Origin of the sequence: Tomitella biformata AHU 1821 (genome assembly GCF_000524475.1) — a bacterium.
GTDB classification, from domain to species: Bacteria; Actinomycetota; Actinomycetes; order Mycobacteriales; family Mycobacteriaceae; genus Tomitella; species Tomitella biformata.
Genome location: NZ_BAVQ01000072.1, coordinates 1 through 55912 on the forward strand (window position 1 = coordinate 1; position 55912 = coordinate 55912).

The 55912-nt window shown below is 68.2% G+C and carries 59 protein-coding genes (1 of these 59 cut by a window edge); 32 read left to right on the forward strand and 27 right to left on the reverse strand.

Going from position 1 to position 55912, the window contains the following annotated elements; translation table 11 throughout:
* Positions 1-744: Ig-like domain-containing protein (locus TBIF_RS17295; protein ID WP_024796010.1), on the forward strand; the 744-nt coding region annotated here is incomplete at its 5' end.
* A gap of 103 nt (positions 745-847) precedes the next feature.
* On the opposite strand, the gene TBIF_RS17300 is transcribed toward TBIF_RS17295, so the two are convergent.
* Together TBIF_RS17300 and TBIF_RS17305 are read right to left on the reverse strand one after the other, a co-directional pair.
* The gene (locus TBIF_RS17300; protein WP_024796011.1) at positions 848-1381 is read right to left on the reverse strand and encodes a VOC family protein; all 534 of its coding nucleotides are present in this window, start codon (positions 1379-1381) and stop codon (positions 848-850) included.
* A 33-nt stretch (positions 1382-1414) separates the two neighbouring features.
* Positions 1415-1987, reverse strand: a complete 573-nt coding sequence (locus TBIF_RS17305) for a LysM peptidoglycan-binding domain-containing protein (RefSeq protein WP_024796012.1) — start codon at positions 1985-1987, stop codon at positions 1415-1417.
* 618 nt (positions 1988-2605) lie between these two features.
* Between TBIF_RS17305 and acs the strand changes: the two genes are divergently transcribed.
* Complete coding sequence (gene acs, locus TBIF_RS17310) at positions 2606-4549, forward strand: acetate--CoA ligase (RefSeq protein WP_439654242.1); 1944 nt, start codon at positions 2606-2608, stop codon at positions 4547-4549.
* Positions 4550-4643: 94 nt separating this feature from the next.
* Here acs and TBIF_RS17315 read toward each other — a convergent pair whose 3' ends face one another.
* On the reverse strand, positions 4644-5492 hold the full coding sequence (locus TBIF_RS17315) for an aldo/keto reductase (protein ID WP_024796014.1): 849 nt from the start codon (positions 5490-5492) through the stop codon (positions 4644-4646).
* Between the two features lie 148 nt (positions 5493-5640).
* Here TBIF_RS17315 and TBIF_RS17320 point away from each other — a divergent pair, with 148 nt between their 5' ends.
* Positions 5641-6504 (forward strand): SDR family NAD(P)-dependent oxidoreductase, encoded by an 864-nt coding sequence (locus TBIF_RS17320; protein ID WP_024796015.1) that lies wholly within the window; start codon positions 5641-5643, stop codon positions 6502-6504.
* Positions 6501-6980, forward strand: a complete 480-nt coding sequence (locus TBIF_RS17325; RefSeq protein WP_024796016.1) for a nitroreductase family deazaflavin-dependent oxidoreductase — start codon at positions 6501-6503, stop codon at positions 6978-6980. The genes TBIF_RS17320 and TBIF_RS17325 overlap by 4 nt, the downstream gene beginning before the upstream one ends.
* Positions 6981-7063: 83 nt before the next feature.
* Here the strand turns inward: TBIF_RS17325 and TBIF_RS17330 are convergent, their stop codons facing one another.
* The gene (locus tag TBIF_RS17330; RefSeq protein WP_024796017.1) at positions 7064-8575 is read right to left on the reverse strand and encodes a class I adenylate-forming enzyme family protein; all 1512 of its coding nucleotides are present in this window, start codon (positions 8573-8575) and stop codon (positions 7064-7066) included.
* An 83-nt stretch (positions 8576-8658) separates the two neighbouring features.
* Between TBIF_RS17330 and TBIF_RS17335 the strand changes: the two genes are divergently transcribed.
* The gene (locus TBIF_RS17335; protein ID WP_024796018.1) at positions 8659-9285 is read left to right on the forward strand and encodes a TetR/AcrR family transcriptional regulator; all 627 of its coding nucleotides are present in this window, start codon (positions 8659-8661) and stop codon (positions 9283-9285) included.
* Positions 9282-10910, forward strand: coding sequence for an acyl-CoA dehydrogenase family protein (locus TBIF_RS17340; RefSeq protein WP_024796019.1), 1629 nt, complete (start codon positions 9282-9284; stop codon positions 10908-10910). Before TBIF_RS17335 ends, TBIF_RS17340 begins: the two co-directional genes overlap by 4 nt.
* Positions 10911-11051: 141 nt before the next feature.
* Here the strand turns inward: TBIF_RS17340 and TBIF_RS17345 are convergent, their stop codons facing one another.
* A complete protein-coding gene (locus TBIF_RS17345; protein WP_024796020.1) occupies positions 11052-12032 on the reverse strand; it encodes an NAD-dependent epimerase/dehydratase family protein in 981 nt (326 codons plus the stop codon).
* A gap of 176 nt (positions 12033-12208) precedes the next feature.
* Between TBIF_RS17345 and TBIF_RS24605 the strand changes: the two genes are divergently transcribed.
* Together TBIF_RS24605 and TBIF_RS17355 are read left to right on the forward strand one after the other, a co-directional pair.
* Positions 12209-12763 carry a hypothetical protein gene (locus TBIF_RS24605; protein ID WP_148302314.1) on the forward strand — a complete coding sequence of 185 codons (555 nt, stop codon included), beginning with the start codon at positions 12209-12211 and terminating at the stop codon, positions 12761-12763.
* Between the two features lie 60 nt (positions 12764-12823).
* Positions 12824-13207: an RNA-binding S4 domain-containing protein gene (locus TBIF_RS17355; protein ID WP_024796022.1), complete on the forward strand. Its 384-nt coding sequence runs from the start codon at positions 12824-12826 to the stop codon at positions 13205-13207.
* Positions 13208-13266: 59 nt separating this feature from the next.
* On the opposite strand, the gene TBIF_RS17360 is transcribed toward TBIF_RS17355, so the two are convergent.
* Together TBIF_RS17360 and TBIF_RS17365 are read right to left on the reverse strand one after the other, a co-directional pair.
* Positions 13267-13470, reverse strand: coding sequence for a hypothetical protein (locus TBIF_RS17360; RefSeq protein WP_024796023.1), 204 nt, complete (start codon positions 13468-13470; stop codon positions 13267-13269).
* Positions 13471-13555: 85 nt separating this feature from the next.
* Entirely contained in the window at positions 13556-14089 is a 534-nt protein-coding gene (locus tag TBIF_RS17365) for a hypothetical protein (RefSeq protein ID WP_024796024.1), read from the reverse strand.
* A 278-nt stretch (positions 14090-14367) separates the two neighbouring features.
* On the opposite strand from TBIF_RS17365, the gene TBIF_RS17370 reads away from it, so the two are divergent.
* From TBIF_RS17370 to TBIF_RS17385, 4 genes are all read left to right on the forward strand, one after another.
* Positions 14368-14853, forward strand: a complete 486-nt coding sequence (locus tag TBIF_RS17370) for a hypothetical protein (RefSeq protein ID WP_024796025.1) — start codon at positions 14368-14370, stop codon at positions 14851-14853.
* A 75-nt stretch (positions 14854-14928) separates the two neighbouring features.
* Positions 14929-16116, forward strand: coding sequence for an ATP-binding protein (locus TBIF_RS17375; protein WP_024796026.1), 1188 nt, complete (start codon positions 14929-14931; stop codon positions 16114-16116).
* A 147-nt stretch (positions 16117-16263) separates the two neighbouring features.
* Complete coding sequence (locus TBIF_RS17380; RefSeq protein ID WP_024796027.1) at positions 16264-17343, forward strand: VIT1/CCC1 transporter family protein; 1080 nt, start codon at positions 16264-16266, stop codon at positions 17341-17343.
* A 66-nt stretch (positions 17344-17409) separates the two neighbouring features.
* Positions 17410-18813, forward strand: coding sequence for a glucose-6-phosphate dehydrogenase (locus TBIF_RS17385; RefSeq protein ID WP_024796028.1), 1404 nt, complete (start codon positions 17410-17412; stop codon positions 18811-18813).
* Here TBIF_RS17385 and TBIF_RS17390 read toward each other — a convergent pair.
* Genes TBIF_RS17390 through TBIF_RS17400 form a run of 3 tightly spaced genes read right to left on the reverse strand, consistent with a single transcriptional unit; the run spans position 18810 to position 20743 of the window.
* Positions 18810-19193, reverse strand: a complete 384-nt coding sequence (locus TBIF_RS17390; protein ID WP_024796029.1) for a RidA family protein — start codon at positions 19191-19193, stop codon at positions 18810-18812. The two genes, TBIF_RS17385 and TBIF_RS17390, sit on opposite strands and share 4 nt — an antisense overlap.
* 14 nt (positions 19194-19207) lie before the next feature.
* Positions 19208-19843: an LON peptidase substrate-binding domain-containing protein gene (locus TBIF_RS17395; protein WP_024796030.1), complete on the reverse strand. Its 636-nt coding sequence runs from the start codon at positions 19841-19843 to the stop codon at positions 19208-19210.
* Between the two features lie 51 nt (positions 19844-19894).
* Entirely contained in the window at positions 19895-20743 is an 849-nt protein-coding gene (locus TBIF_RS17400) for a DUF3159 domain-containing protein (protein WP_051461615.1), read from the reverse strand.
* Between the two features lie 186 nt (positions 20744-20929).
* On the opposite strand from TBIF_RS17400, the gene TBIF_RS17405 reads away from it, so the two are divergent.
* On the forward strand, positions 20930-21955 hold the full coding sequence (locus tag TBIF_RS17405) for an aldo/keto reductase family protein (RefSeq protein WP_024796032.1): 1026 nt from the start codon (positions 20930-20932) through the stop codon (positions 21953-21955).
* Entirely contained in the window at positions 21952-22875 is a 924-nt protein-coding gene (locus tag TBIF_RS17410; protein ID WP_024796033.1) for an aldose 1-epimerase family protein, read from the forward strand. The genes TBIF_RS17405 and TBIF_RS17410 overlap by 4 nt, the downstream gene beginning before the upstream one ends.
* Here TBIF_RS17410 and TBIF_RS23895 read toward each other — a convergent pair.
* On the reverse strand, positions 22868-23599 hold the full coding sequence (locus TBIF_RS23895) for a helix-turn-helix transcriptional regulator (RefSeq protein ID WP_024796034.1): 732 nt from the start codon (positions 23597-23599) through the stop codon (positions 22868-22870). The genes TBIF_RS17410 and TBIF_RS23895 overlap by 8 nt on opposite strands.
* A 433-nt stretch (positions 23600-24032) precedes the next feature.
* On the opposite strand from TBIF_RS23895, the gene TBIF_RS17425 reads away from it, so the two are divergent.
* The 6 genes from TBIF_RS17425 to TBIF_RS17450 all read left to right on the forward strand — a co-directional run bounded on the left by TBIF_RS17425 (position 24033) and on the right by TBIF_RS17450 (position 29787).
* Complete coding sequence (locus TBIF_RS17425) at positions 24033-25271, forward strand: acyl-CoA dehydrogenase family protein (RefSeq protein ID WP_024796035.1); 1239 nt, start codon at positions 24033-24035, stop codon at positions 25269-25271.
* Between the two features lie 117 nt (positions 25272-25388).
* Positions 25389-26027 (forward strand): TetR/AcrR family transcriptional regulator, encoded by a 639-nt coding sequence (locus TBIF_RS17430; protein WP_024796036.1) that lies wholly within the window; start codon positions 25389-25391, stop codon positions 26025-26027.
* 142 nt (positions 26028-26169) lie between these two features.
* Positions 26170-27258 (forward strand): S-(hydroxymethyl)mycothiol dehydrogenase, encoded by a 1089-nt coding sequence (locus TBIF_RS17435; protein WP_024796037.1) that lies wholly within the window; start codon positions 26170-26172, stop codon positions 27256-27258.
* The gene (locus TBIF_RS17440) at positions 27255-27887 is read left to right on the forward strand and encodes an MBL fold metallo-hydrolase (protein ID WP_024796038.1); all 633 of its coding nucleotides are present in this window, start codon (positions 27255-27257) and stop codon (positions 27885-27887) included. Before TBIF_RS17435 ends, TBIF_RS17440 begins: the two co-directional genes overlap by 4 nt.
* Before the next feature lie 50 nt (positions 27888-27937).
* Entirely contained in the window at positions 27938-28618 is a 681-nt protein-coding gene (locus TBIF_RS23900) for an MOSC domain-containing protein (RefSeq protein WP_148302316.1), read from the forward strand.
* A gap of 101 nt (positions 28619-28719) precedes the next feature.
* Positions 28720-29787, forward strand: a complete 1068-nt coding sequence (locus TBIF_RS17450; RefSeq protein ID WP_024796040.1) for an alpha/beta hydrolase — start codon at positions 28720-28722, stop codon at positions 29785-29787.
* Between the two features lie 58 nt (positions 29788-29845).
* On the opposite strand, the gene TBIF_RS17455 is transcribed toward TBIF_RS17450, so the two are convergent.
* The 9 genes from TBIF_RS17455 to TBIF_RS17495 form a co-directional block, all read right to left on the reverse strand.
* Positions 29846-30655, reverse strand: coding sequence for a crotonase/enoyl-CoA hydratase family protein (locus TBIF_RS17455; protein WP_024796041.1), 810 nt, complete (start codon positions 30653-30655; stop codon positions 29846-29848).
* 43 nt (positions 30656-30698) lie between these two features.
* Positions 30699-31136 carry a nuclear transport factor 2 family protein gene (locus TBIF_RS17460; protein ID WP_038171760.1) on the reverse strand — a complete coding sequence of 146 codons (438 nt, stop codon included), beginning with the start codon at positions 31134-31136 and terminating at the stop codon, positions 30699-30701.
* 40 nt (positions 31137-31176) lie between these two features.
* The gene (locus TBIF_RS17465; RefSeq protein WP_024796043.1) at positions 31177-31686 is read right to left on the reverse strand and encodes a hypothetical protein; all 510 of its coding nucleotides are present in this window, start codon (positions 31684-31686) and stop codon (positions 31177-31179) included.
* 22 nt (positions 31687-31708) lie between these two features.
* Positions 31709-32608 carry a pseudouridine synthase gene (locus TBIF_RS17470; RefSeq protein ID WP_024796044.1) on the reverse strand — a complete coding sequence of 300 codons (900 nt, stop codon included), beginning with the start codon at positions 32606-32608 and terminating at the stop codon, positions 31709-31711.
* Between the two features lie 96 nt (positions 32609-32704).
* Positions 32705-33196 (reverse strand): LGFP repeat-containing protein, encoded by a 492-nt coding sequence (locus TBIF_RS17475; RefSeq protein WP_024796045.1) that lies wholly within the window; start codon positions 33194-33196, stop codon positions 32705-32707.
* 132 nt (positions 33197-33328) lie between these two features.
* Positions 33329-34774 (reverse strand): amidase, encoded by a 1446-nt coding sequence (locus tag TBIF_RS17480; RefSeq protein ID WP_024796046.1) that lies wholly within the window; start codon positions 34772-34774, stop codon positions 33329-33331.
* Positions 34775-34785: 11 nt separating this feature from the next.
* Positions 34786-35241, reverse strand: a complete 456-nt coding sequence (locus TBIF_RS17485) for an RDD family protein (protein ID WP_024796047.1) — start codon at positions 35239-35241, stop codon at positions 34786-34788.
* On the reverse strand, positions 35238-35948 hold the full coding sequence (locus tag TBIF_RS17490; protein ID WP_024796048.1) for a hypothetical protein: 711 nt from the start codon (positions 35946-35948) through the stop codon (positions 35238-35240). The genes TBIF_RS17485 and TBIF_RS17490 overlap by 4 nt, the downstream gene beginning before the upstream one ends.
* A gap of 84 nt (positions 35949-36032) precedes the next feature.
* The gene (locus TBIF_RS17495; RefSeq protein WP_024796049.1) at positions 36033-36713 is read right to left on the reverse strand and encodes a 3'-5' exonuclease; all 681 of its coding nucleotides are present in this window, start codon (positions 36711-36713) and stop codon (positions 36033-36035) included.
* A 203-nt stretch (positions 36714-36916) separates the two neighbouring features.
* Here TBIF_RS17495 and TBIF_RS17500 point away from each other — a divergent pair, with 203 nt between their 5' ends.
* Positions 36917-37195, forward strand: a complete 279-nt coding sequence (locus tag TBIF_RS17500; protein WP_051461628.1) for a hypothetical protein — start codon at positions 36917-36919, stop codon at positions 37193-37195.
* A gap of 11 nt (positions 37196-37206) precedes the next feature.
* Here the strand turns inward: TBIF_RS17500 and TBIF_RS17505 are convergent, their stop codons facing one another.
* Positions 37207-38043 (reverse strand): helix-turn-helix domain-containing protein, encoded by an 837-nt coding sequence (locus TBIF_RS17505; RefSeq protein WP_038171766.1) that lies wholly within the window; start codon positions 38041-38043, stop codon positions 37207-37209.
* A 100-nt stretch (positions 38044-38143) separates the two neighbouring features.
* On the opposite strand from TBIF_RS17505, the gene TBIF_RS17510 reads away from it, so the two are divergent.
* From TBIF_RS17510 to TBIF_RS17525, 4 genes are all read left to right on the forward strand, one after another.
* Entirely contained in the window at positions 38144-39175 is a 1032-nt protein-coding gene (locus TBIF_RS17510; protein ID WP_024796052.1) for an ABC transporter substrate-binding protein, read from the forward strand.
* 154 nt (positions 39176-39329) lie between these two features.
* Positions 39330-39995, forward strand: a complete 666-nt coding sequence (locus TBIF_RS17515) for a TetR/AcrR family transcriptional regulator (RefSeq protein WP_051461629.1) — start codon at positions 39330-39332, stop codon at positions 39993-39995.
* Positions 39992-40747: an SDR family oxidoreductase gene (locus TBIF_RS17520; RefSeq protein ID WP_024796054.1), complete on the forward strand. Its 756-nt coding sequence runs from the start codon at positions 39992-39994 to the stop codon at positions 40745-40747. The genes TBIF_RS17515 and TBIF_RS17520 overlap by 4 nt, the downstream gene beginning before the upstream one ends.
* Before the next feature lie 4 nt (positions 40748-40751).
* Positions 40752-42161, forward strand: a complete 1410-nt coding sequence (locus TBIF_RS17525; RefSeq protein ID WP_038171768.1) for an MFS transporter — start codon at positions 40752-40754, stop codon at positions 42159-42161.
* Here the strand turns inward: TBIF_RS17525 and TBIF_RS17530 are convergent.
* Positions 42129-43778 (reverse strand): MFS transporter, encoded by a 1650-nt coding sequence (locus TBIF_RS17530; protein WP_024796056.1) that lies wholly within the window; start codon positions 43776-43778, stop codon positions 42129-42131. The genes TBIF_RS17525 and TBIF_RS17530 overlap by 33 nt on opposite strands.
* Positions 43779-44122: 344 nt before the next feature.
* On the opposite strand from TBIF_RS17530, the gene TBIF_RS17540 reads away from it, so the two are divergent.
* The 3 genes from TBIF_RS17540 (at position 44123) to TBIF_RS17550 (ending at position 46515) form a co-directional block, all read left to right on the forward strand.
* Positions 44123-44950 (forward strand): alpha/beta fold hydrolase, encoded by an 828-nt coding sequence (locus TBIF_RS17540; RefSeq protein ID WP_024796057.1) that lies wholly within the window; start codon positions 44123-44125, stop codon positions 44948-44950.
* Positions 44951-45087: 137 nt separating this feature from the next.
* Positions 45088-45852 carry an RDD family protein gene (locus tag TBIF_RS17545; RefSeq protein ID WP_084611768.1) on the forward strand — a complete coding sequence of 255 codons (765 nt, stop codon included), beginning with the start codon at positions 45088-45090 and terminating at the stop codon, positions 45850-45852.
* A 111-nt stretch (positions 45853-45963) separates the two neighbouring features.
* Positions 45964-46515 (forward strand): ribonuclease H family protein, encoded by a 552-nt coding sequence (locus TBIF_RS17550; RefSeq protein ID WP_024796059.1) that lies wholly within the window; start codon positions 45964-45966, stop codon positions 46513-46515.
* 10 nt (positions 46516-46525) lie between these two features.
* Here the strand turns inward: TBIF_RS17550 and TBIF_RS17555 are convergent, their stop codons facing one another.
* Together TBIF_RS17555 and TBIF_RS17560 are read right to left on the reverse strand one after the other, a co-directional pair.
* Entirely contained in the window at positions 46526-46963 is a 438-nt protein-coding gene (locus tag TBIF_RS17555; protein WP_024796060.1) for a hypothetical protein, read from the reverse strand.
* 21 nt (positions 46964-46984) lie between these two features.
* Positions 46985-48133 (reverse strand): adenylate/guanylate cyclase domain-containing protein, encoded by a 1149-nt coding sequence (locus tag TBIF_RS17560; RefSeq protein ID WP_024796061.1) that lies wholly within the window; start codon positions 48131-48133, stop codon positions 46985-46987.
* Positions 48134-48333: 200 nt separating this feature from the next.
* On the opposite strand from TBIF_RS17560, the gene TBIF_RS17565 reads away from it, so the two are divergent.
* Positions 48334-49089, forward strand: coding sequence for a DUF6319 family protein (locus TBIF_RS17565; RefSeq protein ID WP_024796062.1), 756 nt, complete (start codon positions 48334-48336; stop codon positions 49087-49089).
* 69 nt (positions 49090-49158) lie between these two features.
* Here the strand turns inward: TBIF_RS17565 and ilvD are convergent, their stop codons facing one another.
* The 3 genes from ilvD to TBIF_RS17580 form a co-directional block, all read right to left on the reverse strand.
* The gene (gene ilvD, locus TBIF_RS17570; RefSeq protein ID WP_024796063.1) at positions 49159-50862 is read right to left on the reverse strand and encodes a dihydroxy-acid dehydratase; all 1704 of its coding nucleotides are present in this window, start codon (positions 50860-50862) and stop codon (positions 49159-49161) included.
* 77 nt (positions 50863-50939) lie between these two features.
* Positions 50940-51299 (reverse strand): thioredoxin, encoded by a 360-nt coding sequence (gene trxA, locus TBIF_RS17575; RefSeq protein WP_024796064.1) that lies wholly within the window; start codon positions 51297-51299, stop codon positions 50940-50942.
* Between the two features lie 105 nt (positions 51300-51404).
* Positions 51405-52772: an FAD-binding oxidoreductase gene (locus tag TBIF_RS17580; RefSeq protein ID WP_024796065.1), complete on the reverse strand. Its 1368-nt coding sequence runs from the start codon at positions 52770-52772 to the stop codon at positions 51405-51407.
* Between the two features lie 79 nt (positions 52773-52851).
* On the opposite strand from TBIF_RS17580, the gene TBIF_RS17585 reads away from it, so the two are divergent.
* The 3 genes in view from TBIF_RS17585 to TBIF_RS17595 are tightly spaced (at most 12 nt apart) and all read left to right on the forward strand, a layout consistent with a single transcriptional unit that may run on beyond the window.
* Positions 52852-53907: an ATP-dependent DNA ligase gene (locus TBIF_RS17585; RefSeq protein WP_024796066.1), complete on the forward strand. Its 1056-nt coding sequence runs from the start codon at positions 52852-52854 to the stop codon at positions 53905-53907.
* Complete coding sequence (locus TBIF_RS17590) at positions 53897-54937, forward strand: DNA polymerase domain-containing protein (protein ID WP_024796067.1); 1041 nt, start codon at positions 53897-53899, stop codon at positions 54935-54937. The genes TBIF_RS17585 and TBIF_RS17590 overlap by 11 nt, the downstream gene beginning before the upstream one ends.
* A gap of 12 nt (positions 54938-54949) precedes the next feature.
* Positions 54950-55912, forward strand: partial view of a cytochrome P450 gene (locus tag TBIF_RS17595; RefSeq protein ID WP_024796068.1) — the 5' portion only. 393 nt of this gene lie beyond the right edge of the window; only the first 963 of its 1356 coding nucleotides appear in the window; its start codon is at positions 54950-54952; its stop codon lies off the right edge, out of view.

A 55912-nucleotide genomic window follows, 5' to 3' on the forward strand; every position in this document is an offset into this window, starting at 1 on the left:
GCTGTGTTCACAGCGGACGCGGGCTTCAGCAACTCCACCTCTGCCGGTCATTCGGTGACGGTGACGACGGCGGTGGTGCCGGATGTCGACACCACCACCACGGTGACCGAGCCCGACTCGGCTGAGGTCGGCGTGGGAGTCAACATCTCCGCGCAGATCAGCCCGACCCCGACCGGCGGCACCGTCCAGTTCAAGGACGGCGGCAACAACATCGGCGCAGCGGTCGACGTCGACGCGAACGGCTCGGCGACGTTGTCGCAGCACGTGTTCACCACCGACGGCTCGCACAGCATCACCGCGGTGTACAGCGGGACCACGGGCTTCGAGGGCTCCACCTCGCAGACTCGCACGGTGACGGTGACGGCTCCGGTCGTCGAGGACGTGGCCACCACGACCACGCTGACGGTGCAGGGCGCGGCCGCAGAGGGTGAGACGGTCACTCTCACCGCGACGGTCGACCCGGCGCAGGCTGGCGGCACGGTGCAGTTCAAGGTCGGCGGTGTCGAGGTCGGCACACCGGTCGCGATCGGCACGGATGGTGTCGCGACCATGACGCACGCCTTCACCGCGGCCGGCAGCCACGACGTGACCGCAGAGTTCACGGCTGATGCCGGGTTCAAGGACTCGTCCTCTGCCGTCAGCAAGATCGTCGTGGGCGACGGCGGAAACGGCGGCGGCAACGACGGCGGCTCGCTGGCCAGCCTGGGCACGCTGGGCGGGCTCTTCGGCTCGCTGGGCGGCTGAGCGGCCCTCCCAACAATGGATGGCGCTCCACCAACAATTGAATAGACAGAGGAGGAGGGCGCGGCACCGGTTTGGTGCCGCGCCCTCCTCCTCTACGCGCTGCTTACCGCGGACGACGGGCGAAGATCTGCTCCCACACCGTGTGGTCGGTGCGCGGCCCGCTGGGAGTGTCCGCGCCGTAGCGGGCAATCTCCGCGGGGATGTCGAGCGGGCGGGTCGGGGGCATCCCCGGCACCAGCTCGTCGGCCACCTTGGCGTCCGGCACTAGCCAGCACACCTCGAACTCGATGCCGTCGGGGTCCTGGGCGTAGAGCGCCTTGGTGGACCCGTGGTTGCTGGCACCGGTGAGGGCACCGGCCGCAGTCAGCCGATCCCGCATTGTGGCCAGCTCGCTCAGCGAGCCGACCTCCCACGCCAGGTGGTAGAGCCCGACGCGCGGGCCTGCCGACTGGGTGGTGGGGCCGATCTCGAAGAGTCCGAGATCGTGATCGTTTGCGGACTCCGCGGCCTGCAGAAACGCAGCGCCGGCGAACCCGCCGGGGAGCTTGCGGAAGCCCAGCACATTCTCATAGAACGCGAGACTGCGCGCGAGGTCGGAGACGAATAACACCGCATGGTTGAGCCTGTGGATACCCATGCGCCCAATTATCCCCGCGCGGGCCGGGCCGGATTAGACGTTGAGCGTCTGGCCCACGAAGATCAGGTTGATGTCATGGACCTGGTCGGCCAGGGCGTCGAGCGAGACGCCATGGGCCTGGGCGATCTTGGACAGCGTGTCGCCGGCCTCGACGAGGTAGTTGCCGGCCTCACCCGAGATGGGGGTGCTCTGCACAGCGGAGGTCTCTTGCACGGGGGCAGTCTGAACTGGGGCCTGCTGGGGGGCGGACTCCGAGCCGGGGGTGCTGCCACCGGTCAGTTGCTGCCCGCACACGGGCCACGCGCCGACGCCCTGGCCCTCGAGCACGTTCTCCGCGACGCGGATCTGCTCGGACTGGCTGGCGTCCGCCGCGTTGCCGGTGCCGCCGTAGGCCGCCCACGTGCTCGGCGAGAACTGCAGGCCGCCCTGGTAACCGTTGCCGGTGTTCGCGGCCCAGTTGCCGGAGGACTCGCACTCGGCGACGCCCGACCAGTCGTGGCCGCCGGCGGCGGAGGCGGTGCCCGCGCCCATGGCGAGGGGGATGGCGACGATCGCGGCGGCGGTCGCGGTGGTGCCAAGGATGCGCTTGATGCTGAAGCTGGTCATTCGGGTAAATCCTCTCCGCACCATTACCGGGACGGCCTCGAACACAGCCGCAAAGGCTGGGCAAGGTCCAAGTGATGTCCCGTTCCTGCCCCTCGAAGGTTTTGGGAGTCCGTGCCCGCGGGGCAGGTGGAGATGGTGGCGGGCCGGCGATGCCCGGTCTGTTCGGGCTGCCAATGACGCTAGGGGAAGATCACGGATTGGTCACGGACGAGTTTTTTGGCCGAGAATCCCCAGGTCGTCGGTCCAGAATCGGCTTCATGCTGGTCGCGTCGGCGTTTCACGGCGGCCTCAGTTGGCTGAACGTTCAAGTGTTTGTGGTGAGCGGCACAATGGATTCATGGCGGCCGTCACGGGAGCGGGTGCGTCGTATATGGATCGTGGCGCACGAATCGCTGGCTCTCGGGCGCCGGGTGGGGCGGGGGAGTGGGGTTGGCGCCCCCGTCCGGGGGTGATCCAGCCAAAGGGCTGGTGTGCGCCACGTCACTGCACGTAAATTGGCATCACACCGGAAGACAGCTCGCACCGGGCGCCCTCCACAGCATCGCCCGCCAATGCGGCACCACGCGAATGCAGCAACTCGGAGCACTAGGAGAAGATTCAGTGTCAAAGGACCCGACAATTTCGGCATTGAGCAATGAGGTCAGGACGTTCGCGCCCCCTGCGGATTTCGTGGCGAACGCGAATGTCACCGCCGCGGATTACGAGGAGGCGGATAGGGATCGCGTCGCGTTCTGGGGCAAGCAGGCCGAGCGCATCACCTGGGCAGAGCCCTATGACCAGATCCTGGACTGGGACAACGCGCCGTTCTCCAAGTGGTTCGTCGGCGGCAAGCTCAACGCCGCCTATAACTGCGTGGACCGGCACGTGGAGGCCGGCAACGGCGACCGCGTCGCCTACTACTTCGAGGGCGAGATGGGCGACACCCGCACCATCACCTACGCCGACCTCAAGGACGAGGTCAGCAAGGCCGCGAACGCGCTCATCGAGCTCGGCGTCAAGACCGGCGACCGCGTCGCGATCTACATGCCGATGATCCCGGAGACGGTGTTCGCGATGCTGGCCTGCGCCCGCATCGGCGCCCCGCACACCGTGATCTTCGGCGGCTTCTCGGCCCGCGCGATCGCCGACCGCGTCAAGGACTGCGGCGTAGAGATCGTCATCACCTCGGACGGGGGCTACCGCCGCGGCAAGCCGTCGGGGCTGAAGGCCACCGTCGACGAGGCGATGAAGGAGTGCCCCGAGGTTCGCAACGTGCTGGTGGTCAAGCGCACCGGCCAGGAGGTGGACTGGGCCGAGGGCCGCGATATCTGGTGGGACGACATCGTCGGCAGGCAGTCCGCCGAGCACACCCCGGAGGCGTTCGACTCCGAGCACCCGCTCTACGTCATGTATTCCAGCGGCACGACGGGTAAGCCCAAGGGCATCCTGCACACCACCGGCGGCTACCTCGTCGGCACGTCCTATACCCACTGGGCGGTCTTCGACATCAAGCCCGAGACCGACGTCTACTGGACCGCGGCGGACATCGGCTGGGTCACCGGCCACTCGTACATCGTCTACGGCCCGCTCGCCAACGGCACCACGTCGATCATGTACGAGGGCACACCTGACACCCCGCACCAGGGCCGCTGGTGGGAGATCATCGAGAAGTACAAGGCCACCATCTTGTACTGCGCGCCCACCGCGATCCGCACGTTCATGAAGTGGGGCCGTGACATCCCCGCGAAGTTCGACCTGACCTCCCTGCGCCTGATCGGGTCCGTCGGCGAGCCCATCAACCCCGAGGCGTGGATGTGGTACCGCGAGCACATCGGCGGCGGCAAGTGCCCGGTCGTGGATACCTGGTGGCAGACGGAGAACGGCCAGATACTCATCAGCCCACTGCCCGGCGTCACTGCGACCAAGCCGGGCGCGGCGATGCGCGCGTTGCCCGGCATCGTCGCCGACGTTTACACCGAGGACGGCAAGCCGGTCGGCAACGACGAGGGCGGCTACCTGGTGATCAAGGAGCCGTGGCCCGCGATGCTCCGCACCCTGTGGGGCGACGACGAGCGCTACAAGAGCACCTACTGGTCCCAGTACCCCGGCGTGTACTTCGCTGGCGATGGCGCCAAGCGTGACAAGGACGGCGATATCTGGGTTCTGGGCCGCGTGGACGACGTGATGAACGTGTCCGGGCACCGACTCTCCACCACGGAGATCGAGTCGGCGCTGGTCTCACACGACATGGTGGCCGAGGCTGCGGTGGTCGGCGCGGCCGACGAGACGACGGGCCAGTCCATCGAGGCGTTCGTGATCTTGCGCGAGAGCGCGCACGGCGGCGGCGAGGACGTGGTGAAGGTGCTGCGCCAGCACGTGCGCGACGAGATCGGCGCGATCGCCAGCCCGCGCTCGATCATGATCGTGCACGAGCTGCCGAAGACCCGCTCCGGCAAGATCATGCGCCGGCTGCTCCGCGACATCGCGGAGAACCGCGAGCCCGGCGACTCGACCACCCTCGCGGACTCCTCCGTGATGGACCGCATCAAGGCCGAGCTGCTCAGCGGTAGCGGCGAGGGGTAGCAGCTGAGGACGCGGCCCCGGTTCTCCATTCGGAGGGCCGGGGCCGCGTGAGTGCCGGGCGGAGCCGGTTAGAGCCATTGCCGGGCGGAGCCGGCTAAGCCGGAATCCAGTCGAAGACGTCCGGGTCTGGCCCGATGCGCCCCGCAGCGCCCTCGTCCAGCGCCGCGATCTGGGCCATCGTGTCGCCGTCGAGCTCGAAATCGAACAGCGCCAAGTTCTCCCGGATGCGCTGCGGGGAAACGGATTTCGGGAACACGATGTTGCCGAGCTGGAGGTGCCAGCGCAGCGTGATCTGCGCCGGGGTCCGGCCCAGCCGCTCCGCGATCGCCAGGATCTGCGGGTCGGTGATCACCTTGCCCTGCGCGATCGGCGACCACGCCTCGACGGCGATGCCGTGCGCCCGGCAGAACTCGCGCACCTCGCCATTGCCGAAGTAGGGGTGTGCCTCGATCTGGTTGACGGCTGGCACGGTGCCGGTCTCCTCGAGAAGCCTGTTCAGGTGCGGGACCTGGAAGTTCGAGACGCCGATGCTGCGGGCCCGGCCGTCGGCCGCGAACTCCTCCAGGACCTTCCAGGTGGAGACGAAGTCGCCGTCGTAGCGGGTGGGCAGGGGCCAATGGATGAGGAACAGGTCCACATAGTCGGAGCCGAGCGCGGTGAGGGTCCTCTCGAACTCGCGGCGTGCGTCGTCGGGGCGGTGGAAGCTGTTGTTGAGCTTGCTCGTGAGGTAGACCTCGGACCGGTCCACGCCGGCGTCGCGGAGGCCCTGGCCCACGCCGGCCTCGTTGCCGTACATCTGCGCGGTGTCGATGTGCCGATAGCCGGCCTCTAGCGCGGCGGCCACCGCCGTCGCGGTCTCTTCGGGCTTGATCTGGAAGACCCCGAAGCCGAGCTGGGGGATCGTGTGGCCGTTGTTCAGGGTGATTGCGGGTACCTGTGGCATGCCCTTGATACTGCCGCGGGATGGCCGATTTCGCATGGGGCCGGGCGGCGATGGGAGGGCGGCTTTGCAGTAGACGCCGGTCCAGGATTGAATGTGTCTCAGGGCACATCGGTGTGTGCTCAGGGTTCGGCCGAGAAGAGGACATCACATGGGTTTCGCCAATGACCGGATCGTTGTGGTCACCGGGGCCAGCCGCGGGGCGGGCAAGGGCATCGCGCTGGCGCTCGGCCAGCCGGGGACCACGGTCTACGTGACTGGCCGGACCGAGCTCGAGGGTGACGCGCCGCTGCCCGGGACGGTGGCCGCGACGGCCGCCGAGATCACCGCGCGGGGCGGCGTCGGCGTGCCCGTGATCTGTGACCACGCGGACGATGCGGCGGTGGAGCGTCTGTTCAGCCGGGTCGCCTCCGACCACGGCCGCCTCGACATCCTCGTCAACAACGCGCTGGCCGTCCCAGACGAGCTTGCGTTGCGCGGGCCGTTCTGGGAGAAGCCGCTTTCGATGCAGAAGATCCTCGACGTCGGTATGCGCTCGACGTACGTGGCCAGCTGGTATGCCGCACCCCTGCTGGTGGCTAACGGGGCGGGCCTGATTGTGAACACCTCGTCCTTTGGCGCTCGCTGCTACATGCACGGCCCGGCGTACGGCGCAGGCAAGGCGGCCGTCGACAAGATGGCCCACGACATGGCCTTGGATCTGAAACCATTTGACGTGGCGGCGATCTCGCTGTGGATGGGGATGCTCAAGACGGAGCGGACGGCGGCGGCCATCGGCGGCAATGTCGAGGCCTATAAGCAGTTCGCCGCGCACGCGGAGTCCGCGGAGTTCCCGGGCCTGGTCATCGACGCGCTGGCCCGCGACCCCAAGCTGATGGCGCGCACCGGCCAGGTGCTGATCGGCGCGGAGGTCGCGCTCGAGCTGGGCGTGACCGATATCGACGGCAACCAGCCGCCTTCGCACCGAGGATTCCTCGGGGATCCGACTATCTTCAGCGACGCGGTGGTCCAGTGATGGCGCAAAAGCGGCCCGCCCAGCTCGACTCCGCCCTTGTGGGGCCTTCGATCAAGTACATGGCGAAGGTCAATACCTGGCTGTACAAGCGCACCGGGGGGCGTATCGGCGGCAAGTGGCGTATCGGCGCTGGCCTCCGGAAGCCGGTGCCGACCTTGCTGTTAGAGCACCGAGGGAGAAAGTCCGGCAAGACGTTCACCGCGCCGCTGCTGTATCTGGTGGACGGGCCGGACATCGTGGTGGTCGCCTCGCAGGGTGGGCTGCCGAAGAACCCGCAGTGGTTCCACAACGTGGTGGCTACGCCCGACGTGCTGGTGCAGATCGGCTCCGAACGCCGCCCGGTGCGCGCGGTCGTGGCTGATGAGGCGGAGCGGGCGCGGCTGTGGCCGCTGCTCCTCGAGCTGTACGCGGACTTCGAGAACTATCAGGCGTGGACCGAGCGAGAGATCCCGATCGTGGTGCTCAAGCCGCGCTGACCCCCGCCCGGCCCGCCGCACCCGCCTCCCCTCGCGAATGGGGGCGGCTGGGGGCTGGGGCTGGGCGGCGGGCCAGGGCAGGGTTACAGCACCGTGTCGCGGATCGTGTGCTTGGTGAGCTTGCCCGACGGGTTGCGCGGCAGCGCGTCGACGGTGATGGCCTCGCGCGGGAGCTTGTAGCGGGCGAGCTTGTCGGACAGGTACTCCCGGATCTCCTCGATGCCCAGGTCCGCGCCATCGGCGGTGACGACCACGGCGACGACGACCTCGCCCCACTGCTCGTCCGGCCGGCCGATCACGGCGATGTCCGCGACGCGCGGATGCGCACGCAGCGCCTCCTCGACCTCCTGGGAGTACACGTTCTCGCCGCCGACGATGATGACGTCCTTGAGGCGGTCGACGATGAACAGGTAGCCCTCCGCGTCGATGCGGGCGACGTCGCCGGTGCGGTACCAGTCGCCGGCGAACACCTCGGCCGTCGCGCCCGGGTTGCCCAGGTAGCCGCGCATGCGGGTGTCGGCGCGCATCCAGATCTCGCCCGTCTCACCGGGTTTCGCGTCGGTGATCACGCCTTCGGGCCCCCCGGGGGCGACCACCCGCAGGTCCACGCCCGGCATGCCGCCGCGGCCGATCGAGCCGGCGTGCGCGATCTGCTCCTCCGGGTACAGGGCGGTGCCCACCGGGCCCATCTCGCTCATGCCATACACCTGGTAGAACCGGTCGGTCCGGTAGGCGTCGATGAGCATGCGCGCGGTGTCCTCGCCCAGGGGCGCGCCGCCGTAGATCCACTTGTCCACGCTGGACAGGTCAAAGGACTCGAAGTCCAGGCCCTTGGCCTTGCAGGCCTGCAGCGGCGCGAGGTACGCGATGGGCGCGCCGAAGAACGCGGTGACCTGGTGCTCCTGGACCGTCTCGAGGAACCCGATGGGCTCGTACTCGGTCATCAGCACGACGGTGCCGCCGAGGAACAGGGTCGTGAGCAGCCAGTCGTTGAGCGGCGCCGCGTGCCAGATCGGCATGGCGATGAGCATGCGGTCGTCGCGGGTGAAGGGGATGGTGGAGGCGATGAGCGGAGCCACGGTCGCGATGCTGCGGTGTGTGTGCTCGCAGCCCTTGGGGGCGCTGGTGGTGCCGGAGGTGTACAGGATCTGCGCGAGGTCGTCCTCGGTGATCGCGATGCCCCCGGACTCCTGCGCCGCATCGACGGCCGAGCGGAACGAGTCGGTGGTGTGCCAGGACGTGCCGGGGGCGGCGGCCGTCGCGATCCCGGCGAGGGCCGAGGTGACGACGCCGACGCGGGCCCCGCTGTGCTCGATCGTGTAGCGCACCTCCGGGACCTGCAGCTTGTGATTGACCGGCACCAGCACCCCGCCGGCGCGCCAGATGCCAAACGCGGCGATCACGAACTCGGGGGTGTTGGTGGTCATCACCGCGACCTTGTCGCCCCGGCCCACCCCGGCCTCGGCGAACACCGTGGCCGCGCGGCGGCTCGCGGCGAGCAACTCCGCGTAGGTCAGCCGCCGCTTGCCGTGGATCAGCGCATCCTTGGCAGGGAACTTCCGGGCGGTGGACTCTAGAAGGGTGTTCAGGTTCACGGTGGTGCTCCAGACGATCGACACGGGGCTATTGCTTTGAAGTATTGAATCATGATTCAATCCTTGTGGGAAGAGGAGGCTAGATGGCATATCGACCGACCGACCGCACGCGTGGCGTCGCCGAGCAGCGTCGTCAGCGTTATCTCGACGCCGCGACCGGGATGGTTGCCCAGCACGGCTTCGTCGGGGCCAAGGTCAAGGCCATCGCGGAGGAGTGCGAGACCAGCGTGGGATCGGTCTACTCCTACTTCGACGGCCGGGCGGAACTGCTGGCCGAGGTCTTCCGCGGGGCCGCGAACCACGAGCTGGCCACGGTGGGCCACGCCGTGGAGAACGCCGGCCCGTCCGCGCCGGAGAAGCTGGACGCGCTGGTGGCCACGTTCGCCTCGCGCGCCTTGACCGGCCGCCAGCTCGCCTACTCACTGCTCTTCGAGCCCGTGGACCCGGTGGTCGAGGCGGAGCGCCTGCGATTCCGCGCGGCCTACCACTCGATGGGCGAGCGGGTGCTGCGCGAGGGCATCGCCGCCGGCGAGGTGCCCGCGCAGCACGCGCCCATCACCGCCGCGGCGATCATCGGTGCCATCTCGGAGGCCCTGGTCGGCCGGCTGACCCCCACTCCCGCAGGACTTGACCCTGCCCTCTCGGACGACGCGATCGTCGCCGAGATCCAGAATTTTTGTCGACGAGCGATCGGAGCGCAGCAGCCATGATCAAGACCCATGTCACCCACGAGGTGTTCAACCAGGCGGCGCCCCGCGTCGACATCAACGAGTACACGACCAACGTCGCACTCGTGGAGGGCGTCGGCCGCTACGGCGGGGACTGGGCCAGCAGGGAGCTCGAGGAGGTCGGCGCCCTCGTCGGCAGCGAGTCCTATCAGCGGGACGCGGAGCTGGCGAACACGATCACCCCGGTGCTGCGCACCCACGACCGGTGGGGCAATCGCATCGACGAGATCGACTTCCACCCCGCCTACCACCGGGTGACCGCAGAGTCCGTGAAGTACGGCGCGCACACCCGCGCCTGGGCCGGCCCGCAGCCCGGCGCGAACGTTGTGCGCGCTGGCGTGTTCATGCAGTTCGCGCAGATCGAGCCCGGCCACACCTGCCCCATCTCGATGACTCACGCCGCCGTGCCCTCGCTCAAGCTGACCCCGGAGATCGCCGACATCTGGCTGCCCCGCGCCTACTCCCGCGAGTACGACCCGCGCCACATCGCCGGCAAATCCAGCGCCATCTTCGGTATGGCCATGACGGAGAAGCAGGGCGGCTCCGACGTGCGCGCCAACACGACCCGCGCGGAGGAGCTCTCAGACGGCACGTGGGCGCTGACCGGCCACAAGTGGTTCTGTTCCGCGCCGCAGTCGGATGCCTTCCTGGTGCTGGCACAGGCCAACGCCGGCCTCACCTGCTTTCTGGTGCCCCGCGTGCTGCCCGACGGCGAGCGCAATGTCTTCCGCATCCAACGGCTCAAGGACAAGCTGGGCAACAAGTCCAACGCGTCCTCTGAGATCGAGCTCGACGGCACCATCGGCTGGCTCGTCGGCGAGGTCGGCCGGGGCGTGCCCACCATCATCGAGATGGTCAACCGCACCCGGCTGGACTGCGTTTACGGCTCGGCCGCCGGCATGCGCCAGGCCGTTGCCGAGGCCGCCTGGCATGCCCGGCACCGCGCCGCGTTCGGCAAGACCCTGATCGACCAGCCCGCCATGACCGCCGTCATCGCGGACCTGCAGCTCGAATCGGAGGCCGCGGCCTGGACCGCGATGCGCCTGGCTGCCGCCCACGACGACGAGACCGGCGAGCAGGCGTCATTCCGCCGCCTGGCGACCGCCGTGTCCAAGTACTGGGTGTGCAAGCGCGGGCCGAACCACGCTTACGAGTCCCTCGAGTGCCTCGGCGGCAACGGCTACACCGAGGATTTCCCCCTGGCACGCCGCTATCGCGAGCAGCCGGTGATGGCCGTGTGGGAGGGCTCCGGCAACGTCATCGCCCTCGACGTCCTGCGCGCGATGGCCCGCGAGCCCGAGTCCGTGACCGCGTTCGACAACGAGGTCGCGCTGGCCGCGGGCACGTCCACGACGTTCGACGCTCATCTGGCCAAGATGCGCCGCCAGCTCGCTGAACTAGCCACTGAGCCCGATGCCGCCCAGGGCCGCGTCCGCCGCACCGTCGAGTCCATGGCCCTGGCCCTGCAGGCCTCGGTGCTGTTGCGCGAGGCGCCCACCGCCGTCGCCGAGGGCTTCATCGCGGCGCGCCTGGGCGAGGACCGCGGCTTCGAGTACGGAAACCTGCCCGACGGCGTGGATGTCGCGGTGATCGCCGCCCGCGCCTAATCCTAGCCTCCCTGCCCGCCCCCCGCCCGCGAATTCGCCGCGCTTACGCAGCGCCGCCGCGCTTGCAAGCGCAGTGCGCCGACGCAAGCGCGGCGACCTTGAAAATGCAGCGCGGCGACCTCGAAAATGCAGCGTCGAAGGTCAGCCCGCGAACTGGCGCGAGCTGATCAGGAAGGTGATGAGGTCCTGGATGGTCTCGGCGGCCCGGCGGGGCTGGTAGCCCAGCTCGGAGGAGGCCTTCGAGCCGTCGACCTCGGGCTGGGCGATGAGCGCGCCCATCGCGGCCTTGGAGACGAGGTCAGAGCCGAACTTCGCGGCGATCGGTTCGGCGACGGGCAGGATCGCGACGATCCAGCTTAGGGGGAACGCGACGATGGGCCCGCGACGGCCCGTGATCTTCGCCGCCATGTTGAATACCCATTTCATGTTCAGCATGTGCCCGGTGAGCAGGTAGTTCTCGCCGGTGCGGCCCTTCTCGGCGGCCAGGGTAAGGCCGATGACGACATCGCGCACGTCCACCAGGTCGAAGCCGCCGGTGACCACGGCGGGGATGCGGCCACGCGCGGAGTCGCGGAGCATGCCGTTGATCCTGGAGAGGGCGCCGAAGTCGGTGGGGCCGTACACGCCGGTCGGGTTGCAGATCACCGCGTCGAGGCCCTTGGCGATGACCTTCTGCAACTCCTGCTCGCCCGCCCACTTCGAGCGGTCGTAGACGGGGATCTCCGGGCTCTCGGAGCGTCGGGAGGCCTCGTTGAGGAAGCCGCCGCAGCTGTACTGGTCGAACGAGTGGACCGAGCTGCAGTGGACCAGGCGCCGGACGCCCATCTTGAGGGCGGCCTCGGCGACGATGCGCACACCCTTGGTATTGAGGTTCCAGGCGGTCTCGTCCTGCTGCTTGAGGGTGATCATCGCGACCATGTGGTACGCGATATCGACACCTTCGAGGGCGGCTTCCATGGCGGCCGGGTCCAGGACATTGCCCTCGATGAACGTCACGCCGTGGGTGGGCCAATGCTCCGCGGCAATCCGGTCGATGGCGACAACGTCGTGGCCCTGCTCCACTAGGAGGTCCACAAGATTCGATCCGACGAAGCCCGCGGCCCCTGTCACTGCAACCTTCATGCCTTTAGTCCTCTTCTCATCCACCGGCATAGTGCCATCAATAAGTAGAACACGTTGCAGTTAGTTGTGTCCAGAGTCCTGTTTGGCAATCGTCGGCGTGGGACTGTCGGGGGGAGATGGAAGGCTGGTGGTGCGGCGTCGAAGAAATCGGCGCGCTCATCGAGAGGCTGAGGGTGTTGTCTGAGGAACTGGCGGAGTCCGGGGAACTGGCTGATCCACCGCGTCGAGGCTGGCCCGCCACATGGCCAGCTGCCGCGAAGAATGCCGCGGACTTGCTACTGACGGGCTTGTGGCGCGTGCGGCAAAACGCGGAGGATGATTCCGCCGCGACGGCGGCGGCGCTGGGCGAGGCGATAACGGAGCTGGCGAAGCACGGCGGTCCGGCGCTGCCACTCCAGGCCGCCATGATCCGAGAATTGCTCGAGCGCGCCTATCCGGACGGGTTCACCGGCAAGGTGGTGCAGGAGGTGTTGATGCGGTGCGTCGGCGCCGCGTCGGAGCTGATGGACGACGAGGGGCTGATCGAGGACCTGGCGCTGGTCGTGGGCGGCGCGCTGGGGATGTCCGAGGAGTTCGGGGAGTCCGCGGGGCCCCGAGCGGCAGCCCGTTTCCTGCGGTCCGGGCTGCTGGTGCTGGATGATCTGCTGTCGCGCACAGGGCTCGACGCCGGGGTGGCCGTCGAGACGGCGATCGGCGAGATCTGGCGCTCGGAGACAATGGAGATGCCGTGACGGGCCGGCCATGACGGGCGGACCGTCACAGGAATTCGAGACTCGAGCTAAGGAGCCGCGGTGACGCCGGGGATTGTGCGGGTAGACAGCTGGACGTGGTCGGTGCGGCTATTCAAGACCAGGTCGGCGGCGGCCGCCGCGTGCCGCGCGGGCCAAGTGCGGGTGAACGGCGCGGCGGTCAAACCCGCCCGGCCGCTGGTGGTGGGCGACGAGGTCCGGGTCCGGGTGGATGGGTTCGAGCGGATTGTCGAGGTCGTGCGGTTGATCCACAAGCGCGTCGGCCCGCCGGTGGCGGCGGAGTGCATGATCGATAAGAGTCCGCCGCGGCCGCCCCGTGAGGCGATCCTCGGCATTCCCCTCCGCGACCGTGGCGCGGGGCGGCCCACCAAGCGGGACCGCCGCGAGATTGAGCGGCTGCGCGGGCGGTTTCCGGAAGAGCGCTAGCGGATCCGGACGCACAAGAGCCGGCGACTGCTAGGGGTCGCCGGCTCTTGTGGGAAGGGCTATTTGTCCTGGGTTGCCGTCGGCGCCGCCTGGGCTGCCGACTCATGCACCGAGGGGCCGGTGGAGGCAGGGGACTTCCAGTTGTTCAGGAAGTTCGGCCAGATCGAAACGATGAACAGCAGTAGTGAGACCAAAATGGCCATCACAAGGGATCCCACAAGCACGACGGTGCCGACGCCGGACATAATGCTGGTCCAGTCCATCAGATCAACCTCCAAGGCAGACTGTCACGGAGCTACACAATTGCCGTTGACACTACTCTGACGCGGGTGTGGGATTCAAACTGGTCTAGGTGGCGTTCAAGAGGTTGGCGGCGGAGACGAACGCGTTCACGATCGAGTCGGTGCAGCTGGCACCCATCCCCATCGCCCAGTGCCGGCGGGCACCGTTGGTGCAATAGATGAAGGTCGCGGTCATCTCGCCGGCCTGCTGCTGGTGGAATGACGTGACCTCCATGGGGAAGCCGGCCTCGTGCAGCATCGCGGTCATCGCGGAGATCGGCCCGGCAGCATCCGCGCTTGCGTGACAGATGGTGCGCTCGATACCGAGGGTCGCGGAGTAGGTGGACTTCGCCGAGTTGATGCGCTGTTCGCTCCACGCCGACAGCCGCAGTGGGCCCGAGGATGGTGCATAGGCGGCCTCAAATGTGGGCCAGGACATCTGGGCGGCCTCGAGGCGGAGCTCGCGGGGCAGGGCCTTCCCGAAGCGCTGGGCGAACGGGTCGGCCGGACGTGCGGCGCGGCGGTCCTGGCCGGAGATCCGGGACGGGGCGGGGCACCGTGCGGCGATGGCCAAGGGGCTGGTGATGCTGGGAGAATTCATGAGAAGCGGTCTTCCGTGATGTGAATCAGGGGGGACCGACTGGGTAGCTCAAAGACCCGCAGAGAGGGGTCGGTCCGAATCAGACCCCGCTGCGGCGGTGAACTACGAGAAGGCGCTTCATGGCCGCCAATACTACCGCCGATCCGCACTGTCGGCAACGCCGCGGGTGGGCGCGGGCCCCAGCGCTGGTATCGGAAGTATTCACGACTCTACGATTTTGGGTAGATAGATGTATGCGGCTCTGACATTATTTGAGGCAGTTCCCTACACTTAAAACCGTGATCCTTGAGAGCCACGCGCGGCGCGGCGTGCGAATCCCCCCCGCGAGCCTCCCGATGGCGAGCTTCGGGGCGACGGCCGTGGTGGCCGGCGGGATCGTGGCCGCGGCGACCGCATCTGCGCCGAGCCAGCCCGCGGCGTGGGCATCGGCGTACCTGGTGCTGGTCGTCGGGGTGGTGCAGGTGGCGTTGGCCGTCGGGCTGGGGCTGCTCGCGGTGCGGCCGATCACCGGGTCGATGCAGGCCTGGGCCTTCGGACTGTTCAACCTGGGCAATGCCGCGGTGCTGGTCGGAACGCTGCTCGACGGCACAGGGGGCGGAGTGTGGATCGTCGACCTCGGTGGCGTGCTGCTGCTCGCCGCGATGGGGCTACTCCTCTATTACGTGCGAGGGGCGCGGCGAAGCTGGTTGCTGGCCCTGTACGTCGGCGTGGTGGGCGTGATCGTGGTGAGCATGCCGATCGGCCTGGTGCTGTCCCGGGTGTGAGTGGCTTATATGTATTTCTACGACACTGGCTAGAGTCGTAGATATTCACCTGATCTCGTTGCTACCGTCGGCGGCATGGACCCAGTACGCAATCCCTATGCGCCTGGCGCAGGGCAGCGGCCGCCGGAGCTGGCGGGCCGTGACAAGCAGATCGAGGCCTTCGAGGTAGTGCTTGAGCGCATTGCCCGCGGCCGTCCCGAGCGCTCCGTGCTGCTGACGGGTCTGCGCGGGGTGGGCAAGACGGTGCTGCTGAACAAACTGCGCTCGTCCGCCATTTCCCGCAGTTGGGGGACCGGGAAGATCGAGGCGCGGCCCGGCCAGGGCCTGCGCCGTCCGCTGTCCTCCGCGCTGCACATGGCGGTGCGCGAGATCGCGCCGGCGCACCGCGATCCAGAGCAGGTGGAGAACTTCCTGGGTGTGCTGAAGGCCTTCGCACTGCGCGCCACCGCGGACAAGGGGATGCGGGAGCGCTGGCAGCCGGGCATCGACGCCGTCCTGGTCTCGGGCCGGGCGGACTCCGGCGACATGGAGATCGACCTGGTGGAACTGCTGCTCGACGCGGCCGCACTAGCCCGAGACGTGGGCGTGGGTATTGCGATCTTCATCGACGAGATGCAGGACCTCGCGGCAGAGGACGTGTCCGCGATCTGCGGCGCGTGCCACGAGCTCAGCCAGGACGGCGCCCCGCTGATCGTCGTCGGGGCGGGCCTGCCGCACCTGCCCGCGGTGCTGACTGCCTCCAAGAGCTATTCAGAACGGCTGTTCAGCTATCACCGCATCGGCCGCCTGGACCGCGATGCCGCGGACTTGGCGCTGACGGCGCCGGCTGAGCGGGAGGGCGTCGAGTTCACGCAGTCGGCGCTCGACCAGTTGTACTCGGCGGCGGATGGCTACCCCTACTTCGTGCAGGCCTACGGGAAGGCCGCGTGGGACCAGGCGGCGACGAGCCCCATCACCGATGTCGACGTTCGGGTGGCGGCGCCGCTCGCTGAGGAGGAGTTGGCCGTCGGCTTTTTCGGTTCGCGCTATGAGCGTGCGACGCCGGCTGAGCGGGAGTACATGCGGGCGATGGCCGAGCTCTCGGGGGACGACGGGCCGGTGCCGACCGCGTCGATCGCGGAGCAGCTAGGGCGCAAGCCCGCGTCGCTGTCCCCGGCGCGGGACGGGCTGATCAAGAAGGGCCTGATCTTCTCGGCCGAGCGCGGCTCCATCGGGTTCACCGTCCCGCACTTCGGCCGTTATCTGCGGGCGCAGTCGGAATAGCCGCGTCATCTTTGTATATATCAATCTAGTGTAAAAACTAGATTGGTATATATATCCCTCATGAGGTCATCGTGGGATCGCCTGCTCCGGTAGGGTTGCCGACCATGTGGTCACAGTTTCAGCAGGTAGTCCAGGGTGCGGCCGGGCATGGTTGAGGAGCGGCTCAACGCGACGCCGACACAGGTCAAGCGCTGGCGCGGCCTGCTCGCCGATGAGCGTGCGGAGGCGGGTTTCTACCGCACCCTCGCCGCCCGGCACGAGGGCGAGGACCGCGAGATCCTGTCCGCGATTGCGGACGCCGAGGAGCGCCACATCTCGCACTGGGCGGACCTGCTCGGCGACGAGGCCGGTGAGGTGGGGCGAGGCAGCTATCGCCTGAGACTGCTGGGCTGGCTATCCCGCTGGTTCGGCTCTGTGTTCATCCTCGCGCTCGCGCAGCGGGCGGAGACCCGCTCACCCTATTCGGTGGACCCCGACGCAACCCCCGCGATGGCCGCAGACGAGCGCGTCCACGAGGAGGTGCTGCGCGGCCTCGCCGCGCGGGGTCGAGCCCGGGTCTCGGGCACGTTTCGCGCCGCCGTGTTCGGCGCGAACGACGGCCTGGTCAGCAACCTGGCGTTGATCCTGGGCGTGAGCGCGGGCGGCGTCGCCCCGGAGGTCGTGCTTCTGACCGGCATCGCCGGCCTGCTCGCCGGCGCGCTGTCGATGGCGGCGGGGGAGTACATCTCCATCCGCTCGCAGCGAGAACTCCTGGAAGCCTCTGAGCCCAGCAGCGACGCGGCCCGGGTCCTCCCGGATCTCGATGTCGACGCGAACGAGCTCGCGCTGGTCTACCGGGCGCGGGGGATGCCCGCCGCCGCGGCGCAAGCGCACGCCGACGAGGTGCTCGCCGGCAGCTCCCAGTCCCTGGAGCACCCGGGCGGCGGGGAGGCTAACGGTGAGGACATCGTCGGCTCGGCCCGCGGCGCAGCGATGTGGAGCTTCCTCTCGTTCGGCCTGGGCGCGATGGTGCCGATCCTGCCGTTCCTGTTCGGCCTGACCGGCATCGCGGCGCTGGCCCTGGGGATCGTCCTCGCCGGGGCGGCGCTGCTGACCACCGGCGCGATCTCCGGCATCCTGTCCGGTGGCCCGCCGCTGCTGCGGGGCCTCCGGCAGTTGGGAATCGGCGCCGCGGCCGCCCTCATCACGTATCTGTTGGGCCTGGCCGTTGGCGTCACGCTCGGCTGAGCTCGTGTCTAGGCTGGCCACAATGCAATCTTGGGCGTGGGGCGACCCGCGGAATTGGAGCTAGTCATGCAGGCAGCGCACACCGACGTCTTCGTCATCTTCGGCATCACCGGCGACCTCGCCCAGAAGATGACGTTCCAATCGCTGTACCGGCTGGATAGGCGTGGCCTGTTGGACTATCCGCTGATCGGGGTCTCCAACCAGGACATCACGGCCGATGAGCTGATGGCCTCCGCGCGGTCCGCGTTGGAGAATCTAGACGAGGACATAGACGAGGACGCGTTCGCGGCGTTCGCCGCCCGCTGGTCGTATATCTCCGGCGATGTCGGCGCCCCGGAGACGTATGAGCGGCTCGGCAAGGAGATCCGCGCCCGGCAGCGCTCGGGCTCCGACGAGGTCCGCAATGCGCTGTACTACCTGGAGATGCCGCCGTCGCTGTTCGGCCCCATCGTGGAGCACCTCGGCGCCGCGGGCCTGGTCGGCGGCGCGCACGTGGCGGTGGAGAAGCCGTTCGGCCACGACCTCGCGTCGGCGCTCGAGCTCAACGCCCGCCTGCGCGCGGTGATCGGCGAGGATCAGCTGCTGCGGGTGGATCACTTCTTGGGCAAGGAGCCCGTGATCGAGATCGAGTACCTGCGCTTCGCGAACCGCCTGCTCTCGGGGCTGTGGGATCGAGATTCGGTCACCTGCGTCCAGATCACCATGGCGGAGAGTTTCGGCGTGGAGGACCGGGGGCGCTTCTACGATCCGGTGGGGGCGATGCGCGACGTCGTGCAGAACCATCTGTTCCAGGTGCTCGCGCTGGTCGCGATGGACCCGCCGGTCGGCGGCGCGGCGCACGACCTGCAGGATCGCAAGTCCGAGGTGTTCCGGTCCATCCGGCCGCTGGACCCCGCGCAGTGTGTGCGCGGCCAGTACGACGGCTACCAGGGGATCGACGGCGTCGCTGCGGACTCCGACACCGAGACCTATGTGGCCATGCGCCTGGAGATCGACAACTGGCGCTGGTCCGGGGTGCCCGTGTTCCTGCGTGCGGGCAAGTCGCTGCCCGAGACGGTCACCGAGGTGCGGCTGTTCCTGCGCAGCACCCCGGCCGTGCCCTTCCTGCCGGGCATCGAGACCGTGGAGCCCAACCAGATTGTCCTGCGCATCGACAAGAACGCCGGGGTGCGGCTGCAGCTGACAGGGCACGACGAGGCGGATCAGTGGCGACCCGTGCATCTGGACACGCTGTTCAAGCAGGAGTTCGGCGCGCCCCAGCTGCCCTACGAGCGGCTTCTGCACGCGGCGCTGGTTGGGGACCATCGGCTCTTCGCCCGCGAGGACGCGGTGGAGGAGACCTGGCGGATAGTGCAGCCGCTAATCGACGCGCCGTCGGCCGTGCAGCCCTATGCCCAGGGCTCCTGGGGCCCGGCCAGCGCAGCCGAGCTGGTGGCCGGCTACCCCGCGTGGCAGGACCCCTGGGTTTAGTTCTCGAGAGACGCGATCGCGTCGATCTCCACCGTCGCGCCATACGGGAGCGCGCTGACCTCCATGAAGGTGCGGGCGGGCCGCGGGTGCGCGAAGAGCCGCTCGTACTGGCGGTTGGCCTCGTCGCGCAGCGTCACGTCGGTGACGAAGTAAGTCAGCTTCACCACGTCCGCGAGGGTGCCGCCGACCGTCGCGAGGCGCTCGGTCATCCGGTCGATGGCGGCGTCAAGGGCCTCGCGTCGGCCCGGTACCGCGACGCCGTCCGCGTCGATGGACAGCGCACCGGAGACAAAGGCGAGGCCGCCCACCGCGACGGCGGGGCTATACGGATGGGGGTCCAGCTCAGACTGTGGTGAGGGGCTCTGGGTATCGGCGGGCATGGCTTTTCTCGCTTCTACTCGGTTAGTTGGAACTCGACGATGGCGAGCACCCCGGCGATCGCGTCGGTCAATGCCGCCGCACGCTCCTGGGCGCCGGGTGCGCTCAGGATGGACAGTCGATCGGCCTGGCCCATCGGGACCTGCGTGGCCAGGGCGTAGAGCAGGTCGCCAGGGTCGGCAGGCAGATTCTCGAACTTCGGCGGGGGTGGGGAGACTGCGTTCTGCCGCTCCGCGAGCCGGTCTATTCGACCGTACAGGTGCGTGATGTCCTCGAGCAGCGAGGTCACCTCCACCTGGGGCGGCCCGGTGGGGGTGTCGGGCCAATCCTCCACCTCGGCAAGCGGATACGGATCGTCCGCGAGCCAGCGCGTGACGCGGATGCGGTGCTCGCCCAGGCAGTCCAGCTGGAATCGTCCGGGTCCGAGCCCCCGATGGCCGACGATCCGCGTTCGCACGCCGACGCCCTGGCGCATCTCCCCGCCACCAACCTCCGAGCCGCGCTCAATCAGCACCACACCGAACAGCGGGCCGGCGGGTGAGGCCAGACAATCCGCGAGCAACTTCTGATAGCGGTCCTCGAACACGTGCAGCGGCAGGCTCTCGCCCGGCAGCACCACGCCCCCGAGCGGGAACATCGGCAAGATCGGCATGCTTAGAGCATGCCCCATGCCGGGTGGATGGCGCGCGAAGATCGCGGCGGGTCAATGGAGTTCGCGCGCGGGCTCCCCCGACTCGGTCTGATGGATGGCGAAGGCCCCCACCACGCCGACGACGATGAGCGCGACCCCGAACCACACTGGCGCGGCGCTCAGGCTCAGCGAGACGATGCCGACCACGGCGGTCATTTTCAGCAGCGGGCTCAAGAACTCCGTGAACGGCGGCGCGGGCTCCGCGCGCTGGCCGTCGGGTTGCGGCGACTGGGCGCGCGCGACCTTCGGGTACCACGAGGTGAACTCCGCGGCGACGAGGATCGCGATGATCTGGATGATCCAGTTGGTCCACACGTTGCTGGAATTTTGCAGCGCCAGCTCGCCGATCAGCCCGGCGATAGACGCGACGAGGAACGCCGCCGCCCACACCGCGGTGATCGCGTAGTTGATCCTCATGAATGTCGGCGTGTGCCAGTACTGTTTGGCAACCTGCTCACGGGCGTACTGCATGGTGAACGGCATTCTGAACAGGATCGAGGCCACGATCACCACCGTCAGCGTGATATTGCTGATCTCGCCGAGCCAGGTCTCGAGCCAGCGCAGCCCGTCGGCGCTGACCACGTGCGAGAGCACGAGCAAGGCGGTGAAGAACGCGACATCCACGACGTTGAGAATCTTGAGCGAGCGACGGCGGAGCAGATCCATCGCCACAAAGAGCACCGACAGCGCCAACGCGGCCGCCGCCGCCCAGCTGGTGCGCCCGGGGCCCTCGAAGACGCCGACGACAACCCAGGGGATCAGCCCGATGATGGGACTGTCAAGAATCCGTCCGACTTGGCCCGAGAAACCGGGATCCGTGATTGACGTGGACGTGTCAGACACCTGGCTATGACCGTTCATCGCAGCACGCTTTCAGCGGGACGCAGATTATTAAGGATTGATGCGGATCTCACGATACGCCCCGAAAGCGCCGTTGATAAGGGTTTTTCGTTCCGCTTCCGCAGTTCGCCCCGCACACCGGGCGGGGTGTCTAGCGTGGTGGGTGGGACGAGCACCCTCGATCGCGGCCCGGATGAGAGGCAAGCCATGGCATATCGGTTCTTGGGCGAGAGCGGCCTGAAGGTATCGGAGGTGGTCTACGGGAACTGGCTGACGCACGGTTCGCAGGTGGAGAATGACACCGCGACGGCCTGTGTGCGGGCGGCTCTGGACGCGGGCATCACCTCGTTCGACACCGCCGACGTGTACGCGGACGGGGTCGCGGAGTCGGTGCTGGGGGCGGCGCTGCGCGGCGAGCCTCGGGAGTCCCTGGAGATCTTCACCAAGGTCTATTTCCCGGTGGGGCGACGAGGCCCGAATGACACCGGGTTGTCTCGCAAGCACATTCGCGAGGGCATCGATGGCTCGCTGCGCCGGCTCGGGGTGGACTACGTGGATCTGTACCAAGCGCACCGATTCGATCACGAGACCCCGCTCGAGGAGACGATCCAGGCGTTCGCAGACGTGGTGCGCCAGGGCAAGGCCCTCTACATCGGCGTCTCGGAGTGGACCGAGCAGGAATTGCGGGAGGGCCAGGAGCTTGCGCGGCAGGCAGGCTTTCGCATCGTCTCCAACCAGCCCCAGTACTCGATGTTGTGGCGGGTCATCGAATCCAGGGTGGTGCCAGCCAGTCGCGTGGTGGGGATCTCGCAGATCGTGTGGTCCCCGATGGCGCAGGGCGTGTTGAGCGGGAAATACCTGCCGGGCCAGGCTCCGCCCGCCGGCTCGCGCGCCACCGACGACAAGGGCGGCGACGTGATGATCAAGGGCTACCTGCGGGATGAGGTCCTCGCCGCGGTGCAGGGGCTTCGGCCGATTGCCGACGGGCTCGGAATCACGATGCCGCAGTTGGCGATCGCGTGGGTGCTGGCCAACGACAACGTGTCCGCGGCGCTGGTGGGAGCTACGCGGCCGGAGCAGATCGCGGAAAATGTCAAGGCGCTGGAGGTGCGGCTCACCCCGGAGGTGCTCATCGCCATCGACCACGCGCTGGGCGGGCCCGACTCTGAGCTGATCGAGAGGGATCCGGCGAGGACGAAGAGTCCGTCGCATCGGCTCGGCGGCGTCCGTTGACCACGGCGCACCCTCCGTCCGGGGATCAGCACACGATCCGATTCCACGACCAGGTGGCGACGATTGTCGAGGTCGGCGGAGGGATTCGGTCCTATGCCGTGGGCGGCCGAGATGTGCTGCACCCCTACGATATCGAGGCGATGTGCGATGGTGCGCACGGAACGCCGCTGATTCCCTGGCCGAATCGGCTGGCCGACGGGAAGTACGTCTTCGACGGTGCCGCGCAACAAGTTCCGCTGACGGAGCCGGGCAAGGGCAATGCGATCCACGGACTCACCCGCTGGCGCTCCTGGACGGCCGCCGAGCGCACCGACGCAGCGGTGACGATGGCGATGACTCTGCGGCCGTCCCCCGGCTATCCGTTCGCGCTGGCGCTGCGCATCCGCTATGCGCTCGGGGACGATGGGCTGAGCGTGCGCACCACGGCCCGCAATATCGGTACACACGAGTGCCCCTACGCGCACGGGCAGCACCCGTATCTATCGCCCGGCCGGGGCTCGCTCGACGACTGCGTGCTCGAGTTCGGCGCCGCGACGAGGATCCGCACTGATTCAGAGCGTCAGCTGCCGGTGGGGGCGGTGGCCGTCGGGCGCGGCACGGACTACGACTTCACCGGGGGGCGGTCCCTGCGAGGGCGGTTGCTCGACGACGCCTTCACAGACTTGGACCGCGACGGCGAGGGGCTGGCCCGGGTGATACTGCGCCGGCCGGATGGGGGGCGGGTGCGGCTGTGGGCCGACTCGGCGTTCCGGTATTTACAGGTCTACACCGCGGACACCCTCGCACCGGCGCGTCGGCGGGGCGGGGTCGCGGTGGAGCCGATGACGGCGCCATCCAACGCTTTCGCCAGCGGTGAGGGGGTGATTCGGCTCGCGCCGGGCCAGACTGCGGAGACCAACTGGGGTGTGATGCTCAGCTAGCGGCGGCGGGGTCCGCGCCAGAACCGTTGCTCCCGCTCTCGGCCGACTCGTTGGGGAGAACGGCGGCCTGGCACATCGTCGGGGTGGCCCACGGGGTGATCTTGGCCTGATAGCCGACTCTGGTGAGGCGCTCGATGGTGCCGCGCAGCAGCCCCAGGTGGATATTGCACACGATCTCTGGGTGCTCGGCGGCGATTGCCCCGAATGGGCAGGCGTGTAATTCGAAATGGATGCCGTCTGCGGTGTCGAGCAGTTCCGGCTCGAAGCCGATCTCGGTGAACATCGCGTTGACCTCGGCGGCGACCTGGACGAGCGGGCGCTGGCCCGCTTCGCTCTCGGAGATGCTGGATTTCGCCCACTCGCGGCCGGCCTGCTCGGCGCGTTCTGCGGGGGTGCCCCCGGTGTTGGAGGCCCAGCTCTGGGCCATGAGCCGGGAGAGCTGCAGGTAGGAATCCTCCTCCGAGGTCTGCGCCATCTGCGAGACCGAGCTGTAGAGGAGCCGGGGGCGGCCGCGGCCGTTGCTGGGGGCGGTGGTCGACGCCACGAGGCCCGCGGTGATCAGCGCCTCGAGGTGGAACCGGACCGTGGTCACATGGAGCCCGCAGATCTCGGACAGCTGATGGGCGTCAAGGGGGCCGCCGGCGGTGCGAAGTTCGTTGATGAGCGCTACTCGGCTCGGCGAGGACAGTGCCGAGTGAGTTTTGGCGCGGTTGGTTGCAGCCATACGTACCATTTTGTACTACCTCTTTTAAGTATGAGTAAAATTCGGTAAATTGATGCGCGAGGTTGTCAGCCGGGCCGGGTGGCACACGTGATCGCGGAACCCGACATCGACGTCATGGGCCGCGCGTGCGTCGAGGAGTACCCCGCCGACTGTCTCTACGAGGTGGCCGCGCGCTGTGTCCCCTGCCAGGGTGGGAGTGAAGCGGTGACGGGCAAGGCTTCCTCTCTCTCGCGAAATACCGGGACGTTAGCAATGTAAACGGTTTTCCTGACTCGTGCGATTGGCACGTCCTGGGATCCCACTGGACGGTATAAATGGCGTCCACCTTCCATTCGCAACGCGATATATAGGAACGTGTTCTATATTTAGCGCAGACGTGTAACCCGGACGGCCGAGGCTGCCGCTCGGGACCCCCTTGAACGGAGTTGTACAGATGTACGAGTGGTCCGAAACTGATCTGATGGTGCGCGATGCGGTGCGCGGGTTCATCGACAAGGAGATTCGGCCGGTCTCGGAGCAGTTGGAGAGCGGCGAGCTGCCCCCGTTCGGCGTGCTCCGCAAGCTGTTCCAAGCCTTCGGCCTCGACGAGATGGCCAGGGAGTCGCTGCAGTCCGCGCTCGATCGCGAGTCCGGCGTCGTAGCGGAGGACGGCGAGAAGAAGGACGGCGGCTCCTACAGCGGTGCCGGCAGTATGGGCGTGATCCTCAACAGCGAGCTGGCCACCGTCAGCCTCGGCCTGGTCGCGTCGATGGGCGTCTCCGTCGGCCTGACCGTCGGCACCATCCGCAGCCGGGGAACCCTGGCGCAGAAGAAGCGCTGGCTGCCCGAGCTGGTGACATTCGAGAAGGTCGGCGCCTGGGCGATCACCGAGCCGGACTCCGGCTCCGACGCGTTCGGCGGCATGAAGTCGACCGTGCGCCGCGACGGCGAGGACTACATCCTCAACGGCCAGAAGACGTTCATCACCAACGGCCCGTACGCCGACGTGATGGTGGTGTTCGCCAAGCTCGACGAGGGTGACGCCACGGTCGACCGCCGCGACCGCAAGGTGCTCACCTTCGTTCTGGACACTGGTATGGAAGGCCTGGTCCAGGGCAAGCCAATGAAGAAGATGGGCATGAACTCCTCGCCCACCGGCGAGTTGTTCTTCGACAACGTGCGCCTGACGCCGGACCGCCTGCTGGGCGAGAGCGAGGAGTTCGCCAAGAAGGACGGCAAGGCGAGCGCGAAGGACAGCTTCGTCGCCGAGCGCATCGGTATCGCGTCGCTGGCGCTGGGCATCATCAATGAGTGCCATCGCCTGTCCATCGATTACGCGAAGAGTCGTATGCTCTGGGGCCAGCCAATCTCGCAGTTCCAGCTCATCCAGCTCAAGCTAGCCGAGATGGAGATCGCCCGGATCAACGTGCAGAACATGGTCTTCAACGCGATCGAGCGGATGCAGGCCGGGCATAAGATCCCGCTCTCGGAGGCGTCGGCCGTGAAGCTCTACTCCTCGCGCGCGGCGACCGAGGTGGCGATGGAGGCGGTGCAGCTCTTCGGGGGCAACGGCTATATGTCCGAGTACAAGGTGGAGCAGCTCGCCCGCGATGCGAAGTCGCTCATGATCTACGCGGGCAGCAACGAGATCCAGGTGACGCATATCGCGAAGGGTCTGCTTGCTGATAATTGAAAGGCAGTATGACTATTAACGTCGGGCCGACGGTGATCCGTCGGCCCGGCCTTAAGATTTGGACGGTCGATCGACTCGGAAGCTGACAGTTCGATCACCGTGTCGTAGCATGGGCCCATGACAGAGCGAGTTTCCGAGCGCCGATACCGCGGCCTCCCCCCCGAAGTGCGCCAAGCTGACCGCCTGCATAGATTCCGCGAAGCTGGCCTGGACGCGTTCGCGACCTCGGGGTATATGAACAGCTCTGTGCCAGAGATCTGTAAACTGGCCGGATTGTCGACTCGTCAGTTCTATGAGGAATTCTCCTCCCGCGAGGGTCTGATCCTGGACCTGTACACCCGCATCCACGCCGAGGCCCGGGCGAAGGTTATCGAAGCTGTGGAGGGGGCGGTCGGCCGCAGCTATCGCGAGGTGGCCACCACAGCCGCGACGGCGTACATCCACGCGATCGCGGACGACCCGCGGCGCGCCCGCCTGGCCTTAGTGGAGGTCGTCGGCCTGAACCAGAAGGTGGAGGGCTGGCGGGAAGCCAACACCGCCGACTGGGCCCAACTGATCGAAAAAATCCTCCGTGACATGGTGCCGGCTGGCCACGAGCCCACCGGCGGCTACCGGCTGGTGATGGTGGGGATGGTCGGCGCCGTCAACGCGCTGGCCCAAGACTGGAGCGAGAGCTCGCCCCGCCCGCCGATGTCGGACCTCATCGACATCATCATCCCCCTGACGCTCTCCCTGTTCGGCCTTCCGCTCGAGTAGTCGCCTGGCGCTGTCGGATGCGTGGCCTGGCCAGCATTCCCACGCGCCCAATGGTCAATGTCGGCGGGCGATGAGATCATGGTTTCACGTACCTGTTCGTTGAGCTCTCGCGAACAGGATGTCATGAGCTCAGGAGGCCACGTTGTCACAGACAGTCATGGGCGTCATTGCCCGATCCAAGGGTGCGCCCGTCGAGTTGGTTCCGATCGTCATCCCTGATCCCGGCGCTCGCGAGGTCGTTGTGAAGATCGCGGCCTGCGGGGTCTGCCATACCGACCTGGCGTATCGCGATGGCGGCATTAACGACGAGTACCCGTTCCTGCTGGGCCACGAGGCCGCGGGCATTGTGGAGACCATTGGCTCCAATGTCACGCACGTGCAGGTTGGCGACTACGTGGTGCTCAACTGGCGCGCGGTCTGCGGCCAGTGTCGGGCGTGCAAGAAGGGCTCCCCGCACCTGTGCTTCGACACGTTCAACGCCGAGCAGAAGATGACCCTCGAGGACGGGACCGAACTCTCACCGGCGCTGGGCATCGGGGCGTTCGCGGATAAGACCCTCGTCCACGAGGGCCAGTGCACGAAGGTGGACCCGGCTGTCGATCCCGCCGTCGCCGGTTTGCTGGGCTGTGGCGTGATGGCCGGCCTGGGCGCGGCCGTGAACACCGGCAACGTGGGCCGGGGGGACTCTGTGGCCGTGATCGGCTGCGGCGGCGTCGGCGATGCCGCGATCATGGGCGCGCGCTTGGCAGGGGCGTCGACGATCATCGCTATCGACCGCGACGCGCAGAAGCTCGAGTGGGCGGTTGACCTCGGCGCGACGCACACCATCAACGCAACCGAGGTCGCCGACGTGGTCGAGGCGGTCAAGGAGCTGACCGACGGGTTCGGCGCGGACGTCGTGATCGACGCCGTCGGCCGGCCCGAGACCTGGAAGCAGGCGTTCTACGCCCGCGACCTCGCCGGCACCGTGGTGCTGGTGGGCGTGCCCACCCCGGACATGGTGTTGGAGATGCCGCTGGTGGACTTCTTCTCGCACGGCGGGTCGTTGAAGTCGTCCTGGTATGGGGACTGCCTGCCGGAGCGGGACTTCCCGACGTATGTGGACCTGCACCTGCAGGGCCGGTTGCCGCTGGACAAGTTCGTCACCGAGCGGGTCGGCCTCGGCGAGGTCGAGGCCGCGTTCGAGAAGATGCACGCGGGCACGGTCCTGCGTTCGGTGGTGGTGTTGTGAGCGGCGAGTTGCGGATCGACCATGTGGTGACGTCGGGGCAGTTCTGCCTGGACGGTGGCTGCTGGGACGTCGACAACAACATCTGGCTGATCGGCGATGACTCCGAGGTGGTCGTCATCGACGCCGCGCATGCGGTCGAGCCCATCGTCGCGGCCATCGGCAACCGGAAGCTCGTGGCGGTGCTGCTCACGCACGCGCACAATGACCACATCACCGTCGCCCCGGAGTTGGCCGCGCGCTATGGCGCACCGATCCTGCTGCACCCGGATGATGATGTGCTGTGGCAGCAGACCCATCCCGGAGTGGAGTACACGCCGTTGGCGGATCAGCAGCGGATCCCCGTCGCCGGCACGCACCTCGAGGTGCTGCACACGCCCGGGCACTCACCGGGCTCGGTGTGTCTTTACCAGCCGGCAAAGGGTGTCGTATTCAGTGGCGACACGTTGTTCAATGGTGGGCCGGGGGCGACGGGCAGGTCGTTCTCGGACTTCCCGACGATCATCGCCTCGATCAGCGAGCGGCTCCTGACACTGCCCGGCGAGGTGCAGGTGCACACCGGGCACGGGGACAACACGTCGATCGGCGCGGAGGCCCCGAACCTGCAGAGCTGGATCGACAGGGGCAACTGAGCATCAGCGGTATCGGCACGGTTCTGGAACTGCGCACCTCGATTATCGGGGTGCTTGATCGCGCGAGCGTCGGCGGATCTGGGACCGTGCCGTCCGCTATGGGCAAGCGCCTCCGCGGGGGGCCCGTGTGGCTGGGGGAGCTCGGGTTCGACGGCGATCAGCAGGCGGACCGCAAGAACCACGGCGGGCCGGCCAAGGCCGTGCTGGTCTACCCCGCCGAGCACTACCCATTTTGGCTTGGCCGGTATGGCTTCTCATTCGACGACCGCGGGCTCGGCGAGAACCTCCGAACCAGGGGGTGGGACGAGACGACGGTGCACCCCGGCGACCGCTTCCGCATCGGCGAGGCGCTGGTACGGGTCACCGCTCCGCGCCGTCCCTGCTACAAGCTGGGGTTGAACCAGGGCATCAAGGATCTCGCGGTGCACGTGCAGGCCACCGGCCGCACGGGTTTCTACCTGGCCGTAGAGGGGCCGGGTTTCGTCGAGGTCGGCGTCGCCATCGAGCTCGTCGAGGCCGCGGCGCACGGCGTGAGCGCCTTCGAGGTGAACCGGGTGCTCAACATCGACAAGTTCGACCAGTCCGGCATCGAGCGCGTGCTGACCGCGGCCGACTATCTGCCCGGGCCTTGGGTGGAGAAACTGTTGGGCCGGAGGGCGTCGACCCGCGATGAACCGCCGAGGGGCCCGGCGTCCTTGGCGGCCGAGGACGATCCGCGGCTGTTCGGCTGAGCCGCACGCAGAATAACTAAGCCGCCTGAATTGACGTTACTCCCCAGTAACAAGTGTTACCGTCGGACGCTGTCGTAATTCGACGTTCGGGAGGGGTAAACGTGATCCAGAATCGACGTGGCCGTGTGGTGGGGATGGCAGGCGCAGCCTTGATCGCCTCGATGCTGCTGTCCGGCGGCATTGCGGGTGCCGCACCGGACACCGGGAGCGAGGGTGCCGATGACGCGATCCGGGGTTTCACCACCCCCGAGTTCCTGCAGGACGAGCCGCAGCCGTTGCCGCTGACCCGCGACGGCATCTCGGCGGCCGCAGTAGTTGAGAACCAGCAGATCTCGGAGCAGGTTCGCAAAATCACGATCGCCTCGCCGGCCTTGGGCCGTGACGTCACAGTCGATGTGCTGCTGCCTGCGGACAACTCCGTCCCGCGGCCGGTGCTCTATATGCTCGACGGCGTCGACGCCCCCGACGACTACAGCAAGTGGATGATCAACGGCGCCCCCGAGTTCTTTGCGGATAAGAACGTGAATGTGGTGCTGGTCAACGGCGGTGAGGCCAGCATGTATACGGACTGGGAGCAGGAGGACCCGGAGCTGGGCTGGAACCAGTGGGAGACCTACCTGACCCAGGAGCTGCCGGCGCTGATCGACGCGGAGCTCGGGACCAGCGGGGTTCGCGGGATCGCGGGCAACTCGATGGGCGCGCAGGCCGCCCTGATGACGGTCACCCGAAACCCCGAGCTCTACAGCGCAGTGGCGGGTTTCAGCGGCTGCTATTCCGCGTCGGATCCCATGGGGATGCTCACCACCCGCTCCACCGTGACCGCGCGCGGGGGCGACCCCGACAACATGTGGGCACCCGGCGGCCCGGCCTGGGAGCAGCACGACTCCGTGGTCAACGCCGAGGCGCTGCGCGGCAAGACCATCTACCTGTCGGTGGGCAATGGCGCCGTGGGCCGGCATGAGCCCAACCCGACGCTGTCCAACGTCGTCGCCGGTGGAGTCCTTGAAGGCGGTGCCAACTACTGCACGCGGTCGATGGATGCCCGCCTCGGCGAGCTTGGTATCCCCGCGGTGATCGATTACGAGCCCGAGGGCATCCACGCCTGGGGCTACTGGACTGACCAGCTGCCGAAGATGTGGCCGACGATCTCGGCGGGGCTGGGGCTGTAGCTGCGGGGAACATGCGCTGGGTGTGCGCCTCGGGCGATGGGGTGTCGGGTGCTGGGCATCATGTGCTCTCGCCATTGCCGAAGGTTCCGTGGCGGCCGGCGCCGGCCGCGAATTCCGCGGCGCCGCGGGCACCCTCGGCTTCGACGATCGGGATGCCGGCTGCGCCCTCGGCCCGCAGGGCGTCGGCCAGCGGCAGGTCTTGGGAGCGATAGGCAGACGCGCGGTCGGCGAGCATGCACAGCTGGGGGAACGCGGCGAGCTGGCCCGCCAGCTCCTGGGCCGCGCCCAGCGCATCGCCGACGGGGACGACGCGGTTGGCCAGGCCGAACGCGAGGGCCTCCTGCGCGTCGACGGGACGGCCGGTCAGGATCATGTCGAGCGCCCGGCCCTGGCCGATGACGCGGGGCAGGCGCACGGTGCCGCCGTCGATGAGCGGCACCCCCCAGCGGCGGCAGAACACGCCGAAGACGGAGGCCTCCTCGCACACCCGCAGGTCGGCCAGCAGCGCGAGCTCGAGGCCGCCGGCCACGGCATATCCGCTGACGGCGGCGATCAGGGGCTTGGTCAGGGCCATGCGGGTGGGCCCCATGGGGCCGGTGCCGCCGCCCTCAGGATTCAGCTCATGCACCCGCGCCGGGTCGGAGACGGCCGTGAGGTCCGCGCCGGCGCAGAATGTGCCGCCGGCACCCCAGAGGATGGCCACTAGTTGGGAGTCGTCGGCCTCGAACTGTAGGAACACGTCGCGCAGTTGGGCGGCCATGGGGCCGTCGACGGCGTTCTTGCGGTCCGGCCGGTTCATCACGATGGTGGTCACCGGGCCGTCGTGCGTGACGTAGACGTCGGTGGATGGTGATGATCTCTCGGGCACGGCGGAGTCCTCACGGTCGCGGTTACGGTTGTTCCAGGCTGGTTCAGGACCCCAGCAGCGTTGGAGAGTAGGAGCGCTCCTCGCGCCGAGTGTGGATCCGCCAGCCCGCGGCGGTGCGGACGAAGGCGTCGACGTACCAGAAGCCGCAGTGCATCACGAGGGGTTGGCCGGCGTCCCCGGTGGCGATCATCGGGTTGTGACAAATGGTCTTGCCGGTCGCGGTATCGCCGGCGATGGTGATCTTGCTGGTGGAGATCATGTGCTGAAAACCCGCGAAGTTCGGCAGCGCGGCGGCCAGGAACTCCTTGGTGTGCGCCAGATCGCCGCTGCTGCCGCCCATCGCCGTGTAGTCGATGTGCGCGTCGACGGTGAACACGTCGTCCAGGCCGTCCCAGTCCATGGAGTCGACGCAGTGGCAGTACTCCACCAGCAGATCCTGGATCTCGAGACGGTCGGAGAGGTGCTGCAGGGTCATGGTCATCGCAAGATCATGGCACGGTCGGCGGCTGGGCTGAGGGCTATTACGCGAAGGTCTTCCGGGCTGCCGCGATGAACTCGGACTTATGGCCCTGGTAGTTGTCGCTGAAGCCATCCCGGTCCTTGACGCCGTCCATCGCGGAGTGGGTTAAGAACTCGAAAAGCGTTTCCGCGCAAGCCAACACATCCTTGGGCGCACTGAGCCGAAGCTCGTTGTGCAGGCTGGCCAGGGTCAGGATCGACTGCGCCAGCTTGCGCACGCCGGGATTGTCCGATTCGAGCGCGTCCTCCAGCTCCACATCCTCGAGGTCCTTGCGGTCCACGGAGAGGAGGCTGTTGTGCCCGGAGTCGGCGGCCTCGATGAATGCCAGGTAGCTCTCGCGCAGGCCCAGGTCCGGGGCAGTGCCCTCGGTGGGACTCGAGCCCCGGCGGCGGCCGCGGCGGGTGAGCGCCATGGTGGCGAAGACGCCGACCAGCGATCCGATGATGAGTCCAAGAAGCGCACCGGCCCAGAGGGTCGTGTCGGTGTTCAGCAGTGTCACCAGCGAGGTCATGGCGGAAGCGTAGCAATACTGGCTACCAGTACTTGAGGACTCGACCGCTCTCGAACCGGCGCAGGGCGCCCGTTAGCGGATCCTTGAACTCGAGGGACCGCGCTAGCAGCTGCAGAGGATCGGTGAATGTGGTCGGTGCCGCCGCGTCCAAGGTGACGGCGGGGTAGAGGGGATCCCCGAGGATCGGCGCGCCGATGGAATCCAGGTGAACCCGCAATTGGTGCGTCTTGCCGGTGCGAGGGCGCAGGATGAAGCGGTGGTCCGCAACCTGCTCGATATAGGTCTCGGCATTCGGCTCCCCGTCGATTTCCACGGCCTGCAGATTGCCCCGGTCCTTGACCATGCGGCTGCGAAGGAGGAGGGGAAGCTCGACGCGGGGAACTGAATCACTCACGGCCTCATAGATTTTGCGCACGGATTGTCCCGCGAAGAGCTCCTGGTATGGCCGTCGGGCGGCTGGGTTGCAAGTGAACATCAGCACGCCGGCGGTGAGCCGGTCGAGCCGATGGGCCGGTACGAGCAAGGGGTTGTCGAACTGCCGCCGCAGTCGCACCAAGGCGGTCTCCACGACGTGTTGCCCCCGCGGGGTGCTGGCTAGAAAGTGGGGCTTGTCGATCACCAGCAGGTCCGCGTCGTGGTGCAAGATCTCGAGCTCGAACGGCACCGGCGTCTCGGGCGGAGGGTCGCGGTAGAGGTGGATGAAGGCTCCGCCGACCATCGGGGTCGCGTCGGTGATGGGGCAGCCGTGGTCGTCGACCACCTCGCCGGCGCTGACCTTCTCGGCCAGTCGGGCGGCGTCCGTCGGGAAACGGGCCACCAGGTGCTCGAGCACGGTGCCGACGCTGTCGCGGGGCAGCAGAACCCGGCTGGGATTGAGGCCCTCGCGGACGGGGAGGGGGCGACGGGCTTGGGAGCGGCTCACGGCTGGAGCGTAACGCGCTCGGCCGGCCCCAGCATGGTGCGCTGGGGCCGGCCGAGGCGGAAGACGAAGCCAATCCGTCAGTTGACAGCCGAGACGTCAGTTGGTGACGATGTCGGTCTTGCCGTCCTTGTGCGTGACGTGGCCCTTCTGGAAGTCGACCTGCACGCCGCCGTCGGTGTCCTTCGGGTCGTCGGTCGGGTAGCCGAGCGCGTCCAGCCCGCCATTGTCGTTGAACGCGACGAGGATGTCGCCGGAGACGAAGTGCGCACCGGTGGCCGGGCTCCAGAAGATGACGCCGTGCTCGAAGTTCACGAATGCGCCGCCGTCGGGGCCGGACTCCTGCTCGCCGGACGGTGCGCCGAAGTGCCCGACCGGTCCGCCGATTTCCGCGTACTTGTCGGCGATCTCCCTCTGGACCTCGATCTTGCCGTTGGGTCCGTCAAGCGTGGCATCGCTGGTCTGATCGTGGTGGTCGACGGCCTCGCCCGCGTTGTCATGGGTGGTCGTCGCGGCGGCGTTATCGGAGCTGCCGTCGCTCGAGCATCCCGCGAACAGCGCGCCAGCGGCGGCCAGCGCGGTAATCGACACTGCAATCCTACGAGCCTTGATATTCATAGTTCAGAATTCCTCTCCCCAAGTTGGACCACTGTCTTTGTGGTCCTCAGGCGACACGATAGCTGGCGGGTGGGAGGAAAAGCGAAGAATGGACTTTCGGCGGGTCTACATTTGTTGAATTAGGGCGAAGGGCTGTGCCTGCTCTAATTCGAATGCCAACTCCAGTAAAGTGCGCTCGTCGCCGCGGTCGGCCGAGAAATGCATGCCGATGGGCAGCCCCGCACGGGATCGGGCCAACGGCAGTGAGATGGCCGGACCGCCTGACGCGTTGTTGAGCGGGGTGAAGGCCGTGTAGGTGGTGAGCTTGCGGAACAGCTCCTCGTAGCCCTGCTCGGGGGAGAGGAAACCGATCTCGGGAGTCGTGTGGGCGACCACTGGGGACAACACCACGTCGAACTGCTGGAACATCTCCGCGTATTGCCGGTAGGTGCGGCGCAGCCGGTAAAGAACCTGCGGGGTCTTCGCCATTTTCTTGCGATACATCACAGCCAGGCCTTTGCTGAGCGTGTCAGTGTGGTTGCTATTGAAACTGGGCCCGTACATCTGCTTGCCGCCCGTGGCGATAGCGAATGACAGGAACCCCCAGTACACGCTGAAATCCTCGATGAAGGATTCGCCGACGGGGATTGCGGCCTCCTCGACGTGGTGGCCCAGCCCGGCGAGGAGATCGGCGGTGTGGGCGACGGCGGCGCGGGTCTCGCCATCGGTGGGGATGCCGGTGATGGAGTCGACGATGACGCCGATCCGCAGCCGGGTGGCCGCCGGGCCCGCGACCAGACGGACGGGGGCCAGCTTCGGGTTGCGGTAGTAGGCCTCGGCCCCGGCGAAGAACCTGGCGGTGTCCCGGACGGTGCGGGTGAGGACACCCTGGCCGATGATCCTGATCGGCAGCGAACGGTCCGCGTCCTCCAGGACCATGCGCCCGCGGGAGGGCTTGAGCCCGACCAGCCCGCACGCGGCGGCGGGAATGCGGATGGAGCCGCCCCCGTCGTTCGCGTGGGCGATCGGCAGCGCCCCAGCGGCGACCAGGGCCGCGGAGCCGCCCGAGGACGCGCCGGCGGAGTACTCGGGATTCCATGGGTTGCGCACGGGGTCCGCGCCGACGTACTCGGTGGAGGCATTGAACCCGAACTCGGGCAGTCGGCTCTTGCCCAGGTTGACCAAGCCCGTGGACAACAGCTGGCGGGTGAAGGCCCCGTCCTTCTTGGCGGGCCCGGCATCGAGTGCGGCGGAGCCCTGATTGGTGGGCAGGCCCGCGACGTCGATGTTGTCCTTGATGATTGTCGGCACTCCCGCGAATACGCCGGTGTGGGGCTTGTCGGCCTCCGTCAGCGCCCGGTCGTAGGCCGCAAACGCGACGGCGTTCAGGGCGGGCTGCAGGAGTTGTGTCCGCTCGATCGCGGCCTGGGCGACCTCTCGCGCGGACACCTCGCCGGCGGCGATGCGGCGGGCGATCTCGGTGGCGTCGTCGCGGCCGAGCGCGTCGTAGCGGAAGGCGTGGACGTGGGGCTCGGTGCTGCGGGGAGCGGAGCTGGGGGCGTCGGGGCTCATAGGTTCGCAGCCTAAGTGATGTGCTTGGGCTGCCAGTCGTAAACCACGCGGGTCCGAAACACAATGTCGTGGCCGGAGCGGCGCTGGCGATCCACCACGGCCCACAGCAGCCCGACGGGGAAGATGACGCACAGCCAGGCGCGGCCGAAGGCGATGATCCAGCGCAGCTTGGAGGGGGTGGACTTCTCGACGCGGATGCCCATGAGCACCGAGCCGATGGTCCGGCCGGTCATGCCCCAGCATCCGGTCAGGTACACCACCGACAGGGTGAGGAAGCTGACTGAGGAGAGCAGCGCGTGCGGGCTCGGGAACGTGAAGTCCTGCGGGGCGAACATCAGCCGGAAGAAGACCCGGCCCAGGTAGATCCCGCCCATCAGTAGACAGACGACCAACAGGTCGATGCCGGCTGCGAGGAGCCGGGTGACGATGCCCGCGCTGCCGGTGGGCGGGGCGTCGTGGGTGGTCATGCGCCGCCGCCAGACTGGTCAGGATGGGAGTCTCGCCCGAGCAGCCGGTCCACGAATCCGGAGACGGCGGCATCGGCGTCGACCCCGCGGGTGCGCACCCCGCGCACGGCGTCCGTGGACAGCGCGCCGGTGGACTCGCGGATGATCTCGGTGAGGTTCACCCCGTCGATGATCTCGTTCGCGAGCCCGAGCAGGTCTACCTGGTGGACCGCGGCGTCGAGGTCCACGCCGGTGATGATCTTGTCGAGGTCCACCTGATCGAGGACCAGCGTCGTCAGGTCCAACTGCCTGATGACCTGGTGGACCAGCCCGAGCAGGTCGAGCCGGGTGATGATGGCGTCGATGTCGATCTCCGCCGCGATCGCGTCGAGGTCGACGTGCTTTAGCACCAGCCACGTCAGGTCCAGTCTCTCGAGCGCGGCGAGTTCCTCGAAGACCATGGGGACAACGGCGCGCAACAGTTGGCGCGTCAGAGTCTCGGCCAGTGTGCGGGTCCGTTGCGCGACGGCAGTCCCGGTCTCGGCCAGCGCGCCGATTGCGGAGTCGAGGGGAGCCGCGGCCCCGGGCAACCGGCGGGCCAGCTGCCATAGCGGGCCGGCGAACGAGCGGGCAGTGCGTTCGATCCCACCCACGAGGACGGCTGCGGCGCCGACTGCGATGGCGGCAGGCTGGGGGAGTTCCGGGTGCGGCCCGACCTGGCTGGACATGGCGGCCTCCGTTCCGAGGGTGATCTCTAGATCGTAGCCAGCAGGGCAAGGCTCGCTGCGCGCATGGGGCATGGCCGGTGTGGCTCAGCAGCTTTGGCGGATGGGCCACTCTCCGTTGACGTCGGAGGCGTCCTTGCCCTGGCGGGTCAGGTAGGCGGCGAAGTCGCGCTGCCGCTCCGCATGCCAGGCGGTCTGCTCCGAGACGATGTCGAGAGTGGTGATCTGCGGATACTTCGCGGTGAGCGCCCGAACGAGGTGGGCCGCCGCGAGGGCGTCGGCCTCCGCCTCGTGCGAATTCTCCAGCGGGACCCCGTAGTGGGCGCTGACGTCGCCGAGGGTGCGCTTGCCGCGGCGGTACTTGTCCATCTCGCGGTCGATCACGAAGGGGTCCACCACCAGCCCGGGGTCGAGGGGCGTCAGGCCCAGTCGCAGCCCCTCGGCGTTCATCAGCGTGAGGTCGAAGGACGCGTTGAACGCCACGACCATCTGCCCGGCCGCCCACGCCTGGGTCAGCGCGTCCCGGATCTGGCTATATCCGGCGGCGTAGTCCTGGCCGTGTTCGCGGGCGTGCTCGGTGGTGATGCCGTGGACGTTGGTGGCGCCCTGTGGGATATCCGTCTGCGGGTCCAGCAGCCAAGTGCGGGAGGAGATCTCGGTGCCGGTGATCGTCGCGACACAGGCGGTGACGATCCGTGCGTGGGACGGATCAGGTCCGGTGGTCTCGAGATCGAACGCACAGATCGATTGTTCAGACCAGGTGCTCATCGGTGCCTCACTTGCGGTGTGCCGCGGCGGATCCGCGGCGGGGAGTTCGTGTGCGCACCACTGTGCCTTGCTCCTCTGACATTTTCCCCATCGGGCCTGGCCCAGCTATCGCGCATTCCGGCTAGGTTGGGGCGGTGACCACCAAAGACTCGACCGCCAACGATCCAGAGCCGGACTTCGCGCACACCGACCAGGCCGCGCGCATGCGCCGGGAGAAGGCTGTGGAGATCGCGCGGTTCGTGTGGGACCGCGCGATCACCGGGGCGGAGCTGCTGGCTTTGCCCGAGGCGCAGTTGCGGAAGCTCGCGCGCGCGGCGGGGACGCATCCACCGAGCTCGATGGAGACGTGGAATGTGGCCGTCGAGCTACTGGCGGAGAAGGCCGAGTGGGCCCAGCGCAACCCCGGCCATCCCGCGGCGGCGCGGGCCCACGAGGAAGAGCGGATCATGTGGGTCAAGCGCCCGGTGCCGGGCTGGAGCTGACCGTCCGCGCGCTAGTGGCTCTGTGTCGCGTGCGTGCCGGGGGTGTAGCCGTGCTCCTTGGTGAACGCGGCGACAAAGGCCGAGGGACTGGAATACCCGACTCGGTGCGCGACCGCGCCCACCGAGTGCGAGCCGAGCAAGGCCCGGGCCGCGCGCAGGCGCAGGGCGGAGCGGAACTGGGAGAACGGCATCCCGAACTCCCGCGCGAAGTCGCGTTGGAGGGTCTTGACAGATAGGTGCAGCCGTTCAGCCCACTCGTCGAGCCGGGTGTTATCGGCCGGGTCCAGGGCGAGGGTGCGCGCGACGGCGAGTGCGTAGCCGGCACCACCCGACCGGGCCGGGGCTGCTGGGGCCAGCGCCGATGAGACCAGCGCCGACGTGCCCAGGCCCGCCATGATCCGGGTGCGAGCGACGAGCGCAGTCGCCTCGTTCTGGCCGTTGCGGGCGAGCTGCGCGATCAGCTGGGCGGCCTCGTCGTCGACGGTCGCGAGGCTGGCGACATGCGGGGCCAGCGCGGGCGGGACCTGCCGCAGGCAGACGCGGTACACCGTCTGCCAGTCCGGCGCGTGGACCTCGTGCCGAACTCCGCGCGGCGCCCAGAACGCCTCGCCGGGCCCCATGAAGCGCAGATCCGCGCCGGCGCGGGCGGAGAGGATCCCGTCCGGCGACCAGTAGAGCTGATGCAGGAAGTCCTGGCGGCTCTCGCCGAAGTCCAGAGCGCCGGCGGTGCGGTATTTGACCACGAGGATGCCGTCCGGGCGGCCGAGCCCGTAGCCGTGCTCGGTGCAGGATTCGGGATCCGCGCCGAGGTGGGGGACGAGCGTCACCGAAGAGCCTGGCGTCGACATGGTGTGACCTCCTCGCGACACTGAAACCTCACTTAGTGAGGCTAGCCTAACTAGCGGACGGCAGTTGCTGCCGAGGCCCACCCCGAACCGAAGGAACGACATGACGCCTGCTCGACCAATACTGCGGGGACTCGCGATGCTCGCGCTGTCCGCGGCCCTGCTCACGGGGTGCGCGTCCACGGATCCCGGCGGCTCTGAGGGTGGCGCCAGTGGCGGGTATGCCAGCGGCGGGGACGCCGGGGCGACGCGGGTGTTCGCGGCCGACAACGGCGATGTCGCCACCCCGGTGGACCCGCAGCGGATCGTGGCCACCGGCTACGCCGTGCCCGCCCTCATCGAGGCGGACGCCGCTCTCGTGGGTATCTCCTCGTGGGACCGCGGGGTGCCGATGATGACCAAGGTGGACCGGGCCACCTACGAGGGCCTCGACAACGTCGGCGGGGAGCGGGCCGACCTGCTCAATTATGAGGCTGTCGCGCTGGCACAGCCGGACCTCATTATCGTCGGCGTCCCCATCCCCGGCCTGGTAGATGTGGACATGGCTCGGCTGGAGTTGATCGCGCCGGTTGTGGTGCTCGGCCCCACGGTGCCGTCGGCATGGCGCGAGCTGACCCGCCGACAGGCCGACGCGGCCGGTCGGCTGGGCGCGTTTGAGCAGGCCAAGGCCGCATATGACGAGCGGGCAACCGAGTTGCGGGAGAAGTACGGCGCTGCTCTGCGGGGCGCGGAGTTCGCCCATCTGGGTGCGTACGGCGACGTCTCGGCGGGGACATTCCAGCGCGAGTTCGGCGACTCGTGGGGGACCAACATCGCTCAGGACATCGGCGTCGAGTACTACGGCGAGGTCAAGGAGAAGGGCGGCGGCGCGCGCGACGTGGCGGAAACCCCGTCCATGGAGATGATCGTGGAGAGCTTCGCGGCCGCGGACGCCATCACCTACTCGCTCGCGGTCGACGGCTCCGTGCCCGCATCGGTGCAGGCTGTGTTGGACTCCCCGCTGTGGCAGCAGCTGCCGGCGGTGCAGGCGGGCAAGGTCATTCCGCTGCGCTACACGGAGGCCGCGACATACGCGTCGGCGCTGCTGACTCTGGACTCGATCGACGACGCGCTGGCCCCGCTCCGGCAGGACTGAGGCGCACGGTCGCTGGGCCCGCCGGAATTCCCGACGGGCCCAGCTCTGGAGTTGAATCACTATTCAGGTTACGGTGGTGGACGTGTCCCCAGCACACCCCGAGCCCGCAGCAGTCGAGTCGAGCGCGTCCGCGCCGCAGGACTCCGCGCCCTCGATGGTCAGTCCGGCGCTGCTGCACACCCTCCCGGTCACGGAGCGCGGAGTCCGGCGACGCAACGAGCTGATCGACGCGGCCCGCATCGTGTTCGAGCGCGCCGGCTATCTGGAATCGCGCCTCACCGATATCACCCGGCAGGCGGGCTGCGCGACGGGTTCCTTCTACACCTACTTCAACAACAAAGAGGAGATCTTCGCCGCGGTGCTGGACCGCGCCCAGGAGGACATGCTGCACCCCGGGATGGGGCGGGTGCCGGGCGACGATGTGTACGCGGCCCTCGAGGCGGCGAACCGCGCATATCTCCTGGCCTACCGCCGCAACGCCAAGATGATGGCGCTGATGGAGCAGGTCGCCACCATCGACGACGGCTTCCGAGAGCAGCGCCGCCGCAGGGGCCGGGTGTTCATCGAGCGCAACGCGAAGGCGATCGCCGGGCTGCAGGAGCGCGGCCTGGCGGATCCCGAGCTGGATCCCACGCTGGCCTCGCGCGCGCTGTCCTCGATGGTCGACCAGGTCGCCTACAGCGTCTTCGTCGTGGACCGTGCCAGCAAGGTGGGACTAGAGGACCTCGTCCACACCGTCACCCGCATCTGGGCGAACGGTCTGCGAATGACGACCCCCGATAAGCCAAAAATCAGTGCAGACAACCAGGAGGAACTGTGAGTGCTCAGCGAGTAGCCATTGTCACCGGCGCAGCGCGCGGAATCGGCGCGGGCGTCGCCAAGCGGCTGGCGTCCGACGGCATGGCGGTGGCCGTGCTCGACCTCGACGCGGCCCACAGCCAGGTCGTGGTCGATGAGATCACCGCGGCCGGCGGCACGGCCCTGGCGGTCGGCGCGGACGTCTCCGACGAGGCGTCGGTGGCGGCGGCCGTCGAGCTGGTGGCCGAGCAGCTCGGCGCGCCCACGGTGCTGGTCAACAACGCCGGCATCATCCGCGACAACATGCTGTTCAAGATGAGCGTGGACGACTGGGACGCCGTCATGGGCGTGCACCTGCGCGGGGCGTTCCTGCTGGCGCGCGCGACGCAGTCCTTCATGGTCAAGGAGAAGTTTGGCCGGATCGTGAACCTGTCGTCGACCTCGGCGCAGGGCAACCGCGGCCAGGTCAACTACTCCGCGGCAAAGGCTGGCATGCAGGGCTTCACCAAGACCCTCGCCCTGGAGCTCGGCAAGTTCGGCGTCACCGCCAATGCGATCGCGCCCGGCTTCATCGAGACGGAGATGACGCACGCGACGGCGGAGCGGATGGGCGTGGCCTTCGAGGACTTCGAGAAGGCTGTGGCCAGCCAGACTGCCGTCAACCGGATCGGCCAGCCCGAGGACATCGCCCACACCGCGTCGTACCTGTGCAGCGCGGGCGCGGGCTTCGTCTCCGGCCAGGTCATCTACGTCTCCGGCGGGCCCGCGGACTGACCTTTTGGCTACCATTGGGCGAGCGGGCGGCGACCAGATCCCGCTGAGATTGTCCCTGGGCCTCGGCTCGGGCTCAATGCTCCAACCGCTGAACTCGTCGATGATCGCGGTCGCGATCATCGCGATCGCGGATCAATTCGGCTCCATCGACGGCACCGCGTGGGTGATCTCGGGGCTCTACATCGCGACGGCCGTCGTCTCACCCGCGGCGGGCCGGCTCGGCGTGCTGTTCGGGCCCCGCCGGATGTACCTCGCGGGGCTGGCGATCATCGGGGTCGGCTCGATCGTCGGCGCGCTGGCGCCGACGATCGGCTGGCTCATCGCCGCCCGCATCCTCCAGGGCATCGGCACCGCCAGCCAATACCCGACGGCGATGATGATCGTCCGCAACGTCGTGGACCGCACCGGCGGCACCGCGCGCTCTGCTCTCGCAGTGCTGACCATCTGCGCCCAATCGATGGTGGCGCTGGGGCCCACGGTCGGCGGACTGCTCACCGGCATCTTCGGCTGGCAGTCGATCATGTGGGTCAACCTGCCGATGATCGCCATCACCGCGGTCTGGGTGCTGCGCGTCGCCCCGCCCGACGACGGCCCCGCCGCCAGCGAGGAGCACGGGTGGGCCAAGGCGCGGGAGATCCTCATCAAGCTGGACCTGCCTGGCACGGCGCTCTTCCTCGGCGGCATCACCACGACGATGCTGTTCCTGCTGTCGGTCGCGCATCAGCCGCAGTGGGCCCTGGCCCCGGTGATCGTGGTGTTCGGCGGGCTGTTCTGGTGGCGCGAGTGCCGGGCGTCGGCGCCGTTCATCGACGTGCGCACGATTATGCGGAACCGGCCGCTCACGATGACGCTCGGCCGCTCCATGGTCACTTACACCGCGTTCTACCTGGTCTTCTTTGGGCTGCCGCAGTGGCTGCAGGTGAGCCGGGGCCTGTCTGCGTCGCTGGCCGGGGCGCTGATGCTGCCGATCGCGGTGGTCAGCATCGGCTCGACCTTCATCGCGAACAAGATGTATGGCGAGCGGGGGCCGCGGCGCACACTCTTCGTCGGCACCGTCGGCCTCGTGATCAGCGGCGTCATGATCGTCACGCTGCTCAATGACCAGGTGTCGCTGGGGATGATGATCTTGATCGCCGCAGTGCTCGGCATCCCGAACTCGTTCAACAACATGGGCAATCAGAACATCATCAACGCGGTGACCACCCGGGCGGAGATCGGCGTCGGGCTCGGGATGTACCGCACGGTGCAGTACATCGCGGCGAATATCGCCGCCGTGATCATCGAGCTCGCGTGGGCCGACGGCATCAACGACGACGGACTGCGCCGCACCGGCCTCGTGATCACGGGGCTCGGTGCGGCGCTGTTGGTCAGCGTTATCTGCTCACGCTCGCTGCGGAGCCAACGGGTCCGATAGGCCCCCCGCTGACTCTGGGGCATCCGCCTCGAGGGTGTCCGCATTGAGGGCCTCGGAGGTGAGGACCTGTCCGGCGATGGCCTCGGCGACGCCTGACTCCTCGGCCGCAGTGGAGGCGAGCTGCTCGAGGCCGCTCTCGTCACGCAGCTTCACCTCGCGGATGAAGATGATCGCGACGAAGGCCAACACGGAGATGACGGCGGAGACGAGGAAGATCCGCGCGGTGGCGTCGCCGTAGGACGCGCGCACGATCTCCTGGATGGGCCCGGGCAGCTCGTTGAGGTTGTTCAGCCCGGCCGCGCCCATGCCGCCGGTGTCGATGCCGAGGGCGGCGAGGCCCTTCGCGATCAGCGAGGCCACGTGGTTGGACAGCACCGCGCCCAGCACGGACACGCCGGCCGCGCCGCCGAGCGAGCGGAAGAAGGACACCGTCGACGTGGCCGAGCCGAGGTCCTTGGCCGCCACCGTGTTCTGCACCGCCAGCACGAGGTTCTGCATCACGCAGCCCATGCCGAGGCCCAGCACCAGCAGGTATGCGCCGATCAGCACGATGCTGGTGGTGTGGTCGATGGTCGCGAGCAGGAAGAACCCGATCGACATGAACACGGCGCCGCCGACGAGGAAGCCCTTCCAGCGGCCGAACTTGGTGATCAGCGCGCCGGAGACGCCAGAGCTGATCATCGAGCCGAGGATCATGGGCAGGGACAGCAGCCCGGCGATGGTGGGCGAGTAGCCGCGCGAGATCTGGAAGTACTGGCCGAGGAAGACCGCGCTGCCGAACAGTGCCACGCCCACCGAGATGCTGGCGATCGTGGCCAGGGTGGTGGTGCGGTCCCGGAACAGGTGCAGCGGGATGATCGGCTCGGCGGCCTTGGACTCGACGAACACGGCCAGCGCGAGTACGAGGATGGAGCCGATGACCAGGGCGAACGACAACGCTGACGTCCACTCGAAGCTCTTGCCCGCGAGGGTGACCCAGATCAGCAGGACGCTCACGCCGGCGGCGATCAGGGTCGCGCCGAGGTAGTCGATCTGGACCTTGCGGCGCACGATGGGCAGGTTCAGGGTGCGCTGGATGACGAGCATCGCGACGACGGCGAGCGGGACGCAGGCGAAGAACGTCCAGCGCCAGCCGAGCCAGCTCGTGTCGACGATGACGCCGCCGATGAGCGGTCCGGCGATGGTGGCGACGGCCATAACCGCGGCGATCGGGCCCTGGTAGCGGCCGCGCTCACGCGGGCTGAACATCGCGGCGATAACGATCAGGACCAACGCCTGCAGGCCGCCCAGTCCGAGGCCCTGGATGACGCGGGCACCGATCAACATCGGCACGGTGTGGGAGAAGCCGGCGAGCACGGACCCGAGGGTGAAGACCGCCAGCGCCAGCTGGACCAGCAGCTTCTTGCTGACTAGGTCCGAGAACTTGCCCCAGATGGGGGTCGTGGCGGTGGATGCCAGCAGCGTGGCGACGACCACCCAGGTGTACTGGTCCTGCGTGCCGTGCAGCGCCGGGATGATGACGGGCAGCGCGTTCGAGACGATGGTCGACGACAAGAACGCGACGAACATGCCGAGCAGCAGTCCAACGAGAGCCTCGATGCGCTGGCGATGCGTCATGGTCTCGATAGACATCGGGGACCCGGTGGGCTCGGGGGACGTGGCCGGAGGCGAGGCTTCGGCCTCGGTGTTCTTCATGATGCTCCTGGAGCTTCGGGATTCCCTCGAGAGCGGGGAAATTTAAGAACCGGACCCGGGTGCGGGAGAGGCGAGGCAGCGAGATTGTTTGCACTCTGCAAGTAAATTCGCGACAGTGAAACATTAGGGATTTGATTGCGTCCGCGCAAGCAATTTAGGTGTGATGATCGCCGCAGTGCAGACACCCCGGCTGTGTCCGGGCTAGTTGTCGCACCGAGTGTGCGATAGGGCGCTCAGAATCGCGACCGGTCCGCGAGACTGGAGCGATGGACCCACAGACGCTCCGCATCGGCGAGATCGAGTTCGAGATCGAGTTCGACGGCCCTGCGGACGGCACGCCTGTCCTGCTGCTGCACGGCTTCCCGGAGACCGCGGCGTGTTGGCGGCCGGTGGCCGAGCTGCTCGTCGGGCACGGCATCCGCACCATCGCTCCCAACCAGCGCGGATACTCCCCTGGTGCGCGGCCCCTCGTCGTGGCCGAGTACGCGATGGAGCTCCTGGTCGCGGACGTGATCGGGCTGCTCGACGCGCTGGGTCTGGCGCAGGTGGATCTCGTCGGGCATGACTGGGGCGCCGCGGTGGCCTGGGCCGTGGCCAGCATGCGCCCCGACCGCATCCGGAGCCTGACGACGCTCTCGACCCCGCACCCGGCAGCGTTCGGGCGGGCGCGCTCGCGGGACGGGGAGCAGCGGTCGAAGTCGTCGTATATCGACCTGTTCCGAGAAGCGGGGACGGCCGAGCGGCTGCTGCTCGACGACGGTGCGCGTCAACTCCGCGCGGTGTTCGGGGATGAGGTGGCGGCGGAGCTCGTCGAGGAGCATATCGCCACACTGACCGAGCCGGGTGCGCTGACCGCGGCGCTCAATTGGTATCGGGCGATGGGGCGATGGGCTGGCGACGACGCGCCGATCGCGGTGCCGACCACCTATATCTGGGGTGCGCACGATGTGGCCATCGGTCGGATGGCTGCCGAGGGGTGCGGGGAGTTCATCGCCGCGCCATACCGGTTCATCGAGGTGCCCGACGCGGGGCACTGGCTGCCGGAGACCCAGGCGGGGGTCGTCGCATCCGCGATCCTCAAGTCTCTGGGCTGAGGGGAAGCGCTGCCGGAGTTTGCCGGGACAATAATCCCTTCCTCAAGCAGTGGCCCGGGACACATTGGTAGCGTAATGAGGCTACTGTCAATCCACTGGGCGCAGCGATGTGGCTGGGCCGTGATGATGGAGGAATCATGACTTCCGGACCGAATGATCCCAACGTGCCCGGCACCCCTGATCCCTATCCCGGCGGAGTTCCTCAGCCGGGCGCCCCGGGAGCCGGCGCGCCGCAACCCGGTGGGCCGCAGCACCAAGCGCCCCAGTACGGGGCACCGCAGTACGGGGCCCCGCAGCATGGCGCCCCTCAATATCAGGCACCCCAGTATCAGGCCCCGCAGTACGGCGGCCAGCAGCCACATCCCTCGGGAATGAACCAGATGGCGGGAGCGGGGCGCCCGGCGGATCTGGGCATACGCTTCGGCGCGCGAATCCTGGACGGGATCATCGTCGGGATTCCCGTGGCCATCGTGTGGACGATCCTGCTCGTGATCGGCGGGGTCACGGGCTCGGTGGGATCATGGTTCTTCGGCGTGCTCGCCTCGGTCGTCGCGCTTGTCGCGGTCATGGGCTATTTCGCCTGGCTGGAGGCCAATAAGGGGCAGACTCTCGGCAAGCAGATCTGCAAATTGCGGACCGAGGGGCCGAACGGCGGCAACCCGACGATGGAGCAGGCGGTCAAGCGCAACGCCTTCTACCTGTTCGGGTTGGGCGGATCGCTGATCAGTGCGGTGTTGAGCATCGGATTCTTGTGGATTATCGGGTCGATCATCTCCTTCATCGCCGGCCTGGCCGGGCTCGCAGCGATCATCATCATCGCGGTGACCATCAACTCCAGCCCCACGAAGCAGGGCAAGCACGATGAGTTTGCCGGTGGCACAAAGGTTGTCACCACCGGATAGTTCGGCCATAACGCCGGTCACAGCACACGCCCGCGGCGTGCGCGGTGGCCGGCGTAGTCATGTGGTTGGCGGGTTGGCACCGGAGTCCTGCTACGCCGTATGGTCTAGTGCGTGATCATGGTCAGCACGGACGGCTCTTGTTTACGCAATCCCGGCGGCGCAATCGGGTGGGCATGGGTGAACCATGAAGGCGAGTCGAAGTCGGGTGGTGAATCCAGCGGCACCAACCAGATCGCGGAGTTGCGCGCGCTGCTCGAGGCCGTGAAGGCACACCCCGGCGACGAGCCGCTGATGATCGAATCCGATTCCCAGTACGCCATCAAATGTGCCAGTGAGTGGCTGCCGGGCTGGAAGCGCAAGGGCTGGAAGACGGCCGGCGGCGCACCGGTCAAGAACCTGGAGCTGGTGCAGGCCATCGATAAGGCGATCACCGGGCGGACCGGCCCCGTGCGGTTCCGCTGGGTGCGCGGCCACGTGGGGAACCACTACAACGAGATCGCCGACCAGTTGGCGGGCGAGGCCGCGCGTGCGGTCAAGGCGGGCAAGCCCGCACCGGCCGTTTCCTCCCCGGCCGCACTCGTCGTCACTGCTCCAGCCCTGGCGGCCAAGTCGCCGATCGCCGCGCCGGCCGCCGAGCCCGACGACGAATTCACCCTGTTCTAGCTTCTCGGGCCTAGAAGAACTGCCCGTTCACGAACCCCGCGACCAGCACTGCGGAGCCGCCGATCTCCCCGGCGATCAGCGCGAACATGAACGCATGGGTGCCGCCGACGGGATGGGCGAACTGGTTGTCGGTGTCCTTGAGGAATCCGTGCGCGGTGTAGCTGACGATGGCCCCGACAAAGAAGAAGACGACCACCAGCATGGCGATCATGTTGACGGCCGTGGGCCAGCCGCTGAGCTCCACGAAGGCGGCCAGCAGCAGTGTCGCGAACGAGTACATCAGGGCTGCCCGATGAGCGATATCGACGTAGGGGTGCGCCAGGTGGTTCTCCGACGTCGCCATCTGCTGGTACTTCCACACCCCCAGCGCGAGGGCCCACAGGAAGATCAGCCCCGCGAGTAACAGGGTGACGCGGGTGTCCACACCCAACTCGGCGACGGTGTCCATCGTGTCTAGTCTTCCCCTCTTCTATTCGGCAACGTCGCCGCGCTCAGGATGTTTGCGGTGGCGCAACAGGTGTGGCCGCAGCTTGGAAAACCCGCGCACCTTGAGCGGGCGCAGCGATCTCGTTTCGACGGCGCCGTCCTCGGAGAGGGCGTCGTTCAAGGCGTTGTCGATCAGGACCGTGCCGGGCTTGGCAGAGCTGGTGAGCCGGGCCGCGATGTTGACGACGGAGCCGAATGCGTCGCCGAAGCGGAGCAGCACCGGGCCGTACGCCATGCCCACGCGGATCATCGGCAGGTCGTCGAGGCTTTTGATCGCGTCCTGCAGTGCGAGGCCGATCGCCGCCGCGTCGTCCGGGTTGGTGACCGCGAACATGACCTCGTCGCCGAGGTTCTTGATGATCCAGCCGTGGTTCTCCGCGATGACCCGGGTGGCGGTCGACTCGAAGTCCTCGAGGAGGTCGGTCAGACTGCCGACGTCGATGCGCCGCGTGAGATGCGTGTAGCCGACCATGTCCGCGAAGCCGATGGCGAGCAGCTGCGTCTCGTTGGAGTCGGAGGCCCGCACGACCGTGCGCTCGACGGCGGCAGCCAGATGCCTGCGCCACACATGGGTCTGCAGCGACTGCATGAGCGGAAGCATGAACTCCGTTGCGCGGTGCACGGAGTCGACGACGAACTCCTCCGCGAACTGCACCTGGCCGTCGTCAGGCTGGTTGGCGAGCAGCTCCTGGCCGAGATGCCGGATCATCAGCGACACCTGCCACTCCGCCATCCGGGACATCGCCTGGGCCGTCGCGCGGACCATCGCCCCCTCGATGTCCGTGGTGAGCACGCCGATCTGGGCCAGCTGGGAAAGGCCGCGCAGAGCCTCGACGTCGGCGTCCGTGTAGTTGCGCTCGGTGGGATCGGGGCTGATCGCGAAGCCCATCGCGGTCCACAGCGCGGCCGTGTGCTCGAGGCTGACGCCGGTGAGCTCGGAGACTTCGTCCCGCGTGTACTTGCGCTCGCCGCCGAGCAGCGCCATCTCGGCCTCCCTCCGGACCCGGTCCAGCAGCTCGGGGGACAGCCGTGATTGGACCTCGCGGTTGACATCGTGCTGCTCGCTGATCCGGACGGCACTCTTGATAGCCAGGCCGTCCGGACTGGGCTCCGCTGAAGGGTCGGGGGCCACGACGCTCCTTCACTGCGGTCGGCGGGCTGTTGGTGCGAATACTAGTCGGTGGCACACGTGGCGCAACCGCGATCGAGCCACTTGCGCCGAATTATCGGCGCTGCGGGTGGTCTGCGGCGGTCGATGTCCGCTGGTGAGTTGTGCGGTCGTGTCCGAGCAGTGTGGGACAGTGGTGCATTGTCGATTGGAAGGAATCACCCATGGCTTCGGGCACGCCGGCTGGACCGGTCAATGCGTCGTTGAGCAACGAGGAGTTGGCGCTGCTTGCGGCGGGGCTCACCGAGAACAAGCGGCCGACTGTCTATCTGCGAGAGGCGATCCCGAGCCTGGGGCTGCCGGAAGGCAGTTCCGCGCGGGTGGTGTCGATCAGTGGACGCTCGCTCACTGTGAAGCCGCGGGGGGTGGCCGACGAGCTGCCGTTCGAAGCCGACGAGGTGCGGTTCACCCGCAAGGCGCCGGCCCCTGCCAAGCGCGCGCCGCGGAAGGCTCCGGCGAAGGCCGCGACGGTGAAGGTTCCCGCAGCCAAGGTGCCTGCCGCGAAGGTGCCTGCCGCGAAGGTGCCGGCTGCCAAGGCCGCACCCATTGCGGCGAAGGCCCCCGTGGCCCCCGCCTCCGCGCCGGTTGTCCTGCCGGAGTCAACGCCGGTAAAGGCTGTCCCGGTGAAGGCCACCCGAGCCCGCCGCGGCCCCGCCTCGGTGAGCGTGATCATCGAGGGGACCGCCGACAACGAGTGGACGGTGTCGGTGCTGCGCGGGGCGAAGCGGGTGGGCAAGCAGGCGTCAGTGCCCGCCGACGCAGTGGGCCGGGCGGTGACCGCACTGGGCGGTACCGCGTCCGTCGAGGTGTCCGGGCTGCTGAACGCGGCCCGCGAGCAGGCGGAGCAGCGTGTCGCGGACCTCGCCCGCCAATTGGAGGAGGCGCAGCGGGCGCTGAAGTCGTTGGAGTCGGGCGCGTAGCTGGCCCCATGCCGCTTTCGCGGACGAATTGTCAATTCGTCCGCGAAGCCGGACGGGAAGGGCCGGAGGCTAGCCGCAGACGGCCCCCACCGACGCGGACTGCACCAGCTTCACGTACTTGGCCAGCACACCGCGGGTGTAGCGCGGGGGCAGCGGCTCCCAGCCCTCGCGCCGGGCCGCCAGTTCGGCCTCGTCGACGATGAGGTCCAGCGTCCCGCGGGAGACATCCAGCTCGATGCGGTCGCCGTCGCGGATGAACGCGATCGGCCCGGCGTCCACAGACTCGGGCGCGATGTGGCCGACGCACAGTCCGGTGGTGCCGCCGGAGAAGCGCCCATCGGTGAGCAGCAGGACGGTCTTGCCCAGCCCCGCGCCTTTGATGGCGGCGGTGATGGCGAGCATCTCGCGCATGCCGGGCCCGCCCTTGGGCCCCTCGTAGCGGATGACGACGACGTCGCCCGCGGTGATGGTGCCGTCCTCGAGGGCATCGAGGGCGGCGCGCTCGCGGTCGAAGACGCGGGCGGTGCCGGCGAACACGGAGTCGTCGAAGCCAGCGGACTTGACGACTGCGCCGTCCGGGGCCAGGGAGCCCTTGAGGATGGTGATGCCGCCGGTCGGGTGGATGGGGGAGTCCATCGCGCGCAGCACCGCGCCGTCCGGGTCCGGCGGGTTGATCTCGGCGAGGTTCTCGGCGAGCGTCTTGCCAGTGACGGTGAGGCAGTCGCCGTGCATGAGGCCCGCGTCGAGCAGCGCCTTCATGACTACGGGGACACCGCCCTCGCGGTCGACGTCGAGCATCACGTGCTGGCCGAACGGTTTGACGTCCGCGAGGTGCGGGACCTTCTCGCCGATCCGGGTGAAGTCGTCGAGGGTGAGGTCGACCTCCGCCTCGTGGGCGATGGCAAGCAGGTGCAGGACCGCGTTGGTGGAGCCGCCGTATGCCATGACCACGGCGATCGCATTCTCGAAGGCCTTCTTCGTCATGATGTCGCGGGCGGTGATGCCAGCCGCGATGAGTTTGACGACGGCCTCGCCGCTGCGCCGGGCGAAGCCGTCGCGGCGCCGGTCGGAGGCGGGCGGGGCGGCGCTGCCGGGCAGGGACATGCCGAGGGCCTCGGCGACGCAGGCCATGGTGTTCGCGGTGTACATGCCGCCGCACGCGCCCTCGCCGGGGCAGAAGGTGCGCTCAATTGTGTCGACGTCCTTGCGGCTCATCAGTCCGCGCGAGCAGGCGCCGACGGCCTCGAACGCGTCGATGATGGTGACCTCGCGCTCGGTGCCGTCCTCCATCTTCGCGATGCCGGGCAGCGTGGAACCGGCGTACATGAACACGTTGGCCAGGTCCAGGCGGGCGGCCGCCATCAGCATGCCGGGCAGGGACTTGTCACAGCCGGCGAGGAGCACGGAGCCGTCGAGGCGCTCGGCCTGCATGACGGTCTCGACGCTGTCCGCGATGACCTCGCGGGAGACGAGGGAGAAGTGCATGCCCTCATGGCCCATCGAGATGCCGTCGGAGACGGAGATGGTGCCGAACTCGAGGGGATAGCCGCCGGCGGCGTGCACGCCGTCCTTGACCGCGGTCGCGAGCCGGTCGAGGGATAGATTGCAGGGGGTGATCTCGTTCCACGACGAGCCGACGCCGATCTGGGATTTCACCCAATCGGCGTCGCCCATGCCAACGGCCCGGAGCATTCCGCGGGCGGCGGTCTTCTCCAGGCCGTCGGTGACATCTCGACTGCGCGGCTTAACATCGGCATTGCGCTCTTCGGTCATGAGTGGCCCTTTGGCTCGGCGAACGGACTGTTATCCACCAGCCAACCCCTAGCAGGGGCAATAGAGCAAGACGGAGGTCAGGCCTCGGTGGCGAGCTGCTTGCGCACCTCGGCCATATCCAGGCCCTTGACCTGCTCAACGAGCTGCTCGAACTGAGTCGGGGGCAGCGCGCCGGCCTGCGAGAACACGAGCACGCCCTCGCGGAAGGCCATCAGCATGGGGATCGAGGAGATGTTGGCGGCCTGCGCCAGGCCCTGCTCGGCCTCGGTGTCGACCTTGCCGAACACGATGTCCTCGTGCTTGGTGGACGAGGCCTCGAAGGTGGGGGCGAACTGGCGGCACGGGCCGCACCAGGCCGCCCAGAAGTCGACGAAGACGATGTCGTTCTCGGAGATCGTCTGCTCAAAAGTCGTTGCGGTCAGGTCAACGGTGGCCATGGAGCCGCTCCATTCGGTAGATATTGGGTCAGGTGGCAGCCACGTGGTCAGACGCCGCCCCTCACAAGATCACAACAGATGATGCGCTGCCATCATTCCCCACCCCTAGAACACAGCGCCCGGATTGAGTAGGTTTCGCGGGTCGAGGGCGTCCTTGATCCGCTGGTTCAGCGCCATCTCGTCCGGCCCGAGGTAGGCGGGCAGCCAGTCCTTCTTCATCCGGCCGACGCCGTGCTCGCCGGTGATGGTGCCGCCGAGCCCGATGGCCAGCTCCATGACCTCGCCGAATGCCAGGTGGGCGCGCGCGGCGACGTCGGGGTCGTGGGGGTCGGACACAATCAGCGGGTGGGTGTTGCCGTCCCCGGCGTGCGCGACGACGGCGATGGTGACCCCGCGGCGCTCCGCGATCTCCGCGATGCCGGTCACCAGCTCCGGCAGGTGCGTCATGGCCACGCCGACATCCTCGAACAGGAGCTCGCCAAGGGCCCCGACGGCGGGGAACGCGGCGCGGCGGGCGGCGCAGAACGCCTCGCCCTCCGCGGGGTCGTCGGTGCTGAAGATCTCGGTGGCGCCGTTCGCCTCGCAGGCCGCGACCATCTCCGCGAGCTCGTGGGAGCAGTGCGCGCCGGCCGCGTCGGACTGCGCGATCAGCATGGCCTCCGCGGTGCGGTCCAGGTCCATTTTCAGGTAGTCGTCGACCGCGATGATGGAGACCTTGTCCATGAACTCGAGCATCGCGGGCCGCATCGTGGCGGTGATCGCCAGGACCGCGTCGGCCGCCTCCTGCAGGGTGGCGAACGACGCGACCATCGTCTGCGCGGGTGGCTGCGCGGGCATCAGCCGCAGCGTGATCTCGGTGACGATGCCGAGCGTGCCCTCGGAGCCGACGAACAGCTTGGTCAGCGACAGCCCGGCGACGTCCTTGAGCCGCGGCCCGCCCAGGCGCACCAGGGTGCCGTCGGCGAGCACCACGTGCAGGCCCAGCACGTAATCGGTGGTGACGCCGTACTTCACACAGCACAGCCCGCCGGCGTTGGTGGCGATGTTGCCTCCGATGGAGCAGATCTCGAACGAGGATGGATCCGGCGGGTACCACAGACCATGCTCGGCGACAGCCGCCTTGACCTCGGCGTTGAGCAGGCCGGGCTGCACGACGGCGGTGCGGGTGGCCGGGTCGACCGAGATCGCGCGCATCCTCTCCAGGCTCAGCACGAGGCCGCCGTCGACGGCGCTGGCGCCGCCGGAAAGACCGGTCCCGGCGCCGCGGGGCACCACCGGCACGCCGTGCTCGTGGGACCAGCGCATGACGGCCTGGACATCCTCGGTGCAGGTGGCGCGGACGACGGCGAGCGGCTGCCCGGCATCAGGCTGCTTGGCCCAGTCCTGCCGGTAGCCGGCGGTGACGTCGGGCTCGGTGAGCACGGATTTCGCCGGCAGCGCGGCGATCAGGGAATCGAGGCGGGGGTCGGTCATGCCAGCTCCTTGTGTTCTGTGTTGCAGCTAGAGTGGCAGATCCGTGGCGCCGCGGCGTGAAGTGGGTCACGATGGAGCGATGAGCCCCGCATTGGCGTTCCCCATCCCACCGATGCTGGCGAAGGCTGCCGAGAAGGTGCCGCCCCAGCCCGACGGCGCCGAGCACGTCTGGTCCTACGAGCCGAAGTGGGACGGTTTCCGCGTCATCATCTTCCGCACCGGCTCGGACGTCATCCTCGGCTCGCGCGGCGGCAAGGACCTCGGCCGATATTTCCCAGAGATGCTCGATGCGGCGCGCGCCGAGCTGCCCGACGGCTCCATCGTCGACGGCGAGCTGGTGGTGCCGCGCACCGTCGACGGGCACACCCGGCTGGACTGGGAGGCGTTGTCCGCCCGCATCCACCCGGCCGCGAGCCGGGTCACGCTGTTGGCCGGGCAGGACCCCGCGCAGTTCGTCGCCTTCGACCTGCTCGCGCTCGGCGGGCGCGAGCTGACGGGGGAGCGGTTCCGCGAGCGGCGGCGGCTCCTGCTGGAGACGGTGGGCGGCGGCCCGACGATCCACGTCACGAACGCGACCGCCGACACGGCCCTGGCCCAGGACTGGTTCGCACGCTTCGAGGGTGCGGGCCTCGACGGGGTGATCGCCAAGCGTCTCGACTCGGAGTACCTGCCGAACAAGCGGGAGATGGTGAAGGTCAAGCATTCCCGCACCGCGGACTGCGTGCTGATGGGCTTCCGGCCGCATAAGAGCAAGAAGGGGATCGGCTCGCTGCTGCTCGGCCTGCACGGGGCGGATGGCGAGCTGATGATGGTCGGCGGAGCCTCCGCGTTCACCGACGTCCGGCGCGTCGAGCTGCTCGCGGAGCTCGAGCCCCTGCGGGCTGGCGAGGACCAGCTCGGGGAGGCCAGCCGCTGGGCCAAGGCCATCGACAAGTCCTGGACCCCGCTGCGACCCGAACGGGTGGTGGAGGTGGCATACGACCAGATGGAGGGCTCGCGCTTTCGGCATGCCGCCCGATTCCTGCGCTGGCGGCCGGACCGCGATCCGGCCTCGTGCGGCTTCGGCCAACTCGAGGTGCCGGCCAAATACGATCTCGCAGATGTGCTCGCGGGAAGGAGCCCCGATGGCAAGTAAAGCCGAGGAGATCGACGTGCAGGGGATCGCGGTGCGCCTGTCGAGCCCCGACAAGATCTACTTCCCACAGCTCGGCGCCGAGGGCGGCACGAAGCGGCACCTGTTCGAGTACTACCGGGCGGTCGTTGATGGTGTCTCAGGGGGCGGGCCGCTTTTTGACGCGCTGCGGGACCGGCCGGTGTACCTGCAGCGGTTCCCCGAGGGCATCGAGGGCGAGGAGGTCTATCAAAAGCGCGTCCCGAACCGGCGTCCCGAGCACATCGAGTCCTGCCGGGTCACGTTCCCCTCGGGCCGCACCGCGGAGGCGCTCAAGGTGACGACGGCCGCCGATATCTGCTGGGCGTCGAACCTGGGGACCATCACGTTCCACCCGCTGCCGGTCCGCTGCCCGGACACCGACCGGCCCGACGAGATGCGTATCGACCTGGACCCGCAACCAGGCACCGGCTTCGAGCAGGCCCGCCGCGTGGCGCTCGACCTGCTGGCCCCGCTGTTGGACGAGCTGGGGCTCACCGGCTATCCGAAGACCTCCGGCGGCCGCGGCATCCATGTGTTCGTGCCGATCGAGCCCACCCAGGAGTTCACGATCGTCCGCCGCGGCGTCATCGCCCTGGCCCGCGAACTCGAGCGGCGCGCACCCGACGCCGTCACCAGCAAGTGGTGGAAGGAGGAGCGCGGGGAGCGGATCTTCATCGACTACAACCAGGCCGCGCGCGATCGCACCATGGCCGCCGCCTACTCGGCCCGGCGCACTCCCATCGCCACCGTCTCGACCCCGGTGACCTGGGCCGAGCTGGCGGACGTGCATCCGGACGACTGCACCATCGCGACCGTGCCCGGCCTCCTCGCCAAGCGCGGCGACCCCATGGCCGGCATGCACGAGAGCCCCGGCTCGCTGGCCAAGCTGCTCGAGCTGGCGGACCGGGACCAGGCCGCCGGGCTTGGCGAGATGCCCTACCCGCCGAACTATCCGAAAATGCCGGGCGAGCCGCCGCGGGTGCCGCCGAGCAAGGCCAAGTCGACGGACTAAGGAGCAACATCCATGCGCCACAAGCTCTTAGCGCCCCCACCCCCGGGCAGCAGTCTCGAGCCGATTTACGGGAGCGGGGACCCGGGTCTGGTTGAGCTGCTGCGCACCTTCCACAATCCGCTCGCCATGATCACCAAGCGCCGGGCCCAGTTCGGCGACATCTCCTACGTCAACGCGTTCGGGCTCAAGTTCGTGACGCCGCTGACCGCGGACGGTGCGGAGGCCGTCGCGATGAACAGGGGCCAGGCCCTCGCGAACGAGCCGGCGTGGGGGTTCCTCATCGGACCGTTCTTCCACCGCGGCATCCTGCTGATGGACTTCGAGGAGCATCACCACCACCGCCGGATCCTGCAGCAGGCGTTCACCGCCCCGCGGCTGAAGGACTACCTGGGCGCCATGCAGCCGCTGATCCGGGACCGCGTCGCTGCGCTGCCCACCGGCGACGGCGTCCGGCTGCTCGTGGAGTTCAAGAAGCTCACCCTGGACGTGGCGCTCGAGGTGTTCCTCGGCCTGCGGCTGCCGCGCGCGGAGGCGGACCGCGTCAACCACGCCTTCATCGCGTGCGTGGACGCCGGGATGTCGTTGGTCCGCAAGGACATCCCCGGCTCCAAGTGGGCGCGCGGGCTGGCCGGGCGCCGGGCGCTGGAGGAGTTCTTCCGGGAGCACCTGCCCGCGAAGCGCGCGCGGCGGACCCCGGACCTGTTCTCGGTGCTGTGCCACGTGGAGTTCGAGGGGCAGGCGTTCGCCGACGAGGACATCGTCAACCACATGATCTTCATGCTGATGGCCGCGCATGACACGACCACCATCACCCTGACCACCATGGCGTATTACCTTGCGCGGCACCCGGAGTGGCAGGACCAGGCGCGCGCCCAGTCACTGGCGATGGCCCCGGGGCTGGGTGATGGCGCGTTGGACTACGACGCGCTGGGGGAGCTCACTGTGCTCGACGCCGTCATGCGCGAGGCCCTGCGC

Coding starts and splice junctions, on each gene's coding strand:
- TBIF_RS17300 (WP_024796011.1), bottom strand. CDS start 1,381: ATGGGTATCCACAGGCTCAACCATGCGGTGTTATTCGTCTCCGACCTC.
- TBIF_RS17305 (WP_024796012.1), bottom strand. CDS start 1,987: ATGACCAGCTTCAGCATCAAGCGCATCCTTGGCACCACCGCGACCGCC.
- TBIF_RS17315 (WP_024796014.1), bottom strand. CDS start 5,492: ATGCCACAGGTACCCGCAATCACCCTGAACAACGGCCACACGATCCCC.
- TBIF_RS17320 (WP_024796015.1), top strand. CDS start 5,641: ATGGGTTTCGCCAATGACCGGATCGTTGTGGTCACCGGGGCCAGCCGC.
- TBIF_RS17335 (WP_024796018.1), top strand. CDS start 8,659: ATGGCATATCGACCGACCGACCGCACGCGTGGCGTCGCCGAGCAGCGT.
- TBIF_RS17340 (WP_024796019.1), top strand. CDS start 9,282: ATGATCAAGACCCATGTCACCCACGAGGTGTTCAACCAGGCGGCGCCC.
- TBIF_RS17345 (WP_024796020.1), bottom strand. CDS start 12,032: ATGAAGGTTGCAGTGACAGGGGCCGCGGGCTTCGTCGGATCGAATCTT.
- TBIF_RS17360 (WP_024796023.1), bottom strand. CDS start 13,470: ATGGACTGGACCAGCATTATGTCCGGCGTCGGCACCGTCGTGCTTGTG.
- TBIF_RS17365 (WP_024796024.1), bottom strand. CDS start 14,089: ATGAATTCTCCCAGCATCACCAGCCCCTTGGCCATCGCCGCACGGTGC.
- TBIF_RS17375 (WP_024796026.1), top strand. CDS start 14,929: ATGGACCCAGTACGCAATCCCTATGCGCCTGGCGCAGGGCAGCGGCCG.
- TBIF_RS17380 (WP_024796027.1), top strand. CDS start 16,264: ATGGTTGAGGAGCGGCTCAACGCGACGCCGACACAGGTCAAGCGCTGG.
- TBIF_RS17385 (WP_024796028.1), top strand. CDS start 17,410: ATGCAGGCAGCGCACACCGACGTCTTCGTCATCTTCGGCATCACCGGC.
- TBIF_RS17390 (WP_024796029.1), bottom strand. CDS start 19,193: ATGCCCGCCGATACCCAGAGCCCCTCACCACAGTCTGAGCTGGACCCC.
- TBIF_RS17395 (WP_024796030.1), bottom strand. CDS start 19,843: ATGCCGATCTTGCCGATGTTCCCGCTCGGGGGCGTGGTGCTGCCGGGC.
- TBIF_RS17400 (WP_051461615.1), bottom strand. CDS start 20,743: ATGAACGGTCATAGCCAGGTGTCTGACACGTCCACGTCAATCACGGAT.
- TBIF_RS17405 (WP_024796032.1), top strand. CDS start 20,930: ATGGCATATCGGTTCTTGGGCGAGAGCGGCCTGAAGGTATCGGAGGTG.
- TBIF_RS23895 (WP_024796034.1), bottom strand. CDS start 23,599: ATGGCTGCAACCAACCGCGCCAAAACTCACTCGGCACTGTCCTCGCCG.
- TBIF_RS17425 (WP_024796035.1), top strand. CDS start 24,033: ATGTACGAGTGGTCCGAAACTGATCTGATGGTGCGCGATGCGGTGCGC.
- TBIF_RS17430 (WP_024796036.1), top strand. CDS start 25,389: ATGACAGAGCGAGTTTCCGAGCGCCGATACCGCGGCCTCCCCCCCGAA.
- TBIF_RS17460 (WP_038171760.1), bottom strand. CDS start 31,136: ATGACCATGACCCTGCAGCACCTCTCCGACCGTCTCGAGATCCAGGAT.
- TBIF_RS17465 (WP_024796043.1), bottom strand. CDS start 31,686: ATGACCTCGCTGGTGACACTGCTGAACACCGACACGACCCTCTGGGCC.
- TBIF_RS17480 (WP_024796046.1), bottom strand. CDS start 34,774: ATGAGCCCCGACGCCCCCAGCTCCGCTCCCCGCAGCACCGAGCCCCAC.
- TBIF_RS17485 (WP_024796047.1), bottom strand. CDS start 35,241: ATGACCACCCACGACGCCCCGCCCACCGGCAGCGCGGGCATCGTCACC.
- TBIF_RS17490 (WP_024796048.1), bottom strand. CDS start 35,948: ATGTCCAGCCAGGTCGGGCCGCACCCGGAACTCCCCCAGCCTGCCGCC.
- TBIF_RS17495 (WP_024796049.1), bottom strand. CDS start 36,713: ATGAGCACCTGGTCTGAACAATCGATCTGTGCGTTCGATCTCGAGACC.
- TBIF_RS17500 (WP_051461628.1), top strand. CDS start 36,917: ATGCGCCGGGAGAAGGCTGTGGAGATCGCGCGGTTCGTGTGGGACCGC.
- TBIF_RS17505 (WP_038171766.1), bottom strand. CDS start 38,043: ATGTCGACGCCAGGCTCTTCGGTGACGCTCGTCCCCCACCTCGGCGCG.
- TBIF_RS17510 (WP_024796052.1), top strand. CDS start 38,144: ATGACGCCTGCTCGACCAATACTGCGGGGACTCGCGATGCTCGCGCTG.
- TBIF_RS17515 (WP_051461629.1), top strand. CDS start 39,330: ATGGTCAGTCCGGCGCTGCTGCACACCCTCCCGGTCACGGAGCGCGGA.
- TBIF_RS17530 (WP_024796056.1), bottom strand. CDS start 43,778: ATGACGCATCGCCAGCGCATCGAGGCTCTCGTTGGACTGCTGCTCGGC.
- TBIF_RS17540 (WP_024796057.1), top strand. CDS start 44,123: ATGGACCCACAGACGCTCCGCATCGGCGAGATCGAGTTCGAGATCGAG.
- TBIF_RS17545 (WP_084611768.1), top strand. CDS start 45,088: ATGACTTCCGGACCGAATGATCCCAACGTGCCCGGCACCCCTGATCCC.
- TBIF_RS17555 (WP_024796060.1), bottom strand. CDS start 46,963: ATGGACACCGTCGCCGAGTTGGGTGTGGACACCCGCGTCACCCTGTTA.
- TBIF_RS17565 (WP_024796062.1), top strand. CDS start 48,334: ATGGCTTCGGGCACGCCGGCTGGACCGGTCAATGCGTCGTTGAGCAAC.
- ilvD (WP_024796063.1), bottom strand. CDS start 50,862: ATGACCGAAGAGCGCAATGCCGATGTTAAGCCGCGCAGTCGAGATGTC.
- trxA (WP_024796064.1), bottom strand. CDS start 51,299: ATGGCCACCGTTGACCTGACCGCAACGACTTTTGAGCAGACGATCTCC.
- TBIF_RS17580 (WP_024796065.1), bottom strand. CDS start 52,772: ATGACCGACCCCCGCCTCGATTCCCTGATCGCCGCGCTGCCGGCGAAA.
- TBIF_RS17585 (WP_024796066.1), top strand. CDS start 52,852: ATGAGCCCCGCATTGGCGTTCCCCATCCCACCGATGCTGGCGAAGGCT.
- TBIF_RS17590 (WP_024796067.1), top strand. CDS start 53,897: ATGGCAAGTAAAGCCGAGGAGATCGACGTGCAGGGGATCGCGGTGCGC.